The sequence below is a fragment of the Marinoscillum furvescens DSM 4134 genome (assembly GCF_003386095.1).
GTDB lineage: Bacteria > Bacteroidota > Bacteroidia > Cytophagales > Cyclobacteriaceae > Marinoscillum > Marinoscillum furvescens.
The window spans coordinates 115,344-173,014 of sequence record NZ_QREG01000012.1; the positions used below are offsets into that span (position 1 = coordinate 115,344).

Sequence of the window (57,671 nt, forward strand, 5' to 3'; positions counted from 1 at the left end):
GATGAAGTAGCTGCTGAAGCCGCCGTGGCCACCGACTATGAAGATGTAGATCAGGTGGTGGAAGAAGGAATGAATTTTTTTACATCGGGAGGAAGAGTTTTAAATAAGCGTATCATTGACTGTGCCACAGTAGAGCGTGACACTGTAAACAAAACCATCACTATAGACTTTGGTGACGGATGTGAAGGCCCTCATGGGCGCGTGAGAAAAGGGAAAGTGCTGATAGAATACAACGAACGACGTAGGGTGCCAGGAGCCTACCGAATTGTGACTTTTGATGAGTTTTTTATCGATAGTGTGCAGGTAGAGGGTACGCGTACACTTACCAACACAACCAATGCAGAGGAAGCGGATACTTATGCATTCGAGGTGAAATTAGAAGGAGGTAAGCTTACCTACCCGGATGGCACGACTTATACAAGAACTGCCACTAAAACCAGAACGATATATGTAGGCGGGACCAGGGATGAGCATTACACTAGCGTATCAGGTAGTGCATCTGGTGTTCAAAGAAATGGAGAGTCTTACTCTATGGAAGTATTGGATCCGATAATCTTCAAACGAGGGTGTAGAGCAGGGCGTGTATTTATCCCTGTTTCTGGCCAAAAGGAAATCATTTCTGGTGAACAGACCATTCTGGTAGATTATGGTGATGGTACCTGCGACAATTTGGTAGATATCACCATCAATGGTGAGACTGAAACGAAAGAGATCAAACCAAGAAGAAGAAAATAGTTCACCTGAGAGACTATCAGGTAGGTGGGGTCGTGTCGGGAGATGCGGCCCCTTTTTTATTGTTCTACAGCTGTAAAGGCATAACTTATGATGTTGGCACCCATCTTTAAAGCCTGCTGCCTCACATGCTCCGGATCATTGTAAATCACCTGATCTTCCCAGCCATTACCCAGATCACTTTCATAGGAGTAGTAGCATACCAATCTTCCTTTATAAATCAAACCTAATCCCTGAGCAGGCTTGCCATCGTGCTCATGAATCTTTGGTAGGCCTTGATCGAAATCAAATTTTTGATGATATATGGGGTGCTCAAAGGGTAGTTCTACAAATTCAAGATTTGGAAATACCTTTTTCATTTCCAGACGTACATACTGGTCCATGCCATAGTTGTCATCTATGTGTAAAAAACCTCCCGCAGTGAGGTAATTTCTCAGGTTTTCGGCCTGTTGAGCACTAAATACCACGTTTCCATGCCCTGTCATATAGAGGTAGGGGTACAGAAAGATGTCCGGGCTGCCTACCTCTACAATATCCTCTTCACGGGCTATCTGTGTGCCCAGATGTCTGTTGCAAAAACGGATGAGGTTTGGCAGGGCTGTTTTATTTGCGTACCAGTCTCCACCGCCATCATACTTCAGCTTAGCAATTTTCAGTGATTGAGCAGACAGGAGACCACTCACTAGCATCAAACCGATGAAAAGTATTTTCTTCATAATGTCACGTGATTAACACTGTGCAGCTAATGTAACGAAATCAACTGTCAATAAGCATCTCGATTTGTTCCCACCGTAGCTGTGTAAAATCATCAATGATCAGGTCTGCGTCCAATTCTTCTCGTTTGTGAGATGTAGCCAATGCTATCACTTTAGCACCTGCTCGTTGACCAGCCGTAATTCCTGAGATGGCATCTTCAAAGACAATACAATGCTGCGGGTCACGGTTTATCATAGCTGCACACTTCAAATATACTTCTGGTTCAGGCTTTCCTTTAGTGACCATACTATCGTCTACTACTCCAGTGAAGTGCTTTCTGAGGTCCAGACCATCAAGGGTAAAAACCACATTTTCGCTCGGTGCTGAAGTTCCTACTACCAGAGGGACTTCTTTTTCGCTTGCCGTTGCGATTAACTCCAAGAGCCCAGGTGTGGGTGCCAGGTGCTTTGCATAGAGCTCTCTATAGATTTTCTCCTTTTCTAACCCAATAGCCAATGCCTCACTGTGTGGTATTTTACCTTGAAAAACAACGTCCATTAGCTCATTGAGAGTTCGGCCATTCATTTTTTCACGATAAAAATCTTCATCTATTTGGATGTCGTGTCGGGCTGCCAACTGTTGCCAGGCTTTATAGTGAAAGTCATTGTTGTCCACAATCACTCCATCCATATCAAATATTAGTCCGATCATTCAAAAAGTTCTTTTATAGGTTCACCGCTTACTGCGGCATTTGGCATAGAAATGTTTAGCAGCATAGCCAGAGTAGGTGCGATATCTGTGATGTAGGTAGGGGATACCGTACTGCCGGCTTTTACTCCTTTACCAAAAAAGAGTAAAGGCACATGTGTGTCATACGTAAACCCACTGCCATGTGATGTGCCTTTCGTGCCATAGTCATCAGAAAGGTAGCCCGGATTCATGACCAACAGCACATCACCCGATCGCTGGCGGTTGTATCCGTTGAATAAAAGCTTCCTGAGTGGGTCTTCATAGTCATAGTGCTGAAGATCATATGCAGGAAAAGCTTCGGCAATGAATGATGACTCCATCAATACTTCTACTACAAACTCCTGTACTTCGCGTAGATCCAGACCCGCAGCACTAATTTCGGGTCTGTCTAGAAAAACCTGTGTGTTCGAAAAGTCAAGAACGAAGTTCTGACCATATTTCGATTTTACAGCTTCTTTTAATTCTTGTTCTACAGTCTTGGCACTAAAATATCCTCCGGGTAGATTGTAATCTAACAAAAACTGTGGGTTGGCCACCACACCATGATCAGCAGTGAGAAATACCAGGTACTCACCTTTGCCTACCTGTTCGTCCAATTCATTCAAGAGCTCAGCTAGATCTTGGTCCAGTCTGAGGTAGGTATCTTCTAGTTCTATGGAATTTGGTCCAAAGTTGTGCCCTACATAGTCAGTAGAGGAGAAGCTAACTGCTAAAAAGTCAGTGATTTCATCACGTCCCATTTCTTCAGCTTTCATTGCTGCTAAGGCCATGTCTTTTACTAGCGAGTTGCCAAAAGGAGTACTGCTTATCAGACTGTAAGGGCCGTTTTTTGTGCGCAGCTTTGCCAGGTCATAGGGAAAAGTAGGTGTATCCTTTCCTTTGAATCCTCTTTCGTAGGGTACATTATCCGGAGTGCTTTCGGTGTATTCCTCCAGTGGCAGTACTGGCTCCCATACCTGATTCAGGTATTTGTCTACAAGTTTACGTTTGTTGAACTGCTGCACCCATTTAGGAAGTTCATCGAAGTAGAAGGTAGAAGTCATAAACTCGCCGGTACGTGAGTCGTACCAATAGGCTCCATCCGGCGCATGACCCGCGGGCAAGGCAGCTCCACGGTCTTTTATAGAAACTCCAATGACCTTTGATTTAAAGTTGAGGGTGAGCTTAAGCTCATCGGTAATGGTGTTGGCTACCATATTGCGCGGAGAAATGAACCCATTGCGAGCACTGCCCCCCACAGCTTCTACTGTGGTGTCTCCCGCACAATATACAGAGCGTCCCAAAGGTCTACTGTACCAGTTGTTGCCAATGACACCATGATACTTGGGCGTGGTGCCAGTATAGATGGAGGCATGACCAGGAGCTGTATAGGTGGGGATGTAATTGTAGTGATTGTTTCTCACCTCAAAACCTTCTCGCTGAAGGCGCTTAAATCCATCTTCAGAAAATTTTGATTCGAAGCGTTGCAGATACTCCTGGCGCATTTGATCCACCACAATGCCTACAACCAGTTTAGGTCGCTGTGCCATTGACTGAGCGGCCGATATTATGAATAGTAATAGTAGTAATGACCTCATTGAATAATGTGTTACTTAAAACTGCGAATCTAATGTACTTGCATCAGCTATAAGTTATCTGGATATTAATTCCAGTGATACCTGTGTATAAGCTCTGCGACCAGCCCTGTCCAGCCTGTTTGATGCGATGCTCCAAGACCTTCTCCGGTATCTCCATTGAAATACTCATAAAATAGAATGTGGTCTCTGAAATGCGGGTCTTTCTGGAATTTTTCGTTATCCCCATACACAGGGCGGTTACCATTTTCATCTTTGGTAAAAATACTGATAAGCCTCAGGCATATTTCGCGAGTCACTTCCAGGAGGGTATGTTCTTCTCCGCTTCCAATTGGAAATTCCACTTTGTATTCTTCTCCATAGTAGTAGGAAAACTTGAGCAGAGATTCCAATATGAGGTAATTTACCGGAAACCATATTGGCCCTCTCCAGTTGGAGTTACCTCCAAAGAAAGATGAGTCAGATTCTCCAGGGAGGTAAGCTACTTCCAGGACTTTGTCCTCTATTTCGAAACGATATGGATGTTTTTCATGGTATTTGGATAGAGCTCTGATGCCATATGCCGACAGGAACTCATCTTCGTCCAGCATCCGCTCGATGATCTTTTTCATCCTAAAGCCTCGCAAAATACTCATTAGTCTGCGCTCACCTTTTCCAGGTTTTTCCCAGCGAGATACCAGAGAAGCCAGTTTAGGCCTTTCCTTGAGGAAAAATTCCAGCTTTTCGCGAAACTCGGGTAGTTTATTGTAAACTTCTGCTTTGAGGATTTCTATAGCAAACAGAGGAATCAGTCCTACCATGGATCGTACCTTCATTCGCTGGTTGGGAGCGTCGGGTGTGTGCATGACATCATAGTAGAAGTTGTCTTCCTCATCCCAAAGATCCACATCAGTATCTCCGATGCTATTCATAGCACCAGCGATGTATAAAAAGTGCTCAAAGAACTTGATGGCCATATCCTGATACTCCGGTGAGTGCATGGATAGGTCCAGAGATATTCGAAGCATATTGAGCGAAAACATGGCCATCCAGCTCGTGCTATCGGCTTGTTCCAGCTTGGCATCCTCCACTATGGGGTGATTCCTGTCAAAGACCCCAATGTTGTCCAGGCCAAGGAAACCACCCTCAAACACATTGTTGCCCTCTGTATCCTTGCGGTTTACCCACCAGGTAAAATTCATGAGTAGCTTATGAAAAGAGCGCTTCAGGAAGTCATAGTCTGGAGTACCGTTTTGATAACGGTCTATTTGGAAGACACGCAATACTGCCCAGGCGTGCACCGGCGGGTTTACATCACTGAAATTCCATTCATAAGCAGGTATCTGACCATTCGGGTGCATGTAGCGTTCTTTCAAAAGCAGCAGCAGCTGATCTTTAGCAAAATCAGAATCAATGCGGGCTATAGGTATGCAGTGAAACGCCAAATCCCATGCCGCATACCACGGGTACTCCCATTTGTCCGGCATAGACAATATGTCAGAATTGTAAAGGTGTTGCCAGTCGGAGTTACGACCTTTTTTACGACTTTCTGCGGGCTTCATACGGCCAGGGTCGCCATGCAGCCAGTTTCTAATGTTGTAATAGTAAAACTGTTTGCTCCACATCATGCCGGCCCATGCTTGTCGCTGAATATTCCTTAGCTCCTTGTCGATCACCTTTGCCTGTTTGGCTCGATAGAAACTGTCGGCCTCCGCTACTGCATTTTCAAAGATTTCGTCATAATCTTTGAATGGGGCTGTACATTCATTGGGACTCACACGAATCTTAACTGTCTTACTACCTCCAGCAGGTATTTCCAGATTGAAAACAGCAGATGCTTTGGTGCCGACCTTTTCTGGGTTTACCGATTTTTTGCCATCGATGATGTAGTCGTTGATTCCATCTTTAGGGTATTTGCTTTGTTTGTTAGGTACTCCATACAGACGTACTCTGTTGGTAGCATTGTCACAAAAGACCTGTTCTTTCACTTGTTCATCGGCATAAATGTGAAAGTTACCCAACAGGTGATGTTCCAGGAGCATTTCTCCAGGTTTCACTTCTGTGATTTTAGGTATGCGCTTGTCACGACCCGATGACCATGTGTTTCTAAACCATACTGTAGGCAGCACGGTGATTTTGGCCGCTTTTTTACTTCTGTTATGGATTTCTGCTTTTAGCAAAAACTCATCAGGTGAAGCCTTGGCATATTCCATGTAGATGTCAAAATAGTTGTCATCATCAAATACGCCCGTATCTATTAGTTCATATTCACGTTCTTCTTTGGATCGTTTTTGGTTTTCCAGTACCAGTTTTGAGTAGGGAAACTCCTGGATAGGGTACTTGTAGAGCATCTTCATGTACGAATGAGTAGGAGTACTGTCCAGATAGTAGTAGAGCTCCTTTACATCTTCTCCATGATTGCCTTCGTGCCCTGTGAGCCCAAAAAGCCGTTCTTTAAGGATAGTATCCTTGCCGTTCCAAAACGCCCAACTAAAACAGATGCGTTGGTCGGAGTTTGAAAAACCACCAATACCATCTTCACCCCATCGGTAAGATTTGCTTCTGGCCTGATCATGGACAATACTTTCCCAGGCATTTCCAGATTCGGTATAATCTTCGCGCACCGTGGCCCATTGGCGCTCAGATAAGTATGGGCCCCATTCTTTCCATGGTATTCCTTTTCTACACGCTTCCAGCCGTTTTTCTTCTTGTGTCATTTCAGGTCACTTTTGAGCGGGCTAATCACGGCAAAAATCACCATATTTCAAATCGATGTAAAAAATCAATTTAGCGTTTGACCGATTCTGCTAATTTTGCGGCATGACAGACAAAATACTTATCCTGGACTTTGGTTCCCAGTATACCCAATTGATCGCAAGAAGAGTTCGCGAGCTGGATGTTTATTGTGAAATTCACCCATTTAGTCACTTTCCGGAGCCGGATGAGTACACCAAAGGGATTATACTCTCTGGAAGTCCATGCTCTGTGATGGATGAGGGGGCGCCTGACCTGGATATCAAGAAACTTGAGAAATATCCGATCCTGGGCATATGTTATGGAGCACAGCTGCTGGCTAAAAAGCATGGTGGCACGGTGTCTCGCTCAGAACACCGGGAGTATGGCAGAGCAAAACTAGCTCATATCAATGCGCACTATGACCTCCTGAAAGAGATCGAAATAGGAAGCCAGGTGTGGATGTCTCATGGGGATACCATTACCGAGTTGCCAGAAGATTTTCAGATCATCGCCAATACGGAGAGCATCCCTGTAGCGGCTTACAAAGTAGAAGATAAGCCTATTTATGGCATTCAATTTCATCCGGAAGTAACACATAGCCTCGATGGAAAAGCGCTGTTGAGAAATTTTGTAGTACACATTTGTGGGGCTGCTCAAGATTGGACTGCCGACATATTTGTAGAAAATACGGTTCGTGAACTTCAAGAAAAACTTGGAGATGACAAGGTAGTGATGGGGCTGTCTGGAGGAGTGGACTCGTCTGTAGCTGCTACACTTATTCACCAGGCGATAGGTAAAAACCTTTATTGTATTTTTGTGGATAATGGTCTGCTTCGAAAGAATGAATTTGAGCAGGTGCTGGAATCTTATGAAGGCATGGGCCTCAATGTAAAAGGAGTAGATGCCAAAGAGGACTTTTACAAGGCACTGGAAGGACTTACTGACCCTGAGGATAAGCGTAAAGCGATTGGTCGCGTGTTTATAGAAGTGTTTGACCGAGAGGCACATACGATCAAGGATGTGAAATGGCTAGGGCAGGGTACGATTTACCCAGATGTGATCGAGTCAGTATCTGTAAACGGACCATCAGTTACTATCAAGTCTCACCACAATGTAGGCGGGCTTCCTGAGAAAATGAACCTGAAAGTAGTGGAGCCGCTCAATTTGCTTTTTAAAGATGAAGTAAGAAATGTAGGCCGAGCTCTAGAAATCACTGACAATATTCTTGGTAGGCATCCATTTCCGGGACCAGGACTTGGAATTAGGATTTTAGGTGATATTACACCTGATAAAGTACGCATCTTACAAGAAGTGGACGATATCTTTATCTCAGGGTTAAAAGAAAACAACCTCTATGATGAAGTGTGGCAGGCAGGTGCTGTATTGTTACCTGTACAGTCTGTGGGTGTGATGGGAGATGAGCGTACCTACGAACAAGTGGTCGCGCTGCGCGCAGTTACAAGTCTGGATGGTATGACCGCCGACTGGGTACATTTGCCTTATGAGTTTCTAGCGGATACCTCCAATAAAATTATCAACCGTGTGAAGGGAGTAAATCGAGTGGTATACGACATCAGTAGTAAACCACCGGCAACTATTGAGTGGGAGTAATCGGCTATTATTATTAATTAACCAGTTGTGCTTTGAAAAATCTGATCCTAGTATTTACCCTTTCATTTTGGTTTTGTGGGGCTATGGCCCAAAGTGACCAATCTGAATACCTGGAGGCCAAGCGGCTTTTTGGTGAGAAGCGATATACAAGTGCTAAAGGAGCCTTCGGGGCCCTCAAAGACAGTGAAGTTTTTGGGGCTTATGCTCAGTTTTACTACGGTTTGTGTGCTTATCATCAGGGAAACTTCCAGCAGGCAGAGACCAGTTGGGAACAACTGCTGCAGAAGCACCCGAAATGGGAGCAGAAAATGGAGGTGGTTTTTTGGCTGGCATATGGCAACATGAGCAGTGGAGAGTATTTAAGAGGCTTACGTTTTGCTAGTCTGTTGTCAGAGGAGTTTATGGATGCCGAGCGTGAAAAGGTTCTGGTACAGCAGTTTCTAAGTCCACTAGCTTTTGAGGAGCTCAAAGCACTGCATGATCAGTTTCCTAAAAGCCGACCGCTGGCAGAACTGGTAGCGGTTCGCATGGCTGGTTTGCCATTTGAAGAGCGCGATATGGCGTACATACAATACCTGGCTACGCGATGGAATTTCGAACTCAATGACTTGTTAATGTCCGATTTGCCTTTGGTGAAAAAGGATACTTACAACATTGCCGTCCTATTACCTTTCTTGTTTGAATCATTGGATGATACTCGTGTGATTTCCCAAAACCGATTGGTGATGGATATGTATCAGGGAATGACGCTGGCAGAAGAAGAACTTGCCGCCAATGGCTTTCCTGTCAGCTTGTATCCGTACGATACCAAACGTAAAAAACAGGTAACATCAGAAATTCTAGAAAATGAAAGCTTAAAAGCTGCGGACCTAATTATCGGCCCGTTATATTCAGGACCAAATGAGGTGGTGAATATTTTCTCAGATACCAATAAAATCAATACAATAAACCCTCTTTCCTCTAATGGAGAGGTGATTGGAGATAATCCCTTTTCATTTTTGTTTAAACCCAGCTACCAAACCTTAGGTAGAAAGCTGGCGGAATTTGCTGCTACAGAAAATGAGGACAATAAAAATGTGATGATTTTCTATGAAGGCTCTGCACGAGATTCTACGCTTGCAGGAGAGTACCGTAAGACTATTGAGGAAAAGGGTTTTAAGGTGTTGTTTTTCAGAGAGATAACCAAGGAGAACTCACGGGGCTTACTGGACACTTTGGTGGCAAAGTACACCGATTACCTTACAAAATCAGAAGCAGATTCTGTAAGTGAACTGCCAGGAAGGTTTGTGAAAGACAGGAGGATCAGACAGGAAGAACTTGAGAAAAAGTGGGCAAATGACGAGTATGATTTGCCGGTGTCCTATGACGATGACAACAACCCGATTGTATATTATCAGGAGCTTTTTACTATAAAACCTGACAGCATAGGACATATATTAGCAGCTACGCGTAGCAACCTGTTTGCCAACAACCTCATTAGTGCTGTGGAAACCCGTGGAGACAGCATTAAGCTGTATGGATATGGTGACTGGCTGGACTTTACCATGTTATCCTTTCAGCAGCTAGATAGATTGAAGGTGGCTATGGGACATCCAGACTATGTGGATGATGAAAGGTATGGACATGAACAGCTTCGCGAAAAATTCATTAAAAAATTTAAAACTAATCCCTCACTAAATCATTTTAGAGGTTACGAGTTGGTTTGGTATACCGGACAAATGCTACATACCTACGGCAAGTATTTTCAGAAAGGTTTGAGCGAGGGACGGTTCAATGCAGGACGTGTGTTTGAAGGATTCAAGTATGGTGTTCACAACGACAATCAAATCGTTCCTGTCGTAAGATTTAACAATGCTAAACTCGAAGTAGTCAATAGAGATACCTATGAAGATTGAAAAAAGTAAGTCACTTTTTAGCAGAGCAAAAAATTATATCCCAGGGGGAGTTAACTCTCCGGTCAGGGCTTTTAAAGCTGTAGGAGGGGATCCGATCTTCTTCAAGTCAGCTAGCGGAGCCTATATGTACGACGAGGATGGCAATAAGTACATAGACATGATCAACTCCTGGGGACCAATGATCCTGGGCCATGCACATGAAGAGGTAGAAGAGGCTATTATCAAAGCTGTTAGAAATTCTCCTTCGTTTGGAGCACCGGCTGAGCGTGAGTTGTTGATAGCGGAGCTGATATGTGAAATGGTGCCATCTGTAGAGCGTGTGCGCATGGTCAACAGTGGGACAGAAGCTACTATGTCTGCTATAAGGGTAGCCCGCGGGTATACTGGTAGAGATAAGATTATCAAATTTGACGGATGCTACCACGGTCATGGTGATTCATTTTTGATAGCGGCTGGCAGTGGAGCCATGACGATGGGTACGCCTAATAGCCCTGGGGTAACGGCCGGTACAGCGAAAGACACCTTGCAGGCAAATTTTAATGATCTGGAAGGAGTGAAGCAAGTAGTGGCAGATAATAAAGATGAAATAGCTGCGATCATTCTAGAGCCTGTGCCGGGCAATATGGGATGTGTTTTGCCTCAGCAGGGATTTCTAGAGGGCTTACGCCAACTTTGTGATGAAGAAGGTATCGTACTGATCTTCGATGAGGTGATGAGCGGATTTAGGTTAGCTAAGGGGGGAGCTCAGGAGCGTCTCGGTGTTATTCCTGATATGACTACTCTTGGTAAAATCATAGGTGGAGGCATGCCAGTAGGTGCGTATGGTGGCAAAAAGGAAATCATGGACTATGTATCGCCACAGGGCCCGGTGTATCAAGCAGGGACACTTTCCGGAAATCCGGTAGCTATGGCGGCAGGTCATACAATCCTTAATTATTTGTATGATCATCCTGAAACCTATGGCAAGCTAGAGTCTAACACAAAGAAAATTGTAGCTGGGTACAAAGAAACATTGGACGTATTGGGGCTGGATATGACCATCAATCAGATTGGTAGCATGTACAGCTTGTTTTTTACTGATTCTCAGGTTACTGACTTTGAGAGTGCTAAAAAGTGTGATACTGCAGCCTTTGGTCAGTACTTTAATTTAATGCTCCAACATGGCATCTACCTGGCGCCTTCTCAGTTCGAAACGTTGTTTGTTTCAGCCGTATTGAGCGATGAGGATATTCAGGACATAATCAGCGCAAATGATGAATGCCTACGCGCAGTAATGGACGTAGCAGCAAACTAAAGCTACCAAAACATGGTCAAGGCCTTCACAATTACTACATTGTGAAGGCTTTTTTTATTTTGTCAGAGCATTCCAGAGCTCTTGCCATTCAGAATCTAAACTTCCATTGTACTCTGGCTTCCCTGCACGCGCATACCAGTAGCGAGCATTGCTTACATCTCCTTCTTTTTTATGCAAGTATGCATGAATCCATGCTGCTTCTGCGGTAGGGAGGTCCTGAATAAGGTCGTGTGCCTTGTCCCACAGGCCTTCTTTGTCAGCTTCTAGTGATTGTTTGTAGATGTCTTCCATAGTTTTTAGTGCTTGCGCAAAGCTATAAATACCACCAGTGTCGTCCTTGTTCTAATCCATTTTCATGCAAAAATGCTTCTATCTTCTTTCGTTGAGCAGGATCTGGCCAAACAGCTACCAGCAGCTTCACATCTTTCACAGCTGTAAGGGATTGATAGTTGGTAAGGTCAAATTGCCGAAATGGAATGTTTTCAGATTTTAGAATGTGTTTGGTAAGCTGGGATTTGAGGTTGTTGCCCCAAAGGCACAGGTTTCCATTTTGAAGGTCCAATTCTATGAATTTTTGAATCTTCAGGTTGAAAAATGCTCTTTGCTGGTAGTTAGAATTGTTTCTAGAAGTACGATCAGGGTGTTCACGCCAATAGAGCGTCACTTTTGGAATACAGTGGATGTGAAAACCTTTCTGATACCAGTCAAAAACCAGATCGTAATCCTCAGGATATTGCAATTGGTTTAGATCTAACTCTTCGCGTCTGATCATCCAATTAGGAGAGGCAATTACGCATTCGCGGTAGACTTGAGTCCACTGTCGGTTTTGTAGGTTGATATCATTGATCCATTCCTCATAGGCACGATATCCATCAGATACTTTTAAGCCAAAATACCTGATCAGCCCAGTCACAATTGTTTTAGTTGGTTGGCTGGAGATCGCATTTACCATGAGTTGGATGCGGTCCTTAGGCATCAGGTCATCGGCATCCATACGGGTCACGTAGCTACCATTGGCCTGGGATAAGGCATATTCCAGAGCTGGTAAAATTCCCTGACCAGGATTTGTATACTGGCGTATACGTGAATCCTCACCGCAAAAAGAAGAGATGATATCCACCGTAGAGTCTGTGCTGTGATCGTCTACAATAATGAGCTCCCAGTCGCTGTACGATTGTTCAGATATAGAGCTCACGGTTTCATTTATGAATTTCTCTCCATTTTTGACCGGCATTAGGATGGATACTGTCACTACACTGCTCAATTGAGGATTCCCATGTTTTTCATTAATTGTGCTGCATTGAAACTTTTGCAGGCACCAGGGGTGAGTTTGTAATCAAAATGAATTTTACTGCCTTCGATACTGCTGTTAAAACTGAAATTGCGAATGCGCTCATCCTGCTCAGCTATTTTGGCCAATGCCAAATCATGGGTGGAGATTAGTCCCATTGATGTAGTGTTTACTAACTTTTCTATGAGCCCAACAGCACCGATATGTCGATCTTGTGAATTTGTTCCTTTGAGTATCTCGTCCAGCAAGTAGCAAACTTCATTACCACCTTTCAATAGCTGCAGCAAGTGCTGAAGTCTTTTTAATTCTGCATAAAATGAACTGGTGTTTTCTGAAAGGTTGTCACGGGTGCGCATCGAAGTGAATATCTGCAAAGGCTTGAAAGTCAGAGACTTGGATTTCGTAGGCAATCCTAGATGGCCCAGCAGTAAATTGGTGCCAAGTGTCCGTTGAAAGGTGGATTTTCCTGACATGTTTGAGCCCGTGATGATGTCCAGACTGCCCTGCTGGTTTATGTCAAACTCATTGCTTACAGCCTGATGAGGGTGCATCAATGGGTGTTTGAGTTGTTGTGCAGAGATGTTCCATTGTTCGGTAACACTCGGGTAGGTGTCTTCAGAGTTAGCTGCTGCATGTGCTGCCAGGCTTACATACGCTTCTGTTTCATGAACAAGGTCTAGCCATTCATTGAGTTCATCTCGATGAAGTATCTTCCATTTTTCTAATCGCAGTAAAATGAACACATCCAATACGAAGAGCACGTCAAGTAAAATAAAGAAGATGTTTGCTCGAGTATTGATACGTGCCGTAATGGCCTGCAATTCATTGATGGCAGCAAGAGCTTTGGAGTGTTCTAGTTGCTGTCTTATCTGTGCGACTCTACCGTTTTGAGCAGGGGTCGTTAATATATGGGCAATCAGGCCTTTATATGATTTTACTAAATAATCTGCTTCATCCAAGCCTTTGCTTTGTACCGTGAGTGAGCGGATCACTGTACTTAGCAGCAAGATGTTAAATACTACAGACAGGTAAATGATTTGATATGGGTAACCACCCGAAAAGATAAGCAGTGAAGTAATCAGGGTGCTAAGCACTCCTAATACACCTAAAGCAAACAGTATTTTACGGCGTGAGTGGAAAGAAGTGGGTAAAGAAGTCCAGGTAGCAAGATGTTCTGCATTAAGCTGTGGCTTGTTTTTCTTTTTTTGGAGTGTCATCAACCTGGAAATGGCCTGAAATTTTTGAAGCCAGTCAATATTCGGGGTAAGAGCTTTAATGGTAGATTGTCGCTCCAGAATGGTAGTAGCAGAAACTGTTTTTTGCATCCAGCCAGCGAGTAACTCGCGAGCATCAGTTAGAGAAGTTCTGTTTAACAATTGGAATAACGAGTGATTGCCAAACACATCTAAATCGGTAGTATATGGGTGATGATCATCTTGATATTCTTTGCCAGGAGGGAAGTGCTCAAGTTTGAGGTCCAATCGCAGCAATTCTTCTTCGTTGATAGTGGAAAGCATGCCAGCAAACTTGCGGGCCTTATGGTGTGCCCGGTATTTCATGACTAGAGCATAAAATAGCAAACTTGAAGCTATGAATGACGCCAGATAGATCATTCGGTCCGTTTGGAAATAGGAGATGATTAAGTAGGCGCCTGCTATAAATGTAAGTCCACGAAACAGGGAAAAGGCTTTGAAGCGCTTGTCATGATACTCAAATTGAGCTTGGTATTGGGATTGTTTAGAGTTGAATAATTGGTGAGCCATTTGCAGGTCTTTAATAGAATAACAAGCTGATTAGTATTTCCATTGCCAAGCCTATAGTCAGGCATATAGAATAGCCAAAAGCAATGAGAATGGATTTACCAATTGCTGTTTTCCATTTTAGCTGATAAGTATTTTTTAGTGATATCAGAAGGTAAACCATCACAGTGCCCAAAATGTATTCCTCTTGTATGGCCATGTCGATGATTTCTGAAATCCACATGATCGTGAGTATAACAAAGGCAAAGCTGTGCAGGTGTAGACTATGTACCAGGTGATTGATATAGAGTCTTTTTCTAAATAGTAATTTGAGCAGTAAGGCAAAAACTGGTAACAGGAAAAACATCATGATCGGGATGTTTTTTAGCAGGTACTGGTTGACAGAGGCCAGGTCTGCCTTCATTAGTTTGATGATTTGCCTGACTATTTTTCGAGTGATGTAGGTGTTTTCAGCATTGTGAACTGCGTCTTCAATTTCGGCAACGGTATACTCGTTTTTATCCTTAGTCATTTCTCGAATGACTTGCCAGTCTCGTTGGTTAATTGGCCAGGACGGGCCTCCACCTAATGAATCCTTCAATAGGGTATCACCCTTTATTTCATCCAGCGTGAGGATGTCAGGGTTGTCTTCTATGGGTTTGGGTAGCACACTGGTAGTGGTGTTTTTTGATTGGAAGATACCGGGGTCTCTTTCACGCGTACTTAGGTTGAGAAAGAAAAAATGAACCAGGCTTAGGACCAGGTAGAGTCTTATAGGGTTGGCATAGTGTACTCGCTTGCCGGCCATAAACTCGGAGGTGAGTGTTCCGGGTTTCAAAAAGAATGGATAAATGCTTCGTCCAAAGCGCGAGTCAAAAGAGAAATAATTCGCAAAAAAATCACCGAGAAGTTCTCTGAAGCTTATTTGACGGTCGTTGTTTTCCTGGCCACATGCCGGGCAGTAGTCAAACGATATGTCTAATGGTCGGCCACAGTTGAGGCAAGAGTCAGTCTTGTTTTTCCTTCTTTTCATAACGCCGTAAAAAGTAGTTGCTAATCCATGCCAGAGCTATGGCTCCCATGGCCCAAAGGGTATATTCCAGATTGCCTTCGGTACTTCGGAGTGAAAGCCAGAAGAACACAACGGCTACCCCCATGAGCAACCATGTGAATAGTTTTAATGCTTTTTTCATTTAGAATAGATGTTTTCAAGATGTGCTACATCAGCCATGGTATCCACCATTTGGCTGTCTAGTGTGGTTATGCCTACCTGTATGCTGTAGCCATTTTCCATCCAGCGCAGTTGCTCCAATGACTCTGCTTGCTCCAGCTTGCCAGGAGGCAGTTGGTTGATTTTAGGAAGTATATCTGACCTGTAAGCATAAAGCCCAATGTGCTTATAAAAATCATGGTGGGCTAGCAAGTTGCTATTATGATCTCGAAGGTAAGGAATGCAGGTTCTGCTAAAATAGAGCGCTTTACCCGTCCGGTCGAAGGTTACCTTGATTTTTGAAGGATCATGAAGAGTGGCTTCCTGCGTTATTTTTTTTGCAAGGGTGGCCAGTTCGACGTTCCCATCCAGCGTATCGCACAGCAGGTCTATTTGGTCGGGATGTACATAGGGCTCGTCTCCTTGTATGTTTACCACATAGTCGTATTCGGGGTAGGTCTGCAAGACTTCTCCGCAGCGTTCGGTACCGTTGCGGTGTGTACTGGAAGTCATTAGCACATTTCCACCTATGTGGGTGATTTCATCAGCTATACGATGATCATCTGTGGCTACCACTACACGAGCAAGCAGCTTACTCTGTACGGCTTGTTCGTATACACGTCGAATCATAGGCTTTCCATTGATCGGAATTAGCGGCTTACCAGGAAGCCTTTTGGAGCCCATTCGCGAAGGTATGATCCCGAGGATTTTCATTTCAACTCCCGTACTTTGAGCGATGTGCCTTCGTCAGAAATCACCTCTACTGTGGTGCCAGATTCTATATAATTGCCACGTGTGTAGGCATCATATAGCTCCCCTTCAATCTCTACACGTCCGCTCGGCCTGAGTATGGTATATGCAGTGCCTTTTTTCCCCACCAACGACTTGCTTTTGTAATAACTAGAGGTGTATCCCTGACTTTGATCCTGCACATCCTGTAGGGCAATATTTTGAAATACTTTAGAGTTGGCGAGCCTAACACCCCCAAAAAACATGACAATTATAGCACCAAAAAGGCCTGCCAACGTGGTGGCTACTGCTATGAATATGTCATCCATATTCACAAAAGAAAAATCCAATGCGTCGTTGTTGAGCATGACTAGAACCAGCGATCCGAGGGTCAATATCAGCCCGGCTATACCAGCTATACCAAAGCCCGGGATGATAAAGACTTCTGCGGCGATCAGCAAAACTCCTCCCACGAAGGCAATGATTTCCCAGTTTTCAGCAAGCCCATTGAGGTAATAAGGTGTGAAGTACAAAATGACTGCAATAGCTGAGGCCAGAATGGGGAAGCCCACACCTGGAGTTTGAAGCTCAAAGTAAATCCCTCCAATAATTATTAGAATGAGTATGCCACTTACGAAAGGATTTAAGAAAAGCGCAATGATTCGCTCTGTGAGATCTAGTTTGTATTCTTCTATTTCATAAGATGTCACTCCGGATCTGGTCATTATTTCGTCAATACTGTTTACTTGCGCTTCACAAAAACCGTATTGGATGGCTTCAGATACTGAGAAAGTAACCACTTTGCCCTCTGTGGCAATACTGTCCAGGTCAATGTCCTCATCTACCATGCCTTCAGCTATTTTAGGGTTTCTGCCTTTTGCTTCGGCTGTACTGCGCATAATCGATCGCATATAGGACTGGTACTTGTCAGGAGCCGCGGCACCATCTTGAGTGACTACAGTAGCAGCACCTATGCTCGAGCCTTTGGCCATGTATATGCTGTCGCAGGCAATGGATATAAGTGCACCTGCAGATGCGGCATCTTTATTGATAAAAGCATATATCGGGCGGTCAAAATTAAGGATGCGAGTACGGATTTCATCGGCATCATTGAGGGCGCCTCCATAGGTGTCCAGTTCCAGGATGACAAAGTCTACGTCTAGCTCCTGGGCATGTGCCAAACCCAACTCGGTATAGCGATTGGTGCGTGGATCTATGTTGGCCTGTACTTTCAAATGTAGTACCTGTACCGTGGTGCTGTCAGCAGCATGCGTGGCTGTAGTCAGCATTAGAAATAAGATTACTCCGATGTGTTTTATAAGCATAATGGGTGCCCTAACTTTGGACGACAAATTTCTTTAAAAATACGAGAATCAACTTTGGTGACTGTAGCTTCTTTCAGATTTTCTTTACCTGTAGAAGGGAAACTTTGGCAAACTGCCTTTGATTCCTCCACAGGTCTCTTGTGGATGGAGTTCAGAGATGAAGAGTTACAGAGATTGTTTTTTCGCTCAGTTGAATTGTCTTCGGGAGCGTTGGGTGATAGGATAGAGTTCGCTGAAACAGACTGGTGGACGTCACTCTTGCGTGTGAGTGGGGGGTATTTACTTCTGGAACAATACACCGATCCACAAAACCCTACAGAAAAAAGTTTGTTGGTCTATGATGCGGCCAATCACGGTTTGGTAAATCGGTATGAAGATTTCCAGTTTGTAAAGCAAGAAGGAAATGTGGTGTATGGGCAAAGTTTGAAAAACCAGGGAGAAACTAAATCGTTTACATTGGAGATTGTGGATGTGCCAAAGGTTAATGAGGACTTAGACGAGCCAGTGTATTATGCACCAGGGAGTGACAGTCATTCGTTGGTTTTTGATTTTTTGTCCAAAGAATCGTCTCCTGTAGGCTGTGAATATTTTGAAATCAACAACTATATCATAATTAGCTACTACGAACGTTCTGATAGCAAGTTTGATCGGATGTTGCTAGTATTAAAATCAGGGGAGGAGATACTTCACGATCGAATAGATTCGAAGATGTCTGGATTTGCTGCAGGCGGTTTTTTTATCTTCGATGGGTTATTGGTGTATGTCAAAAATGGGAATGAAATTAATGGGATTGAGTTATAAGTACTTACTATCGATACTAGGAATACTAATGATCGCTCAAGCCTCAGCACATGTTGGGGATTCGGTGAGGTTACAGAAGGATGGCAAGAGGTATTTTGTGATCCATCAGGTGGAGAAAGGAGAAACGCTATATAGTTTGTCCAAGCGATATGGGTCAGAGCTGCAGCAGATTGCATCTGTCAATAGTATTGAGGATAACCAAATAGCCCTTGGTCAGGTAATCCGGGTTCCTGTAGAAGTGAGTGAGGAAGAACCAGGAGTCTTTTCTGAGGCTACTGCTGAGCCTAAACCAGAAGAAGTTAGAGGGAAACACACCTCACATATGGTGTCAGCAGGAGAGACGCTCTTTTCAATATCTCAAAAATACGGTGTAGCAGTAGGTGATCTGAAATCGTGGAATGCGCTTACCAGCAATGAATTGTCTATAGGGCAAGTATTAAAAGTGGTGCCTAAAAATGAACAGCCACAACCTACGGAGGCTGAGGAACCTGCTGAAGAAGTAAATAATGAGTCAGGCAAGACAGTCTCTGGAGAACTGCCTGCTGGATTTACTGCTTATTATGTGCAGAGTGGTGATTTGTTAGAAACTATAGCCAAACGATTTAAGGTGCGACCAGATAGCATCGTGATCTGGAATCAACTTGACAACACCTACTTAACAATTGGTCAAAAGCTGCTAATCAAAGGAAAGCTGGATGAAGAACTTATGCGCACAGCTGACAAAGTAGAGCAATTGGCTTACGGTACTCGCAAAAAAGTAAAAGATCAGAGCGGATTCGTAAAAGTATATGAAGAGGGTACGGCCAGAAAAATAGAAGGCGTAGCGGAAACACAGAAGTATTTGGCTTTGCACCGCCAGCTTAAGGTGGGCACGCTGATGGAAGTCAGAAACCTCATGAACAATCAAAAGATCTTTGTTAGGGTGGTTGGTAAGCTTCCTGATACTGGACTAAACGAGAATGTCTTGATTCGTTTAACTCCGATATGCTTTGATCGCCTGGGGGTAATAGATCCTAAAACTCGCGTAGAGGTAAGCTACTATGAGGAGTAGTAGGTCATGAATCAGTCGGAGCTAAAAGATTTTTTAGATGCGAAAGTAAAGCAATACAATCAACCAGGTTTTATTGAGCACGATCCTGTGAGCATTCCTCATGGGTATACTAAGCCGCAGGATATCGAGATATCAGGCTTTATAGCCGCGGTACTCGCCTGGGGGCAACGCAAAACGATTATTAGCAAGTGTGTTGAGTTTTTTAGGATGATGGACAATGATCCACATGCCTTCATCTTAAATCATACGGAATCGGACCTTAAGCCATTTGTGAATTTCAAGCACCGTACTTTCAACGGTACGGATGCACGCTATTTTATTTCACTGTTTAGATACCATTACGAACGGTTCAGCTCGTTAGAAGAAGCGTTTGTTCATGCTGCAGATACCAGTAGTGTGGATGTAGAAAGCCATTTGGTGTCATTTTACAACTATTTCTTTTCCTTACCTGATTATCCACCTCGCACAAGAAAACACGTTTCCAGTCCGGCAAAAAACTCTGCCTGCAAACGGCTGGTGATGTTTTTGAGATGGATGGTAAGAGCCGATGATTGTGGTGTGGACTTTGGCTTGTGGAAGCGAATAGAGCCTGGTCAGCTCGTCTGCCCTTGTGATCTTCATGTGGACCGTGTGGCCCGTAAATTAGGTCTTATCACTCGAAAACAGACTGATTGGAAGACCGCTCAAGAGCTCACAGCAAACCTCAGGAAACTAGATCCTGAGGATCCTGTGAAATATGATTTTGCATTATTTGGCCTGGGTGTAGAAGAAAAGTTTTACTGATTCCACTGTGCTGGATTGTCACGCCAGGAAGACAGTGTGTTTTCCTGATCAGCACCTATTTTCCCGTCTTTGATCATTTTACCTATCAGGGTGGGGTAGTCACTCAAATAAGTAAGGTCTACATGGTGTTTAGCAAAGTTGTCTTCGGATATTCCAAAACCATAGGTAAAGATGGCTGCCATGCCTATCACATCCATCCCAGCACTTCTTACCGCCTCTGCTGCTTGTAGAGAGCTTCCTCCAGTGGAGATCAGGTCCTCTATTAGCACCACTTTAGCGCCAGTTTTAGCTACACCTTCTATTTGATTTTGCATGCCGTGAGCTTTTGACTTGGATCGTATATAGATAAATGGCAGGTCCAGTGCGTCAGCCACCAAAGCACCCTGAGGTATACCTGCAGTAGCTACACCAGCTATACATTCTACATTAGGGTATGTAGTTTTAATCAGTTTCACGAGTCCTTCTTTTACCTGATTTCGTATTTTCGGGTACGACAAGCTTACCCTGTTGTCACAATATATTGGCGACTTCCAACCTGAAGCCCAGGTAAAAGGATCATTGGGCTGTATTTTAATGGCTTCAGCGGATAGTAAGGCATCTGCTATTTCTTCTGCCAATTGTGTGTCAAATTTCTCTACGGACATTACGTATATTAAATTTTAGTATTTCTTGATGAGGTGCTTTTTCACCACAGCATTTTTGTGCTTTATTTGTAAGCAAAGCTAAACTTCTTGTGAAAATATTCATCAACGATATCCCGGTAAGAATAATCAGTAGTGAAGAATTGGATGAGGGCCATGAGTTTGACCTGGTCATTGATGGAGCTACGACTAAAATTAAACCAAAATCTCTCATAGATGATGTGCTCATACGTGATGCTTCACCTGATAAGGTAGATGAATTGCTGCACGTAATGACAGACAATAAATTGAAAAAGGTAGATTCGATAACATTTACCAGTTCGGATAAAAGTGCAATCATCAAGTATATCAAGTCAAAGTTTAAGGTAATTGAAGCTGCGGGAGGAGTAGTAGATAAGGATGGCAAAATACTGCTAATCTTGAGAAAAGGTAAATGGGATATACCTAAAGGTAAGCTGGATAAAAGTGAGAAAAAGCGAGCTTGTGCTGTGAGGGAAGTAGAAGAGGAGACTGGCGTAAAAGTCACCATTGAGAAAAAGATCAATGCTACGTGGCACACTTATGTGACCAAGAAGAAATATGTGCTCAAAAAGACGCACTGGTATGCCATGAACTGCATAGATGATAGTGCTTTAGCGCCACAGGAAGAAGAAGATATAGAAGAGGTTCGTTGGATGAACCTAAGTGAACTGCGCGCTGCATTGTACAATTCCTACCGCTCTATAAGGGTAGTCATTCAGGAGTATCATAAACTCCTCAAAATACACGATCAGAGCTTGTAAGGTAAAAACGGAGCTACTTCACCTCCATACCGATGCACTTCTCGAATGATGCTGCTACTGATCGGAGCCAGTTCAGGAGAGGTAATAAGAAAAACAGTCTCTAACCCTGTATTCAAGTATTTATTGATTTGAGAAATACTGTTTTCATATTCGAAATCAGTTGTGTTTCTCAAGCCTCGCACCAGAAACTTCGCGTCGTATTTTTTGGCCAGGATGGCTGTTAGTTCATCATAGACGATTACTTTGACACGCTCATTTCCCGAAAATGCATCACGAATCTTACCCAGGATCAATTCTGCATCGAAATACCTTTTCTTCTTGGTGTTGTGTCCCATTGCAATGATGACTTCATCGAAAAGCTCAAGGCTTCTCAATACGATATCTTCATGGCCTTTGGTGAATGGATCAAAAGAGCCCGGAAAAATGGCTACCTTTTTCATTACTCGCAGAGAAATATACTGTACAGGTCGAAGTAGCGATGGTCAGCTACGTCTTCAAAGGCTTCAGAAAACTTTAAGAAGTTAGGTTTAGTGCCTAGCGAAATGTTCCTGATGTATTTTTTAAGTAATTCTACCTGAGGAGCGTTAGTCTTTATAAGTCCCCAAACGATCAGTTTACTCGTCTTGGCAGAAAGTCCTACTTCTTTAAATACCAACAGGATGTATTTTAAATAGTCTTCACTTTTCCTTACCGCAAATTGGTTGTAGTAAAGCAATTTTTGCTGTTGACATACGGTAAGGTGAAGTATGCCTCTATCGAAGTAAGCATACATTGCCTTTTCATGAGAGTGGTCATCGTAGGCCAGGATTCCTTCGATTAAGGTACTGCCTTGATGAATCACCTGTATGCTTTTGTTTGGGTATTGGCCTTTTGCCCAGGCTATGACCTTTTTATCAGCAGCAAAGATGTTGACAGCATCCGATGAGATGTGTTTGTAATAATAGACCTCCTCTATTTTTGTCTTTATCTCGCTGTTGAGTGCGAGGTAGTCACTACTAGCCTCAGGTATGAAATGACTGTTTGGAACTAAAGTGAACTTATGGGTCTTGAAGGTTAGTTTGATGTTGTCCCACAGGTCCGAACTAGCAAAAGAATGATTTGCTATAATGCCTTGAATGGCCTCAAGGCGAGTGTTGATTGTTTTGATGTTTTCCAGCTTGTAGTCTTCCAATACCAGGCAGGTATTGGTTTGCTTATTGACCACACACAACTGAAAATCACGAATACCTACTTGTAGGCATAAAGAATAAGACGGGAGCTTCTTCAGATCGAAGCTCCCGGTCTTTATATTTTTAACCAGCTTATAATTGGATGTGGCAGTGCTGCTCAAAATTACTCCCAGTTTCCTGCGGTTGTTACACTCGTTCTAGAACCAAATCTAAGTGGCTTTTTGGTGTTGTATTCGCTTTCTTCATCCCGCTCAGGGTTAACTGGTTTCGGGTTCTTCACCTCTATAGCGTTTACTTTCACACCACTTTTTTCGATTTTGTCTGCCCATACATCAAATTTGGTTGGAGGCTCCACACCAGGTACATATGGCAGGGTAGATAAGTTGAATTTGGGCCATTTATCTGCTGTAAACAACGAATCACGAACAGGCACCGTTCCGATGGTGTCTATTTCTACGTGAGTACTGTCAGCTCCATAATCCAGGGTGATAACTGTCTCAGTACGCTCGGTAATGTAGAAACTACCTGTATCAAGGAAGTTTGTAAGTTTTTCCCAGTCACTCGTGTATTGTCCATGTACAGCTGCATAAGCCAACTCAGCTTCTCGGATCATCTTCAATTGCTCAATGATACGTGCCTCCAATTTCGCAATGCGCTCAGTCTCCTGAATACTCGTGCTAATTGAGTTATAAAGATAATAGGCTAGACCAATGGCAATAATTCCGAAGATGTAACTGAAGATTTTTGTCTTGCTCATTTATGATAGGTTTTTTGCAATAATAAGGATAATTCGATTGTTAGCGAAACGCTATTTTATTGAAATCTGCGCAAAGTTAAAAAAGCCATTCAATTCCAGGAGTTCATCGAGCGCTGTGATGTGCCTGAAAATATTGTGTAAGTTGTTAGGATTCATTGATTTAATGGTTTCAATAGAGAGCCAATCTATTTTATCTAAAATTTGTTCGTCATCTGGTACTTCTGGGTCTTTTCCTAAACTAACCGTGCCTTCTAACCGCCTAACTTTGAAGAATAGCTCTATGGCATGGTGTTTTTCATCTCTGTATTCGTTGACAAAAAGAAACTCCTCTACCGCCACTTGTAGTCCGGTTTCTTCTTTAAACTCCTTCAATACGGCCCCTGGCGCATCCTCTGTGAAGTCAATCCCTCCGCCGGGAGGGCTCCAAATGTATCCGTCAGTACCGATACCTCTGTGCCTGAGCATCAATATCTCGTTATTTTCTATCAAAAGACCACAGGCTCTGGCTTTGACTTTCTTCTCGTAAATGGCTTTACTGATCGAATCACTCATAATTTCTTCAACAATATCAATTACTCTACGTTACCTTTACTTGAAAAAATCAGATACAACATGAGAGTTTTAGCAAGTTTATTCATTTTATGCATCGGATTTGGCGTGGTTGCACAAAGCAATGATGATGATGACAATTCTAAAAACGGACCTAAAATTACATTTTCCGAATCAGTTCATGATTTCGGAGATATCAAACAAGGTGATCGGGTCTCACATACGTTTACCTATGAAAACACAGGCAATGAACCATTAATCATTTCTAGTGTCAAAACGACGTGCGGATGCACAGCTACCAATTGGAGCAGAGAGCCTTTGGCTCCAGGAGAGTCTTCTGAAATCACTGTCAACTTTAACAGTAGAGGTAAAGTAGGTAAGCAAAACAAAACTGTACGGGTCATGTCAAATGCGGTAAATAGTACTGCAAGTGTACGAATTACTACTAATGTGCTTACTGAGACCATACCAGGAGTAAAAGCTGATACGTCTTCAAAGAAGGATGATGATGACGATGATGACGAAGATGATGATGACGAAGACGATGATTAATGCTTAATTAAATAAGCAATCAACAGGATCCAACCCGCAATAAATGCTACTCCACCTAAAGGAGTGATAGCACCCAGAATGGAGTAGTTTGTAATAGAAAGCACGTAAAGCGATCCTGAAAAAACAGTTATACCAGCTACAAAAAGATAACTTACTAGTTTCAGTAGCTGGTGTGGCTGATGCTTCATTAGTAGGCCCACTATGAGGATGGCTAATGCATGAAACATATGATACTGTACCGCAGTATCATATGTTGCTATTTTATCGTTGGCGATCAGTGTGGCTTCAAGTGCATGCGCTCCAAATGCTCCAATGATTACAGCCAATGCTGCAAAGGTGCTTCCTAAATTCAAGTGTCTTTTATCCATAATTTCGTGCTCCAAAAATTAAACTTCCCACCCGGATCATGGAGCTGCCACAATCCAGAGCAATTTCAAAATCACCACTCATACCCATCGATAACTCACTCAAGTCTAAGTTAGGCAATGTGTAGCGTTCTCGGATTTCATCGAATAGTTGCTTTAAGGCTAAAAACTCTTGTTTTACCTTTTCAGTGTCAGAGGTGTTGGTAGCCATTCCCATTAACCCGCTAATTTTTATATGTTCCAGGTTGGAGAGGTCTGTTCCTGATAGTAGTTCATAGAGCTCTTCAGCATCAAAGCCAAACTTTGTGGATTCTTCTGCAATGTGAACCTGTAACAAGCAGTTGATCACTCGGTTGTTTTTGGTAGCTTCCTTGTTGATTGCTTTTAGCAGTCGTAGGCTATCTACAGAGTGGATTAAATGGACATACGGAGCTATGTATTTTACTTTATTGCGTTGTAAGTGGCCTACCATGTGCCATTTAATGTCTTTTGGTAGGTGCTCACTTTTTTCGGTCATTTCCTGCACTTTGTTTTCGCCAAAATGACGCTGACCAGCACGGTAAGCAGCTTCTATATCACTGATAGGTTTCGTTTTACTTATGGCTACCAGCGTGGCTTTTCGCTCACCAATTAAGTGATTTATGTGAGAGAGATTTTCTGCGATATTTGACATCAGTAGTGTATATACTTCAATGACTTGGTTAACTTTATCTGCCGACTGATTGTTGGCTTGACTAAAAGGTAAAATTAACGACTTGCATTAGATACTCATGGCCATTTTAGGTACACTTCTCAAAAAAGGTATAATCCTTAGAGAAAGTCTCGAGCAGCAGTACACTTCTCCGTTTGATCTGCAAAAGCAGGAGCTGCGTAAACTCCTCATTCATAGCCAGCACACTGAGTTTGGTAAGTATTTTCGGTTTCATGAGCTGCTCCGGTTTTTCAAAAAGCAAAACGGCGACCAATTCTATCAGGAGTTCAAATCGCGTATTCCTGTATATGACTATGACCGCATGTATGATGAATGGTGGCATCTCTCCAAAGAGGGTAGAAAGAATATTAGTTACCCGGGTAAGGTAAAGTACTTTGCTCTGTCCAGCGGCACCTCTGGGGCCTCTTCTAAATACATACCGGTCACCAAAGACATGATCAAGTCTATCAGGAAAACGAGTGTTCGCCAAATCCTGACGCTTTCTAAATATGACTTGCCAGACGATCTTTTTACGAAAGGGATCTTGATGCTGGGGGGAAGTACAAACCTACGAAAGAGCGGCACTTATTTCGAGGGGGACCTGAGCGGGATTACAGCTTCTCAAATTCCCTTTTGGTTTCAGCATTTTTATAAACCCGGAAAGAAGATTGCGAAGACTTCAGAGTGGGGGGCGAAGTTGGATGAAATCACCAAGAAGGCAAAAGACTGGGATATCGGGATCATAGTGGGTGTGCCGGCCTGGCTGCAGATCTTAATGGAAAAGATTGTAAACCATTATCAGGTAAAGTCTATTCATGATATTTGGCCAAACTTGAAAATTTTTGTTCATGGTGGTGTTTCGTTTGAGCCATATAAAAAAGGTTTTGAACGGCTGCTGAAACACCCACTCGTATATATGGAGACCTACCTGGCCAGTGAAGGATTTATTGCTTTTCAGTATACACCGGGCAAAAAGTCGATGAAGCTGGTGTTGAATAATGGGATTTTCTATGAGTTTGTTCCTTTTACTGATGCCAATTTTACAGATGAAGGCGCTCTGAGGGAAAATCCCGAAACTCTTCAGATCAACGACGTAGAAGCTGGTAAAGAATACGCACTGCTACTATCTACTAATGCCGGGGCGTGGAGGTATCTTATAGGAGATGTTGTTAAGTTTGCATCTGTAGAAGAAGCGGAAATCGTCATCACGGGTCGTACGAAACATTTTCTGAGTTTGTGCGGTGAGCACTTGTCTCTAGACAATATGAATAAGGCAGTGGAGCTGGTAGGAGATCAGTTGAACATTGATATAAGGGAATTTACGGTGTTGGGTGAGGCTTCTGGTAATCTGTTTGCTCATAATTGGTTCATTGGCACTGATGACCCTGTAGATGAGTCAGTTTTGAGAAAACAACTAGATGAGGCGTTGATGGCACTCAATGACGATTATAAAGTAGAGCGGGGACATGCACTCAAAGAGATGAATGTGCATGTGCTGCCAACATCAATCTTCTACAATTGGTTGAAAAAACAAGGTAAAGAAGGCGGACAAAACAAATTCCCAAGAGTCTTAAAAAAGGCTAAAGCGGAAGATTGGAAATCCTTCTTAGCCGATCAGAAATTGACAATATCGAGTTAATGCCTCCATATATTACGGGACTTATTTTTGGGCTGGTTTTCATTTTTTCCATTGGGCCAGCTTTTTTCTCTTTGGTGCAGACCAGCGTGCAGAAGGGCTTTAAAAAAGCCATCTTTTTAGCAGTTGGTATATCCGCAAGTGATGTGATTTACGTCATCTTGGCTTTGATGGGCGCCGCATCCCTATTAGAAGAGCCCAATACACGAATGTGGATGGCCATAGGGGGTACGGTGATACTTATAGCTTATGGAATTTACTCCTGGTTTAAGCAGCCCAAAGTGTATAAAAATCAAATCGATGGTAAGAAGGAGTTGTCCCTTGTGAAATATGTAGCAAAAGGTTTTTTCTTAAACGGGCTGAACCCTTTCATAGTGGTGTTTTGGATGAGTATTATCGGGCTAGTGGCGGTAAATTATGATTTCTCACCCATTGAGCAGGTTTATTTTTTCATGGGAGTGCTTACTACCATCTTCGTTACAGATATCACCAAAGCATTCATCGCTCATCGTCTGCGCTCTTTAGTGACTCCACATAAAGTGCTGATCCTCAACCGATCTGTGGGAGTGATTTTGATACTGTTTGGGATTCACATGATCTATTTTCTAGTGAACAACTATGTGATTTAAACTCAGTCACGTAGTGCACTTACCATGAAAGTAGACCGTGTAGCCAACCACAATAGAAGCAATACCAGTGCCCATCTCAGGTAAACCGGATAAAAATCGGTAGTGTCTTTGTAACGGGTTTCTTTTATTTCTGCTTTTTCCAGTCGGTCTATTTCCGCGAAAACCTGCTCCAGAGCCTGCTTGTCTGAAACCCTGTAAAACTTACCACTTCCAATCTTGGCTATTTCTCTAAGGTTGGTTTCATCAAGCGTATTTTCTACATATCTGGGTCTACCAAAAAAATCCTGACCAAAAGGAACTTTGCCTTCTTTACCTATTGCAATGGTGTAGATCTTTATGTTGTATGCCTGTGCCAATTTAGCGGCTGTTATAGGGTCAATATTGCCTGCGGTGTTGTCTCCGTCACTTAGCAAAATCATTACCTTGGATTTACTGTCTGATTCTCTCAGCCTGTTGGTAGATACGGCCAGGGCACTTCCTATAGCTGTGCCTCCATTTTCTATTAGCTCAAAGTCTATTTCGTCGATATAAGTGTTGAGCAGCTCATAATCCGTAGTAAGCGGTGATCTACTAAAAGCATCTCCAGAAAAAACCACCAGACCTATTCTATCCTGAAAGCGTCCTTTGACGAAATTTCGAGCTACGTCCTTTGCTGCTTCCAGGCGGTTCGGCTTAAAGTCCTCTATCTGCATTGACTCTGAGATGTCTATGGTAAGCATGATGTCTATACCTTCACTCCACTGCTCCACTTGTTCGTTGGTAGATTGGGGACGCGCAAGTGCCAGTACAATCATAAACATGACCAACATAAAAAGCATTGGAGGGATAAACCGCAAAAAGCTTATCGGATCGCTTTTGATGTCTTTTTGAGTGAGCGCAATAGGTAAGCGCTGGCGAAATTTACCTAACACGAGCCACCGGATCAGCAGCAGTACTGGGATGATGGCCAGTGCATAAAACCAAAGCGGCTGTTCCCAATCTAAAGACTGTATCTTACTCCAGGTAAACCACTCAAGTGAAAACCAATTTTCGTTGATGTTCATGCCTTTGTTAGCTGTTTTTTATATGATCCGTCACCACGCTGTAGCGGTGTTGAGTAAAATCCTCGATGGCCTGAAATTCCTTATAAAGGTTAGCATCAGCATGGCCGCCGTAAATACACCGATCGATATTCTTTAAAACTTCTTTGAGCTCTTGGGTATATTCCATGGCCATTATTTCACGGGTTGTGAGCTTTGTGAAGGGCTTCGATTCCATTCTTTCGAGAAACCCCTTCCAGAGTGCCACCGTACGTTCTGCAAGTCTTTGTTCAGGCTTTTCCTTGAGCTGTCGTATGTTCAGCGTCAATTGCTCGGAGAATCTCGTATATTCCTTTTTCAACCTTCTCAGTTTTAGGGCTTTTTGGATTTTCTTGCCAAAAAGGACCCAAACGAGCACGCCTATGAGCCCCAATACCGCAGCTATAATCCCAATTAATGGAGTATTGACTTCCTTAGACACATCCTGATAGGCCATGTTGGTTTTCAGTCGGGTGGTGTCTGTGACTACAGGAGCCATTTCCGAAAAATAAATGGAGTCAGGCTTAACCTCAATTTTTGTGCTATCGCCACCTTCGTTGAGTACAAAACCAGGTAAAGACAAATACTGGACTGCATCTATTTCATAACTCTGAAGCACATAGATCGCCGAGTCATAGACCATGTTGCCATCGGTTTGACTAGGGAAGAAGGTTTTGTCAGAAAACTCAAATGGCCTGAAGTCATAAGTAGTATCAGGAAGTAATATCTCAAGAGATGCCGGATAACTGGCCGTGAGATAGTAATGAATATCTTCACCTATTCTTAAGCTGTCTTCTATAAAACCACCTTTAATAGATAGTTGCTGAGCGTATATAGTTATACTCAGGATAGCCAGCAAAACGGTGCTAAAAAATCTACCTTGCACGTTGCGCATTTCTTTTATTTCTATGCCTAAATAATTTAACCAATTTAGGGACGTAATCTTCTTCCGTTTCAATAGAAAGATAGTTTACATCATTACGTCTACAGAAGTCCTGAAGTTGTTGGGTGTTATTCTTATACGTTTTGTCCAGAACATTTCTAAATCCTCCCGATGAGGTGTTTACCCAGAGGGTCTTGCCTGATTCCTTTTCCAGTAGCGGAATGATTCCGAGGTTAGGCATATTGGCTTCTCGTTTGTCAAAAAGCTGGACTACCACCAGATCATGCTTCCGGCCCATGCCTTTGAGACTGTGTAAGTAGCCCTCGTCTATAAAGTCTGAGATAAAGAAAATTACTGCCCGACGTTTGAGAAGTCCCAGGCTGTAACGAATAGCTTTATCCAGATTGGTTTTTTTAGATGACGGGTTGAGCTTGAAAATACTGGAGAGTATTTCATAAGAATGCTTCATACCCTTGCCAGGCTTGATGTACTTCTCCCGCTGGTCCGAATAACACAATAGGCCCACCTGACTGCTTTCTTTTACTGCGGCCATAGAGAGCAAGGCAGTCACTTCTTTACCAAGATCAATTTTCTGACGCCCATTTTTTCCTATTTGCTGTGATGCTGAGACATCCAGTATAAAAAGGACAGTTTGTTCTTTCTCTTCTATAAAAGTTTTTACGAACGTTCCATGACCTTTTGCCGTTACATTCCAGTCTATAGTGCGGACGTCATCACCATACTGATAGGCTCTCACATCGTCAAATTCGAGGCCCGAACCCTTAAAGATGCTATGGAAATCTCCTTGCATCTGAGAGTTGATGGCTTTGCGCACTCTTATTTCATATTTTCTCAGCTTTTTGAGGATTTCCTTCATGCGAAGTAATTTTGACCTTTCATTAAAGGATACATTTGCACAAAAATATTAAACACGTTAAGACATACGCCCTGTGAACAAATCTTTTTTTGTAGTGATCATAATGCTGGCCATGGCCTGCTCTAAGAAGCAAACGGAAACGCCTCCGGGAGTGTTGGGTAAAGAAGATATTGTGCGTGTATTGATAGACGTGCACTTGTTAGAAGCTAAAGTGAAAAAGCTGTACTTAAACAGGGATAGTAGTGAAGTGGTATTTGCTCACTACGAGCAGATGTTGTTTGATGATATGGGCATTACCAAAGCAGACTATGAAAGGAGTATGGAATATTATACGGATAATATCCAACAGATGAAATCCATATATGATGAAGTGGTAGATAGTTTGCTGGCCCGTCAGAAAGCTCAAGATTTTGAATAAATGTTAATATACCCTCAAGATATCAAGGAAAAGCTGGGCATCGACCAGCTTTTTGAATTAGTAAGGATTAAGTGTAAGTCAGACTATGGCGTAGAGTTTTTGGAAAAAGCTCGACCGTCTGCCCGAGTAGCTGATATAGATAAATGGCTCGAACAGACCGCAGAGATGCTGCGTGTACTTTCGAGTGGTGACAATCTGCCATCGCGTGACTTTCAAGACCTTCGTGTTTTTATTAAAAAGATGCGGGTAAAAGGTACTTTTCTTCAAGCTGAAGACTTTGCTACGCTGAAATCCCTGCTTACACTATTGTATGAGTGGACCCAATATCTGAAGAAAAACCAAACCGAGTATCCCGAGCTATGTAGTCTTACCTACGGGTTTATTGCGGATACTACGCTGATCAGGTCTATTGAAGAGATCGTAGATGACAAAGGTCAGGTAAGAGATACGGCTAGTCCTGAGTTAGCCTCTATTCGGGCTATGCTAATACAAAAAGAAAAAGCAGTACGCGTAGCAATCAATAAGGTGCTGCGAAAGGCCATTCAGGATCAGTTTACAGATGAGGATAGCAGCGTAACTATACGAGATGGTAGGCTGGTTATCCCGGTAAAAGCAGAATACAAACGGAGGATTCAGGGTTTTGTGCACGATGAGTCGGCTACAGGTCAGACCGTCTATTTGGAGCCTACGGAAGCACTTCAGCTCAACAACGAAGTGCGTGAGTTGCAATATCAGGAGCGTAGGGAAATAGCCCGAATACTGATTCGTCTAACGGATCTGGTCCGTGAATCCGCTGAAGACCTGGAAAAAGGATCTGTATTCATAGGGTTGCTGGATTTCATACATGCCAAGGCATCTTTTGCCAGGGAGATAGAAGCTGTAAAACCTCAGGTAAGTAAAAACCCCATAATCAAATGGTACCAGGCCTATCACCCTTTGCTATGGCTTTCTCACAGAGAATCTGGAAAGCCGACCATACCACTATCCCTGGAGCTGAGCAGGCAAGACAACCGCGTTTTGGTAATATCCGGTCCCAATGCGGGAGGTAAATCAGTGGCGCTAAAGACCGTGGGACTGCTGCAGTACATGTTTCAGTGCGGATTCCTAATACCGGTAGGAGAGGCCTCCACTTTCGGAGTTTTTAGAAGCATCTTTCTAGACATTGGTGACACTCAGTCATTGGAAAATGACTTGAGTACCTATAGTTCTCACCTTACTTCCATGAAGTACTTCCATGAAATGGCTGATCGTAATAGCCTATTTCTTATTGATGAATTTGGAACTGGAACAGAACCGCAGTTTGGTGGAGCAATTGCGGAATCACTTTTGGAACAGCTGACCAGTCGCAAGGCCTTTGGTGTGGTAACTACCCACTATCAAAACCTGAAAAAATTCGCCGAAAATACAGCTGAAGTGGTCAATGGTGCTATGAAATACGATGTATCTGCATTAGAGCCATTGTTTGAGCTGGAAGTAGGCAAGCCCGGTAGCTCGTTTGCATTTGAAATAGCCAAAAAAATAGGTTTACCTGAAAAAATCATTGAAAACGCCAAAGGGCTGGTAGGCACTAGTCAGGTGGATTATGAGCACTTGCTCAACAGTCTGGAAAAAGAGCGAGGTTCGTATGAAAAGCTCACCAAGAAGCTCAAAAAAGAAGAAAAGTCGATCGCTCAGATAAAGACTGATTATGAGTCGCTGAAAGAAATGCTAGAAGATGACCGGAAGCGCATCATCAAAGAAGCCAAGGGCAAAGCACGACAAATAGTAGAAGAAGCCAATCAGCGAATAGAGCGCACGATCAGAGAAATCAAAGAACACAAAGCTGAGAAGGAACGAACGAAGAAACTTCGATCGAATCTGGAGGCCTATAAGTCAAAGCAAAAAAAAGAGGAAGAGCAAGCCGCCAAACGCAAGAAGCAGGAAGACCTAAAGCCGGGCGACGCTATTACGATAGAAGGGCAAGACACCACAGGTGAAATCATGCACATCAAAGGCAAGCAAGCACAGGTGAGGTTTGGCAATATTATTTCTTTTATAGACCTCAAACGTCTATCCAAAACAAGCAATCGACAACTGAAAGCTCAGGAGAAAAAGTCGAAAAAGATAGGGGGCATCAACATGGTTGATAAAATGGCACAATTCAATTCGGAGATAGATATCCGAGGGATGCGAGCCGAAGAAGCACTCCTAAAAGTAGATGAATATATAGATCAGGCACTTTTGCTGGGATCGGATCAGGTGCGAATAATCCATGGCAAAGGGCACGGGATTTTACGTGATGTCGTTCGCACACATTTGAAAGGTCATTCGGCGGTCAGTGCCATGGCAGACGAACACATAGAAATGGGTGGGAGTGGTATTACCCTCGTTACTTTAGGATAATGAAAGCGTATACCGTTTCTCAACTAGCCCTCCGAAATGGACAGGATCGCGAAGAAATCTGGATAGCATTTGAAGGCAGAATATATGATGTGACCGGATCGAAACTTTGGCGCAATGGCAAGCACTATGAGCATTGGGCCGGTCAGGATCTTACAGCAGAACTTGCTGATGCTCCACACTCCAGTAAAGTTTTTGCAAAGTTTGAAGTAGTAGGTGTGCTCAGTAGGTAAGCTATAAACATACCCTGTTTATGATCAATAGGTTATCACCTTTTTTGTAGTTTTGCACTAATGCTCAGGCATTCATGCCCCACCTAAGTGACATTCATTTGACGAATGTCTAAATAACATGGCTTCATCAACCTCAAAAATGATCTTTTAGAGTCTATAGGACTCTTTAAGGCTTGGAAAATAGAATTGCCATAGTAACTAATAGTACCAGCTAAAATTATGAACAAAATTCCAGACACGGAGCAGACATCCAGATACGATCATATCGAGCAGATGTCCACCAATGAAATTTTAACTGCCATAAATCAAGAAGATGCCACAGTAGCCTTGTCTGTGCAAAAGGTAATTCCCCAAATTGAAATGTTTATACAGCAGGCATTAAGCAGAATGCAGACCGGGGGCAGGCTTTTTTACATAGGATCAGGCACTAGTGGTAGGCTAGGTGTAGTGGATGCCTCCGAATGTCCACCTACATTCGGTGTTAGTGACGATGTAATCATCGCTTTGATAGCAGGGGGTGATGGTGCCATACGTAAAGCCGTGGAGCACGCAGAAGATGCTGAAACTGCTGCATGGTCAGATCTTAGTGCTTTTCATCCCACTGATAAAGATGTTGTGCTCGGAATCGCTGCTTCGGGCACCACTCCGTATGTAATAGGCGGAGTGAAAGCCGCGAGTGAAGCTGGGCTGCTCACCGGGTGCATAGCTTGCAGCGAAAACTCTCCACTTGGCGAGGTGGTGAACTGCAAAATTGAAGTGCCCGTAGGTCCTGAATTTATTACAGGCAGTACGCGAATGAAGTCAGGAACGGCACAAAAAATGATTCTAAATATGATCTCCACCACGCTCATGGTGAAGCTTGGAAGGATTAAAGGTAATAAGATGGTGGATATGCAACTAACCAACAAGAAGCTTCATGATCGTGGAGTGCGCATGATTGTGAATGCTTCGGGACTTGAAGCCGACGAGGCGGCCAGATTACTAGACAACCATGGTTCAGTTAGAGCAGCAATAGATGCTGTTTCCAAATAGTTGTTTATTTATTGTTACTTAATTGATCTTAATGTTATCTAAATGTTAAGAATATAATTTGGTGAATAATTAGTGTCGCAAATATTTGAAGTGTCAAAAAAGCATTCACCGAGGATCGACCGACCCTTCAACGAATTATTGCAAACCTTAGTTTTATCATTACCAACTTCGTGTTAAATTAAGATTATTGAGTTTGAACAAAACTTAATTTTCATGAAAACAAGTAAGAGAGGTTTCGGCCTACTTTTGCGCAAGTTGTATTAAAACAAAAGGTAAACGTAATGAGGAAAATTCTACGCAATTATGCATTAATCGCTGCGATGCTTATGGCATCAGTGGTGGCCTTTGCTCAAAACAATATCACAGGTACTGTGGTAGATGCTGAGACAGGTGAGGGGCTACCAGGAGCGAGTGTTGTTGTAAAAGGCACCACAAATGGCACCATCACCGATTTTAACGGTGACTTCACTTTGTCTGTACCAGACGAAACGCTCACCATCATGATCTCTTTCGTAGGTTTCAAAACGGTAGAGAAAACTGTAGATGTAAGCGAAACACTTTCTTTAGGTCAAATAAGCCTGGAGGCTGGTGCTAATGAATTAACTGCTGTTGAAGTACTTGCTTCAGTAGCAGTGGAGCGTAAAACTCCAGTAGCCGTATCTTCTATTAAGAAGGCTGAGATTCTAGAAAGAGCTAGTAACCAGGAATTTCCAGAGTTGCTAAAAAGTACACCGGGTGTGTATGCAACCAAGCAAGGTGGTGGATATGGAGATTCACGTATAAACCTTAGAGGTTTCAATTCAGAGAATGTGGCCGTTCTTATCAATGGTGTTCCTGTAAATGACATGGAAAATGGCCGGGTATACTGGTCAAACTGGGCAGGACTTACTGATGTGACTTCATCTATGCAGGTACAAAGAGGTTTGGGAGCGTCTAAAGTAGCTGTGCCATCCATCGGAGGTACTATAAATATTCTAACACAAACTACTGATGCTGAAGCTGGCGGAAACGTGTTTTACGGTATCGGTAATGATAACTACAATAAAGGATCATTTTATGTTTCCACAGGTCTTACAGAAGATGGTTGGGCAGTTTCTTTGAGCGGCGCAAAAATCACTGGAGACGGATATGTTGATGGAACAGAATTCGAAGGATATAATTATTTCTTCAATGTTTCTAAAGCAATAGGTGATGATCATACAATTTCTTTGACGGGTTTTGGTGCTCCACAGCGTCATGGTCAAAGACAGTCTAGCCTGAGTGTAGCCACGCTAAAGGATAAAGGGATGCGTTGGAACACTGACTATGGATACCTCGATGGTCAGGTAGTTCATGTGGAGGATAACTTCTACCACAAGCCACAGTTCTCCCTGAACCACTACTGGAACATCAATAAGGATACAGAGCTTTCTACTGCATTGTACGTGTCTACTGGTACTGGTGGTGGAGGTGGATCCGCAGGTACGCTTCAGAGAAGGTATGATGGTCTTTATGACCTTGAGGCCACAAGAGATACTAACATTGCCAATAGAACCGAAAACGGTGGTGATGGCAATGCTATAGGATACCTCAGAGCTTCTAGAAATGACCACAAATGGTACGGTCTGCTAAGTACACTTACCAATGAGTCTGTAAGTAATTTCACCTTCATGGGAGGATTAGACCTAAGATATTACAAAGGCATCCACTTTTCAGAAGTAACTAACTTGTTGGGCGCTGAGTACGTGTTGGATGACAATGATGTAAATAATCCAAACCGTAGACTCGGAGTAGGAGATAAAAGAGATTACTACAACGACGGAATTGTGCTTTGGGAAGGCGTATTTGGACAAGCAGAGTATACACAGGGAGACTTAACCGTTTTTGCATCTGCCGCACTTTCCAATACTTCGTATCAGCGAATTGACTATTTCCAATACACTCCGGATGAGCAGGAGACTGATTTTTATCACTTCCTGGGTTATCAGGCTAAAGGTGGAGCCAACTACAACCTTACAAGAAATCACAACGTGTTTGCGAACGCTGGTTTCTTCACTAAAGCTCCAATATTTGATGCTGTTTTCCAGGGATTCTCAAATACAGTAAATGAGGATGCAGAGGTACAGAAAATCATGAGTTTTGAACTCGGGTATGGATACAGAAGTGCTAAACTCACTGCAAATGCTAACGTGTACCATACACGATGGATGGACAGAACGTTAATTGAATCTGTGGGAGATACATTATTTGCCAACCTTCAGGGAGTAGATGCCATACACCAGGGTATCGAGTTAGACTTCACTTACAAACCGGTTCAACGCCTAACCATAAATGGTATGGTTTCATTGGGAGACTGGACATGGGCAAATGACCTTAACAATGTGATTATTTATGATGATAACAGAAATCCTGTAAATGAGGACGATCCACTCAGCCTATACATCGCAGGATTGAAAGTTGGTAACGCAGCACAAACTACTGCAGCTCTGGGTGTGAATTTTGAAGCTTTTAAAGACTTTAAAATTGGCGCACTACTGAACTACTTTGCTGATAACTACAAGGATTATGATCCTAATGATGTAACTACTCCAGAGGCAAAAGACAATGTAGAAGTTGTGGTGCCTGAGTATTATAACCTGGACATTAACGCCAATTATGGATTCAAGTTTGGAGCGTTTGATGCTACTGTATATGGTAACATCAATAACGTACTGGATACTGAATACATCACTGATTGGACCTCATTTGGTATTTATCCTGGAACAGGCCGCCAGTGGACTATGGGCCTAAGAATTAATTTCTAAATTCTAAATCTTAGAGGAAATGAAACTTATTAATAAATTTTTCATACCAGTGGTGATTGCCGCTCTGGCGATTGCTTGTAATCCACTGGACGAAACCTATGAAGAACTGGAAGAGCAGCAAGCTGCTGAAGGTTCTAGCGTAACAGTAACGTACACCATGACCAGTGATGATTATGGTACTGTAGCCAGTAATATTCGCAAAGCTGCAACAACTGAGGACGATTCTGTAGCTGCAGATTTTATAGAAGATCATGAAGCATTCAGTACAGAATATGAAGCTAAAACCTATCTGCCCAAGTTTGTAAATGACAACTACCCTCAGTTTGGTAAGGGGACCGCAGTGAAAGTTTCATATAACTTTTATCAGGGAGATATAGGCGAGGTAACCGCTTACAGTGGTGCTGAAGTCTATTATGTGTCAGACGCTGACTATGAATCTCTTGGTGGCGAAGCTGCTACATATAAATTGTTCACAGCAGAGCAGGCACCTGCTACATACCTTCCAGGTTTCCTGGCTAAAAACATACAGGACCCTGCAGAAGGTGACATTGCGCTTGCACGATATGATTATGCAGACGAGCCTAATGACCCTTCCATGTCGTTCACCTTTGATAAGGATGCTTATCAGGCTTTGGTAGATCATGTGAAAGCTGAGAAAGGTGACAACTGGATTGATAGCTATGGTACTGCAGAATACTACTATGGAGCTGGTGCGTATTACCAAAATTTCGAAGCTAGAGTATCCAAGAGAGAAGAATGGATTGCAGATAACAGCCTGGATGATAACCTGTTCGAAGGGTTAACTACTGAAGCTGAAAAGGAAGCAGCTATTGAAGCTAGAATAGCCGAGGGAATCGGGAAATATTTGGAGATTACCTATCCAAATGCCGTAGCAGAGGTAAATGGAGTAGCGATGTATTATAATGTGACCTACGAAATTTATGATGGTTCTAACGAGACTTTATATGTTAGATACCAGGCGAATGGAGAATCCCCGGCAAAGTTTGAATTAATCGACGGTCCCTCTGATTCTGAATTCGCTTCGTCATCTCCATCTGAGTCAAGAGGATCCTATTTTGAGTATGATGGAAGTAAATGGGAATTGGTAGAAAATGCCTATTACTTAAGTTCTGCTGATTACGATGCAATGGGAGAAGGTGTTGGTAAATATGATAATTTCTCATCTAGCAACCCTGCGAGCGATTACCTTCCTGCTCTATTGATGAATAAGTACCCATATGGAGAAGAAGGCGAATCTGTGTTTATCGGTTACAAATACTTTAGCGGATCCACAAGAGTGGTTGTAGAAGAGTTTGTTTACACAGAAGGTGCCTGGAGCAATGATTCCTACACCACAATGAGTGATCAATATGTGCACGATGGTTCATCGTTTATTTTTGATCCTTCTGTATCATTTAAGATGGTAAGCGCAGATTACCAAATGATTGTAGATGAAGTAGCCAAAACTAAACCTGACCTTGTAGATAGCTATGGTACAGGGGAGTTCTATTATGGAGCTGGAGCTTATTACGCAAACTTTGATTTGGGATATACATCTCGTTGGGATGGAGATTACGAACAAGCTGAGTACGTAGACCTCAGCAAATCTGAAAGAGAGAGTTTGATGATAACACGTATGGGTGAAGGAAAGCAATTGCTTCTAGAACTCAAATACAGTGATGCGTCACCAGTCAATGGAGTGGATGTTTTCTATACAGTAACAGCAGATAGCTATGATGGTACTGATGGTACCTGGGTGACCAAATTTCAGGTAGTGGGAACCGGTGAATTTGAGCTGATAGAAGGCCCAACTGAACAGTAAAAAATGATGTTTTAATTGAAAAGGGCTGCTACGCGTAGCCCTTTTTTTATTTGAAGTAAAGTTATAATTCATGAAGTACGCATTAACGCTCACCCTGTTTGTTGTTTGTTTTATTTCTCTTGCGCAAATACCTGATGGCTACTATGATAACGCTACAGGGCTGTCAGGAGAAGAATTAAAGACGGCTCTCTATGACATCATCAAAGGACACACGGAGTTTCCATATTCGAGTAGCACTACAGATACCTGGGACATTTTGAAAGAGTCCGATAGGGACCCCAACAATGCCCAAAATGTTATAGGTGTTTATTCGGGCTTCTCTATGGATGCAGATGCTGAGTACAACGATGGCGATGGCTGGACTCGCGAGCACGTATGGGCAAAGTCCAGAGGTGATTTTGGTACAGAGCTGGGCGCAGGTACAGATGTACACCACTTAAAACCTGAAGACAATTCGACCAATTCTGCCAGAAGCAATCGGTCTTTTGCAGAATGTAATGAAGCCTATGTAGATGCAAGTGGGACCTATCAGGGTGCTACAGGTAGTTACTTTAGCAGTAGTGATTTTGTGTGGGAGCCCAGAGCAGCTGTAAAAGGTGATATTGCTAGAATGATTTTTTATATGGCCACACGCTATGAAGGGGAGAACGGTGAGCCAGATTTGGAGATTGTAGAGAAACTAGTAGATCAGTACACCAACAACCCGGAGCATGGTCGACTAACCGACCTTTTGATCTGGCATGAGGAAGACCCAGTAGATGATTTTGAAAAAAATCGAAATGACGTAATCTACAGTTATCAAAAGAATAGAAACCCTTATATAGATCATCCTGAATATGTCGCTGAAATATGGGGTACAGTAGCAGGTCCCATAGTGACTATTGACAAAGCTACATTTGTACCTGATTTTGGATCAGTAGCTTTTGGAGAATCAAACACTCAGGCATACTACTTAAATGGGTATAAACTAACTGGAGATGTGACAGTCTCAGTAGATGCGCCATTCTACCTTTCGCTAGATAACAGCTCGTTTGGCCAAAGTGTGACACTAACACATGAAAGCAATAAACTTACTGAGTCGTTTAAGATTTACTTAAAGTTTGAGCCACAGCAAGAGGATGGAGCAGATTATACGGCAGATGTGACCCACACTACTGAGGGAGTTAGTGCTGTTGTGCTTTCTGTTTCTGGATCTGAAGGCGAAGCTCAGATAACCTCTATACTAGAAGCGAGAGCCGCAGGTGTGGGTGCATTGGTAGATATTACCGGAGTGGTAATAGGTGGAGAAAATAATAGTAGTTCCAGTAGAGTGCTCTATGATGGCACAGCGGGAATTGTAATCAGGAGTCCAGATAATGAGCCCAACGAAACGGCGGACCTGGTATTGGGTGACTCAGTAGTAGTTAGTGGGGTACTTACAGAATATAATAACCTTTTACAGGTAAACGGAGCCCCAATGTCTGTGACTTTGATAAATCAAAATGCTCAAATGCCAGAAGCCTTACCATTGACAACAGCAGAAGTTGGTGAAGCCTATGAGTCGCAGTTAGTTATCATAGAGGATGTGGAGTTTGCTGATGCTGGCAGCACCTTCAAAGGAGGTGGTGCAGATGGTAATTTTACCATCAGTGATGCTACAGGCACATTGACCCTAAGAATAGGTAATTCAGGACATCCGCTAGTAGGCAAAACCATACCCGCTGGGAAATGGAATGTAGTAGGATATGTGGGGCAGTTTGGTAGTGATTATCAGATATCCCCTAGATCCACGGATGATATTCAGTCGCCTGCAGGTTCTGGAGGTGATGGCTATATAAGTATACAGCAGGCTCGATTTGGTGATGAAGGGGATTATGTGAGCGTAAAAGGTATAGTTATAGGAGGGCCAAATAACAGCCAACATAACCGGGTAGTGTATGACGGTACTGCTGGTATTGTGGTTCGAAGCCTTGATGAAAGTAATCCTTCAGCAGATTTACAAATTGGTGATAGTGTAATGGTATCTGGAGGGCTGTTTGATTACAATGGCTTGTTGGAAATCGAAAAAGAGCCGGTTACAATAGAGGTACTAAACACGGGAAATGTACTGCCAGACTATCAGGTGATAACAATAAGTGAGATAAACAATAGCTATGAGTCCGAACCAGTTTTACTTCAACAAGTGCGGTTTCAACAATCCGGAACATTTCAATCTGGAGACTACACGGTTACTGACGGCTCAGATGAGGTTGCATTCGTAGTTGGCCAATCTAGTCATGACCTTGTTGGTATGGAAATTCCTGCTACTCCCGTAGATGTGTATGCGTACGTGTCTGAAGTCAACGGAAAGTATGAAATCTATGTCAACAGTAAGGATGATGTGAAAGTAAATTCCACGGTACTTTATTCTGCTGAGCCAAGGGTAAACCTGGTAAACCCTAATCCGGTAAAATCAAACTTCAACATTTCTATGCCGCAGGAACAGGCAGTAAGCAGTGTTTTGATTTATAACCTAAATGGACAGGTGGTTTACAGCAAAAACACATCAGAGAAGCAGCACAACATAAAATCACTGAAATCAGGAACTTATATTGTAGTAGTTCGTTCGGAAGATGACGTATATTTCCAGCGAATCATCAAACAATAAATGCACGAAATAGAACCATACTACAACTGGCTCAAATACTATGATGCCAGCAATGATCCACAGTCGCCCTTTTATGGGAAAGAGTACAACTATGACCTGTACTCAGAAAACATCTATGGCTACTTCATAGATCCGGCGTGGGATTTTTTTGGTTCTGAAACACTATATATGAAAGTCCTCTTCGCTAACTACGAAGAGGGCTTTATCATCATCGAGTTTATTGGTGAGTGGAATGACGCCATCAACAATGACATCATGCACCTCAAGCGAAACTTCATTGAGCACATCCTTTCTACGGGTATCAATAAATTTATCCTGATAGGTGAAAACATTCTCAACTTTCACGGAAGTGATGATAGCTACTACGAAGAGTGGTTTGAAGAGGTGGAAGATGGCTGGATAGCGGCGCTCAATTTTCGGGATTTTGTAGAATCCGAGATGGCTAATTTTGAGATTGACTCATACATCAATTTTGGAGGTAAACTGCAGGTGATGAACTGGCGCACACTCACGCCGATGGCACTCTATCAGGTAGTTGCCAGTCTCATGCAGCGCAGGCTGAGTGTGGGCTAGTCTGTGCTATTGCCTTTTGACATTTGATTGTGCCGTTCATTAAAGGATTGTTGTGATATTTCGCAAATAAATGTTAATTCTGTAGGGTAAACACTAATTCAAACCTACATGAAAAAATTAGCATATCTCATGGTGCTGCTGTTCAGCACATCCATGTTTGCACAGGAGGAAAGTTTTGACTTTGACCTGTCGCAACTCGAAATACCCCATAAAAAATACCAGCTAAGCAATGGACTTACCCTAATAGTCCATGAAGACAAAAAAGCACCAATCGTGGCTGTGAATGTCTGGTATCATGTTGGGTCTAAAAATGAAAAGTTTGGTAAAACAGGATTTGCGCACTTGTTTGAGCACCTGATGTTCAATGGAAGTGAAAATTTTGATGACGATTACTTTCAGGCTATGGAGCGAATAGGGGCCACAGACCTGAACGGTACCACCAACTTTGATCGCACCAATTACTTTCAGAATGTGCCTAAATCTGCACTAGACGTAGCACTGTGGATGGAGTCTGACCGTATGGGGCATTTCAAGGAGGCCATTTCTCAAGAAAAGCTAGACGAGCAGCGTGGCGTGGTTCAGAATGAAAAGCGTCAGGGTGAAAACCAACCATATGGCAAGTTCTTCGACTTACTGACTCAGGCATGTTTCCCCGCAGGCCACCCGTATAGCCATACCGTCATTGGGTCTATGGATGATCTAAATGCGGCCAATCTCGAAGATGTAAAGCAATGGTTTAACGACTATTATGGAGCAGCAAATGCCGTGGTAGTAGTGGCAGGAGATGTAGACAGTGAGGAAGTCTACGAAAAAGTTCAGAGCTATTTTGGAGACATACCTGCGGGCCCTCCAGTGACTCACTACCAAACGAACATCGCTAAACGAACTGGTGAAATTCGTCAGGTACAACAGGATCGGGTGCCTCAGTCTCGTATCTACATGGTGTGGAATGTACCTGAGTGGGGCAATGAAGAATCTTTTAACCTTGATTTTGTAGCTGGGGCTCTCACTGACGGCAAAAACTCTAGACTGTATAAACGACTCGTATACGATGAGCAGATAGCTACTAGTGTGAGTGCGTCAAATTGGGAAAATGAAATTGCTGGATTGTTTGTGATACAGGCCAATGTGAAACCCGGTATAGACAATATGGTAGTGGAAAAAGCTATCCGTGAAGAATTAGACAAACTCCTGGCCGAAGGTCCTACGGCTGGAGAGATGAAACGGATCAAAACAGACTATTTTGCCGGATTTACTCGTGGAATAGAGCGTATCGGTGGGTTCGGAGGTAAGTCCGATATCCTGGCAAGAAACGCCGTGTATGGAGGAGATTCAGAGTTTTATAAAGTGCGATTAAAAGGTATGCGTGATGCCACTATTTCAGGAGTAAAGGCTTCTGCTAATAAATGGCTATCAGATGGAGTCTATGTTTTACATATCAACCCTTTTCCGGAGTACTCCACTACGGGAAAAGATGTGGACCGCAGCAAACTCCCCGATGTAGGCCCTGCAGCCGAAGTGAAATTTCCGGACCTCCAGCGCGCCACTCTTTCCAATGGGATGAAAGTAGTACTGGCAGAGCGTAAGACTGTACCATTGATTGAGTTTAGAATGATCCTGGATGCAGGCTATGCGGCAGATCAGTATGCCAAAGCAGGAACGGCAAACCTCACGCTCAATATGCTGGATGAGGGCACCAAGACACGATCGTCTCTCCAGATCAATGAGGAGTTGTCGCTGTTGGGAGCTAACCTCGGCACCGGATCTAACCTGGATCAGTCGTTTGTTTCTATGTCTGCATTAAAAGCCAATTTTGATCAGTCGTTAGCACTTTTCGCTGATGTGGTCTTAAATCCATCTTTTCCAGAAGCAGACTTTGAGCGTGTGAAAAAACAACAGCTGGTAGGCATTCAGAACGAAAAGAAAAGCCCGGTTTCTATGGCATTGCGTACGCTGCCTAAATTTCTCTATGGAGCGTCACATGCCTACGGTAATCCACTTACAGGGTCTGGATATGAAGAAACTGTAGCTGAGATTACAAGAGAAGATTTGATGAAATTTTATGATAGCTGGTTTAAGCCTAACAACGCTACTATCGTAGCTGTAGGGGATATAACATTAGATGAGCTTACTGAGAAATTGAATGATCAGTTTAAAAAGTGGAAAAAAGGTGAAGTACCGACTAAGAACCTATCTAGTGTAGGGTCTCCAAACAAAAATAAGATCTATGTGATGGATAAACCTGAGGCTTTGCAGTCGGTCATCATTGCTGGCCATCTCACCAATCCATACGGTGAGGCCAATGAAATAGCTGTCAGCATGATGAATAATATCCTTGGTGGTGAGTTTACTTCCCGTGTAAACATGAACCTTCGGGAAGACAAGGGATGGGCGTATGGAGCTTTTACCTTCTTGTATTCAGCCAAAGGCCAACGACCGTTTTTGGCGTATGCTCCAGTGCAAACAGACCAGACAGCACCGTCTATGCAAGAAATCATGAAAGAGATCAATGGCTATCTGGGCGATAATCCTGCAACTAACGAGGAGTTTGAGAAAACGCAAAAAAACGAAGTGCTAAGCCTTCCCGGTCAGTGGGAAACCATGAATGCCGTAGAAAGTTCTATGGCCAACATCGTACGTTATGATCTGGCAGATGACTACTACCAAACGTACGCATCAGAGGTCCGTGGGCTAACATTGGATGAGGTGCGATCCACTGCACAGAAGATAATAGATCCTAAGAAAATGACATGGCTGGTGGTAGGGGACTCCAAAAAAATCACAGACGAAATCAAAGCACTAGGATATGGTGAGGTGATTTTGATCGATAGTGATGGAAACGTGCTTTCGCCTGAAAATCAAGAAATAAAGATGGAAGGCAAATAGGAGCCGTTCTTTCATAAACTAAAAACATATTTTAACCCTCATCCAGCACGTCTGGATGAGGGTTTTCTTTGCGCAAAGGTCTTTTGATTCCAGCAAAATGGAGGGTGAGGTTGTGTCTACAATGCCACCAAATCCATTTTTACGTCCGAAAATTTGCCATTGAATCCACCACCTTGGGCACTTACCCAGGTGAAAGTGGCTGAGATCAAGCCATTTTCGCGATCCACTTTCGTAAAGGTCACCACCAGATTTCCGGTCGCAGGGTTGTTAATGTCACCGTTAAAATAAAGTGAGTTGCCAGAGTAATCCTCACCTTCGGTAAATCGAAAGGTGTCTACCTGACCATTATTGGCGGTCTTACCAGACCTTATCGGCAACTGGTACCTTTCGGATCCATTCGTGTATTGAAAAGAAATGAACAAGTTTTCGCGGCTGTCTCCATCAGCGCCATAGGTCTGAGTACTGTAGCTGACGAGCACAGCCTTGAAACAGTCACCATCTACTTGAGCATTTTCACCACAGTTTTCATCATCTTCGCATGAGACTAGAGCAAAACAAGCTAAAAGGAAAAGGAGGTTGGTAAATCGTATCATATGCACATTTTTTATTCAAATGTGCACGTGTTTTAACCCCTATACCATCCTGTGAAAAAGGTAAATTGGTATACCGTAAACCCCTTAGGAGAAGGACTAACAATAGGAAGCGGAGCTTTAAACTCCTTTAGAAATGGTCTCCAGCAAATCAGGAATGATAAAATCCTCATTGAGGCTTGTGGTATGAAACTTAGCAAGCAGCTCATCACTGAGTTTGACAAAGTCCTTTGCAGCACTATTGTCTGGGGAGTATTCACTTACTGACTGTCCGATATCATTGGCTTCACCCACTTTTATGGATCTGCTCACCGTGTTTTCCAAAATCAGCTGACCAAACTTTTGTTTGGCATCATTGAATTTTTCTTGCGAGAGCTTGAGTTGACCATTGAACATATTGAAAAAGATGCCCAGAATATTAAGTGAGTCGTTGTTGCTGGCCGCTATATAGGTCATAAGCTGTTGAATTCCCGTGATGGAAAAGTTGTCAGCTATGGCCGGTATGAGAATGTTTTGCGAGCTCCTAATGATCGATTTGACCAATACTCCAAAGTTGGTGGGACAATCCATGATAATGAAATCATAATCGCCTTTTACTTGAGAGATTAAGTCTGAGATGATGGAAGAACCGAATGAAATGAATTGGTTGTTAGACTCAAATTCGGTCATTAAAAAATCTCCATGAATTAAATGGAGGTAAGGTGTAATTTCGGTAGGTTCGAGGTTTAGCGGGTGATCATGTAAAATGTTTTTTACCGCTGAGTATGTAGTCTGCCTCGACCTGGAAATGGAAATCGAATTGGACAAATTGCTCTGTGGGTCAAAGTCTATAAGAAGAACTTTAAAAGATCTGGACCAGCTGATTCCCAGGTTGATAGCTGTTGTGGTCTTTCCTACACCTCCTTTGAAATTGTAAATTGCTATGGAATGAGACATGCTGGTTGAAAAATTTTAACTTAAGTTAAACAATCCCCGCAATAGTCCGAATAAAAGTAGCTGATAAATGAATAATCCTATTTTTTAATAGATGAATCCAGCATTTATTCGGATAAACTAGCTTTCAATTTTGCTCACCTTCGGTTGTGTTTATGGGGTCATTTATCTGTTTAGTGTTCAGCAAAGATTCCATGACAAATCACGGAGATCATTCGCTTGATTGGACTTCCACGGGTGTCACGCTTGCTATCTCACTGATTAAGTACTTACGCCCTGAAGCAATTTGAAGGCAAACGCTTCTTGTTCTTTTCTTTTCCAGCTTTTGATATGTCTGATTGTTAAACTCAAATGTGGCGCCCAATTGGAGCTGACTCAGAGGGATTGTTTCTGAAGGGCCGTCAAACTGCCGCAATACATTGTATAAGACAGGGTCTGAACAACTGGCGGCCTTTGGGTTTTTAAAGTAATTGGTGAGTGCTACGAGGACTGGCTTTGGAAAGGTCTTTTCGTTAAGTACCGGTTTGGCTACTCTTACAAAATTGGCTTTCCATTCTTTGCCATGTGGCGCCACTTTTCTCCCATATTCCTCAAAGGTGATGAGATGTGCTACTTCGTGAAGGTAGGTAACCAAAAACGCATACGGATTCAGGTCATTGTTGATGGTGATTGTATGCTTTTTGGTCTTGTAAGCGAAGCGGTAGTCACCTAGCTTGGTTTGTCGGCTTTTTTTGATCTTAAACTCAAACCCAAAGTGTGTCCAGAGCTCGTAGCAATAGGCTGCTGCTGGCTCGGGGACAAATCTTCGGAAGACCTCCTGGTACTGTTGCACGCCAGACGAGAACTTATTTTTGTTTAAACACCAATTTTACCGGCACTCCTTCAAACCCAAAATGTTCGCGCACCTTATTGAGTAAGAATCGCTCATAGGCTTCTCTGATGTCTTTGGGATGATTGCAGAAAAAAGCAAACGTAGGTGCCTTAGTAGAAAGCTGCGTGATGTATTTGATTTTGATATGTTTCCCTCGAACTGATGGTGGAGGATAGTTTTCGATTTCTTTACCTATTTTCAAATTGAGCTGGGAAGTAGGAATCTTAAGTTTGATGTTTTCCGCTACCTGCAGTGCCAATTCAATCGTTTTGAAAATCCGCTGTTTGTTCATTACACTGGTAAACACCACCGGGATGTAGGAGAGGGGGCCAAGTTTTTCGGCAATATGCTTTTGGTATTCAGCAGCAGAGTTCGTGTCTTTTTGCCAGAGATCCCATTTATTGACCATGATCACACAGCCTTTGCGGTATTTGTGCGCCAAATTGATGATGTTGAGGTCTTGTGCCTCCAGTCCATTTTGGGCGTCTAGCACCACAATACACACATCAGAGTTTTGCAGGGCCTGTATAGCTCGAAGTACCGAATAAAATTCAATGTCCTCCTTTACTTTGGCTTTTTTGCGTATTCCCGCAGTGTCAGTAAGTATAAAATCTTTTTCAAACAGGTTGTAGCGGGTATCAAGAGCATCTCTTGTAGTTCCAGCAATGTTCGTGACAATCGAACGATCCTTGCCTAGTAGCGCATTCAGGAATGACGACTTACCTACATTAGGTCTGCCTACTATGGCGATACGCGGTACTGTATTTTCTTCTTCATCCTCCGGCTCATCTTCGAAGTGATTTACCACTTCATCTAGCAAATCTCCAGTACCACTGCCATTTACAGATGCCACCGGGAAGATCTGATCCGATATGCCCAACTGATAAAATTCGTTGGCCATGTACATTTTTTCAGTATTGTCCGCTTTATTGGCAACAATCAATACCGGTTTTTTGAGTTCCCGAACCACATTAGCAAAATCCTGATCCAGACCATGCAGGCCAGTATGACAATCCACCATAAACAAGATTACATTCGCTTCACCAAGCGCTTCTTTCACCTGTTTGCGGATTTCGCCTTCAAAGATATCTTCCGACCCCTCTACGTATCCTCCGGTATCGATCACGGTAAATTGCTTTCCATTCCATTCCGCGTATCCGTAATGGCGATCTCTGGTCACGCCACTCTCATTGTCCATGATTGCTTGTTTGCGCTCAATCAATCTATTGAAAAGGGTGGATTTGCCGACGTTCGGTCTTCCTACTATTGCTACTATGTTTGCCATGGTGGCGCAAAGGTAGCGCTTTTCATGTGTTTGGTTGCCGTTTTTTACAGGCCTCGTAGCAATCCTTCTAAACTTTCGATCGGGCGCCAAATCCACTGTATGCAGTAGGGTTGAATAGCTTCTGCTTTTATCTAAAGGAGGTCAATTTTCCATACAATCACTGGTTGGTGTAAATCTGTACGATTGGTATACTCTTTTTGAATCATTAGAAAATGTCCTCGGTCTAATTTGGGACATGGTTTTGCGCAAAACCTAAACCTAATTAGTTACTAAAACCTATAACGATGAAAAAGAAAGAAATACTTCTACTTTGCACGTTGATTTTGGCCCTTGGTGCCAATGCCACCGTGTACAATTGCAGCTCAGTTGCGGACATTCATAATGCCTTAGCCAATGCTGTAGCCGGAGATGAAATTGTGATTTCGGCAGGTACATACACTTCTACAGGATCTGTAAATGCCGCTTATTATTATGGAGGGGCAAACGGTACCGCGAGCAACCCGATAACCATTCGCAGTGCCTCTGCCAGCAACAAAGCTGTCTTAAAAGGCAATTCGCTGAGTAGTAAAACGGTGCTGCGTATAGAAGGTGATTACTGGATCGTAAAGGATCTGGAAATTACGTATGGGCAAAAAGGGCTGGTATTTGATAACTCAAATCACAGCCAGGCCATCAACTGTACCATACACCACTTTGGTAATGAAGCAGTGCACGTGCGGGATGGTTCGGATTATGTAACCATAGATGGCTGTACCATTTACAATACCGGAAACGTGAATGCTGGCTTTGGCGAAGGGATTTACGTGGGTACAGACAAGGGGTCATGGAGTTCTTATGATCCCTATTGCAATTACACAGTAGTGAAAAACTGCTCCATTGGTCCAAACGTACGTGCCGAGGCATTTGATATCAAAGAAGGTACACAAGAAACTACAGTAGAGTACAATACAGTAGATGGAGCAGGCATTTCGGGAAGCAACTATGCGGATTCATTCATGGATTTGAAAGGGGTTCGTATTTATATCAGAAACAACACTTTCAACCAAAATGGAGAAAGCATCATCACCAAAGGAATTGCAGCTATAGACCGTGGCGTAGCGTATTCTAGCTATGAGCACGCCATTCATGACAATGTTTTCAATATGGATGGTGCATCTGATAATATTGTAGAGGCCTACAGTGGGACTTCTGATGTGCATGCCTGGAACAACACCCGAAACCCATCTGGCGATATGTACAACTCCAGAGTGTCCACTACTTCATGCCCATCCTGGTATGCCAACTGTGGTAGTGGTGGAGGAAGCAATCAGGCTCCCAGTGTGAGTGTTACTGCACCCTCCAATGGCGCCACTTATACAGATGGAGATAATGTCACTATAACGGCTTCAGCCAGTGATAGCGATGGTACGATAAGCTCCGTTGAGTTTTATCAGGGAAGCACATTATTGGGTACCGATACCAGTAGTCCTTATAGCTATACCTGGAGCAATGTATCGGCAGGATCCTATAGCATTACAGCAAAAGCTACTGATAACGATGGTGCCAGCACTACTTCGTCTAGCGTGTCGATAACGGTAAATACAGCAGGAGGTGGGGGAGGATCCGGCTCTGGTGACCTCAGTATCGAGTACGAATGTGGAGATACCAATACCGGAAATAATAAAATCAAACCCTACGTGCGCATTGTGAATGATGGTGGTACTTCTGTTAATTATTCGGACCTGGAAGTTCGTTACTATTTCACCATGGAAGGTAGCTCATCGCCTACATTTACCTGCGATTATGCTGCATTAGGAACCTCCAATGTCAATGGGGCTTTCGTCAATACCGGCGGTTCCGATTACTACCTCAAAGTAACATTCGATAGTGGCTCGGGGAGTTTGTCTGCCAATGACGACTCAGGCAATATCAAGTTGAGAATCAACAAGAGTGACTGGTCAAATCACGACGAAACGAATGATTACTCCTTTGATGGTAGTATATCCAGCTATCAGAGCTATGACAAGATCACTTTATATCAGAATGGTACTCTGGTTTGGGGTACGGCTCTATCGGGTGGCTCCAGACTTCTAGAGGTTGCAAGGAATGATGTGATTGACCTTAAAATGTATCCAAACCCCGTTTCTAGTCAGTTGATCATTCACGTATCAGATGATTGGGCAGGAGGAGAAATGCAAATAGTTGATGTGGCAGGGAATACTTTGTCGACTAGAAATGTTAGTGCTGGAACATTAAAGATGAACGTAGACGATTATAGTTCTGGTGTTTACTTATTGAAAATAAGAAAGCAGGAATCAGTAATTGTCAAGCGTTTCGTAGTGGAGTAAATGTGCATTTTTTAAAGAACTAAAAACCGGCCATCTCTAGTGTATCTTATTTTTCATCAATGTTTGTCGATAACTAGAATCAGCTAAAAACACAATACGACGAACAGGAGTGATGATTGTTAACAAATAAAACCCTATTGAGATGGCTGGTTTTATCATTGTTCTTAGATGCAATTATAATGCATTGTATTTTAATATGAAACATAGTTGCAAATAAGAAGTGCTATTGAAGATCAATAATTTTCGGAGCCTATTCTATGAAATAACAAAGGCTGCCAGGACTTTGGGGTAATCCCTGATTGAAAACATTTTTCATACATCCTGTAAACAAAAAAAGCTCAGCGTAAATGCTGAGCTTTCTTTTGTTATGTCGGGGTGGCAGGATTCGAACCTGCGACCCCCTGGTCCCAAACCAGGTACTCTAACCGGACTGAGCCACACCCCGAACAGTTTGTGTTTTTACAATGATCCGGCGATCATCAACCGGTTTTTCACCGGATTATACCTATGCAGATTTTGCTGCAAGTGGTTCTTTATTGTCTATTATAAAACAACTCATTTGTTGCTTTTCTGACGAGTTGTGGGTGTTTTTGATACCCTGTCTCTCAAATCAGGTTGCAAATATAGGATTAAAATTGAACACAAAAAGTACTTGATGAAAAAAATGAAACAATTTTTTAAAATCAGGTTTAGTGAGGTCTTTTGGGTGTTAAAATTCGTAAATGATTTTGAGCCAAAGTGAGCGTTACACTGCCGAATTCTCCCAGATATTCACCATCTGATTGAAGCGGCATAGCTCTGGAACAGTGAATGCTTGCTTCAGAAACGCTGAGGTATTCAAACAATTCACTTTCGTGATTTTCTTCATCAAAAAATAGGCGATCTGTTAACAATCTTGGAGAAAGCTCTTTTAAGATACATAGCTCAAAACGACCGTCATCCAGTTTACCATTAGGATTGAGGTTATAACCCGTGCCATACATTCGGGCATTGGCAATGCCAACAAAATTGGTGTTGAACTTATACGATTGGCCATGGGCCGTGATCTCTACATCCACTGGGTCGTCCAGTGAGGGCAGCTCTTTCATTGCACTGATGGCATAGCCCAGAAAACCTCTTCTACTTTCTTGTTCATACCTACGCACGAGGTTGGCATTGAGTCCCAAATCTGCCATATGGATCATTGGCTCCTGGCTATTGATGTGCACTACATCCAGGTGAATGGTGTCAGAAGCTTCAAAAATTGTTTCAAGAGCATTTTGCATCGTGATACCAAGCTCGCGTGCCAAACCATTTGCAGAGCCTGAGGGAATGATGCCGATAGTCGTTTTATGTTGGATCAGTACAGGTGTTAGCTCATGAAGGGTGCCATCGCCACCAGCCAGAGCTATTTGATCAGGTTGGTGTTGGGCAATGGCATCCTGGAGTCGCTCAGGATCGTTTTCGCCTGTGGTGTGGAGCCATTCGGCACTTACTTCATAGTTTCGGCAGTACGCCTTTATCTTTTCGATCAATTCGGATTTGTCGGTGCCACCTGACACTGGATTTATAACAAAAAGGAGTTTTTTCATATTATTAGACTGATGTCAGCTATAGAAAAACCAATATTAAAAGTATATGAGCCATTTGCTAATAAGCAACTAACATATATCTGTGGGCATGTGTTGCGTAGTGTGGCTCCTCAGCGTGAAGAAATCACTAAAAACCCGTTTAAAAATGCATTGGAGATGTATAGGCGCTATCGGGTGAAACCGGCTAAAGGACAGCAGGTATTTCTCCATATCGATGGCCTGCAATATGAGGCGGTCACCAGTGCAAAGGGCTTTTTTAAGTTTGAAATAAGTACCCCTACAGGAGCTACCACCATCCCAGCCAATGTAGTGGTAAAGCAAGCCCGAGAAATCAGTTGCAAGGTAAGTGTTGAAGTTAGTAATCCGGATGTGCTAATTGTTTCCGATGTGGATGACACTGTACTGGTCTCGCATGCTACCAATATTTGGAAAAAGTTGTACCTGTTGCTTACCAAAAATCATGAGTCCAGGAAAACCTTTGAGGGAATATGTGACCTGTTTGGGGATCTTACGCAGAATGCTGAAAACTCGAAGTTTTTCTATGTGAGCAGTAGTGAATGGAATCTTTATGATTTCCTAAAGGATTTTATGAGCTTCCATGAATTGCCCGGAGGTGTTTTTCTACTTCAGGATTTAAAGTCTGGTTTGCGTGATTTATTCAAAAGTGGGAGAGGAAGCCACCGGCATAAATATGATAAGATAAAGCATTTGATCAATTTTTATCCTGAGGCCAAATTCATGCTCATTGGAGATAGTGGTCAGCATGACCCCTTTATTTACAGAGAGTTAGCTGAAGAATTTCCTGAAAGAATCAAACATATTTTTATTCGGGATGTTCGTAAGTCAAGGCGTGAGGAGATTAGGAAGATGTCTGAAAATATCAATCAGACCAACGTGGGAATGAGTATAATCGCTAAATAATCCACTAAACCTAAAAAGGCCCTTCTATCATGAAAACTAACCTGAAGCCCTCCAGATATCCAGGTCGTGTATGCAGTGAAGCCAGGGAGATCTACGAAATTTTGGATGAAGGGAGGTTTTGCACCATAGCATATGCAGTCAATGAAGAACCTCATCAGCTTCCAACAGGATATTGCCGCCTGCACGATAAAGTATACATTCATGGCTCATCTAAGAGTCATTTTCTTCATCAGTTAGCGGATGTTCGACAGGTTTGTTTTAATGTAATGCTATTCGATGGACTTGTATTAGCTCCTACAGCATTTGATCATTCTGTGAACTACCGGTCAGTAATAGCTTATTCCCCAGCCAAAAAGGTGGAGAGTATGGCTAAAAAACGCGAAGTACTGGAGTGTTTTACGAATAAATACATTCCAGGTCGCATGAAGGACTTGGCGGCACCCTCAGACCAGCAACTGTCGGCCACATTGGTGTTGGAAATTAGTTTGGAATATGTAAGTGCTAAAGTGCGGTCTGGGACAGTGGGAGGAGACCTGAGTGATGCTGAAGTGTGGAGTGGTGTAGTTCCAGCGGCAATTGCTTATGGTGTGCCTGAGCAAGATTCCAGTCAGTCTTCGACAATTCCGGTTCCAGGTTACCTTACGGAAATGGTTGTGAAAAGCAACTCCCAATGTTAGTGAATCTTAAAAACAAACGCATATGCCTACAGTAAAGGAGTATTCCAATAAGAAGGTCACGGTTGTATGGAAGCCTGATTTGTGTATCCATTCTAAAAAATGTTTCAAAGGCCTGCCTTCGGTGTTTGACCCCAATGCCAGGCCATGGATTGATGTAACTGGAGCGAACAGTGAAGCTATAGTGGAGCAGGTAGGCAAGTGTCCATCTGGTGCTTTGTCCATCAAAAATGCTGAAAGTGACACTCAGAATGAAAAGTGGAAAGTAGACGTTGTGGAAAATGGTCCGCTGATTATCAACCAGCCAGTAATCATCTGCACAACAGCAGGAGAAGAGCAAAAAGAGAAAACGGCATTGTGTAGATGCGGTGCTTCAGAAAATAAGCCTTATTGTGATGGCTCGCACAAAAAGGTGCAGTTTAAAGGCTAGTGAGTTATTTGTTGTCAAGCGCATCATATTTCGCCCTGATTTCATCATTTTGTTGGCGAATTTCTTTTCGAGTGTTTTTAGCTCCTATGCTGCTTATTACTCCACTTAGTACTGATTTCGCCCAATAGTTAAATACAGACTTGTTGTGGTTGCGTTCGTGAAAAATGTCTCCATTTCGAACAAAAAGGAAATGAGGGTTTCGGGTGTTTACCACAAAAGTGTTTGCAAAGAAGGATTTTAACGAACTTCCCAGTCCTTTTGTGTCATAGCTTTCCTTGCTGAGTACGCCTATTTTCAGGTCGTCATAGTAAAACTTCATTTTTCCTACTGCATAATCTTCATTTGCTTCAAATGTAAATGTGATGCGCTCGTTGTGGCCGTCTCTTACTTTCACAAATGCTGTTGGTTCCAAAAACTGATTGAGCTCTTTTAGGTCCATAGACTTCACCTCTCCGGTGAATGTAAAAGAATTGGTGGTGTCGGTAAGATGGTAAGAACTAGCCACCATGAGATTACCCGACTCCATGAGGGTGCCAGTAGCATGGAGATGCATATAATGGTCTTTGCCGGGACGATTGGTTATGTTGTTGAGCTCTGCATGCAGGTTTTTAAAGTAGATCTTGCCTGGGTATTCGCTTTTAGGAGCAAACTCCGTGTGAGCAATGTACGCATCATGAATGGTGACTGAATCGATATGCAAAGGCCACGGTGCCTGCCTTAGTGCTTGCTGAGGGAGTGGTTTGTATACCTCCGATGGCATGGGTAGGCGTTTGTCTCTATGAGTGTCGAGATACGGTGAGCGAATGTCTATGTGGTTGATTTTAAGTGCCTTTTGAAAAACAAGTGTGTCGAGGTTTAAGCCCTTGACAGTTAGTTGTGGAATAATGGCATCAAACCAGTCTTGCTGATAGTTGATCTGTGATTGAAACTCTCCCTTATTGTAGAGCGGCACCAGGGCTAGCTTGTTCAGCGCTAGCGTCTCCTCATTTTGGTTGAGCTGAAATTTATCCAGACTCAATGCAAATAAGCTGTCAGGCAGATTGTAGTATAGTTTATTTCCAGAAAGCTTGAGGTTTGTAAAAAGATCTGAGAGGCTAGAGGGTTTTTGTTCTGGGCTTAAGATGAGCCTGTCCAAAGATAAGTCAGCATCGGCCAGATGCATGGAGTCTCCAAGGTTGAGGGTAGGGTGAAGGACCCACAAATCGGCACCCTTCAAGTTGAGGTGCTTTAGTTGAATATTGGGAATATTATTTTGCTGCTTTTGTGATCTATTGAGATGAAATACTACCTGGGGGTTGTCCAGGTGTAAGCTGTCCAGGTTCAGTGATTTGTTTCTTTTCAAAGCCTTTACATCCAATCCGGTTACTCGAGAATGTGGGAGTTTCAGGTCTATGAACCCTGGTTGTTCTAAGTGAATGTTTGAAAACTCGAAATAGCCTGTACCGGTGTGGGCATGGAGGTGGTCTATACGAAGACTATCGGTCATGCTTTCCGTTTTAAATGCAGTGTGCGGCGATTCTACCTGATAGCTTTTTGCAAAAAGAAACAATGAGTCATTCGTAAGGTCTAGATGGTTGATGGCCAGCGTTAAGTCCTTTGAGGTAATGCCCAGCCCATTAGCAGGTTGGTGTAAATCTATTTGCCCGTTCAAGATTTTGAATGTTTCAAATTTGAGCCACTCTTTGGTTATTCCGGTCGTTTGGGGGTTTCCTGGTTTTTGAAAGAGATGAAGTTGGGCTTGCGGGCGGGTGATTTGTCCGTTCACAAAATGGATCTTACCCGTGTTGATGAGCTGGTGAAAATCCAGGTGATGGAGTTCTAACTCTTCAGTATACAAGCGTAGATTGGTAAGTGACGAGTCGGATTGTAGAGGTGTTACGGCAAGGTTGATCAGATCTAGGGTGCTATCGTTCTGAGATATGCTAATGCTACGCCCATACAATTCATGATTAGCCTCTGGCAATACGATATGAAATGAGTCTACATGCATGTCTATTCCGGTGAAGTATTCATCCAAAAGAGAATCATAATGAAAGCTGGTTAAGGTAAATTCCAGACTGTCGAGATGAGAAAAAAGTTGATCGTCTTTAAAGAGTCGAAATTCACCATGAGAAAGGCGTACCTGATCAAACGCCAGGTGATGTGCCAGGGCATTTAAGTAAGGCTTTAGATTCGTATTGGAGCTTTCTTGCTGAAGGTCTATGGCAACAGTTGGCTGGATGATGCCTAAGGTGTCAAATGCCACGAAACCCTGGTTTTTCCATCGTTCCATTTCAAAACCAGAAAGATTTACGGACTTTATATGTATAGGATGACGGTCTGTTCCGGGCGCAATCCTTACATTATCCAGGGTAAGGGAACGGAGTTGGTCTCCGGCTGTTAGGCCGCTGATTTCAGTTTCAGTGGTGCCTATCTGGAGATAAATGTTTCTGCTATCTGCTGCTGAGAGTTTCCATTGGAATTTACTTAATGTATCTTTTTGGTAAGTGATGCTAGTTAGCGCCATAGAGAACTCTTCTACTTTACCGTTAC

The 57,671-nt window shown here is 43.0% G+C and carries 51 protein-coding genes and 1 tRNA gene (2 of these 52 cut by a window edge); 24 read left to right on the forward strand and 28 right to left on the reverse strand.

Translation table 11 applies throughout. The features are described 5' to 3' along the window. On the forward strand, positions 1-735 hold the 3' portion of the coding sequence (locus tag C7460_RS13470) for a hypothetical protein (protein WP_115868637.1). 93 nt of this gene lie to the left of the window's left edge; the window shows 735 of its 828 coding nt (coding positions 94-828); the start codon falls outside the window, past its left edge; the stop codon is at positions 733-735. Positions 736-791: 56 nt separating this feature from the next. Here the strand turns inward: C7460_RS13470 and C7460_RS13475 are convergent, their stop codons facing one another. From C7460_RS13475 to C7460_RS13490, 4 genes are all read right to left on the reverse strand, one after another. Beyond that, on the reverse strand, positions 792-1,448 hold the full coding sequence (locus C7460_RS13475; protein WP_185148301.1) for a DUF4159 domain-containing protein: 657 nt from the start codon (positions 1,446-1,448) through the stop codon (positions 792-794). A gap of 40 nt (positions 1,449-1,488) precedes the next feature. Further along, on the reverse strand, positions 1,489-2,139 hold the full coding sequence (locus C7460_RS13480; RefSeq protein WP_115868639.1) for an HAD family hydrolase: 651 nt from the start codon (positions 2,137-2,139) through the stop codon (positions 1,489-1,491). After that, entirely contained in the window at positions 2,136-3,755 is a 1,620-nt protein-coding gene (gene pafA / locus C7460_RS13485; RefSeq protein WP_115868640.1) for an alkaline phosphatase PafA, read from the reverse strand. Before pafA ends, C7460_RS13480 begins: the two co-directional genes overlap by 4 nt. Before the next feature lie 65 nt (positions 3,756-3,820). Continuing rightward, positions 3,821-6,448 (reverse strand): MGH1-like glycoside hydrolase domain-containing protein, encoded by a 2,628-nt coding sequence (locus tag C7460_RS13490; RefSeq protein ID WP_115868641.1) that lies wholly within the window; start codon positions 6,446-6,448, stop codon positions 3,821-3,823. A gap of 103 nt (positions 6,449-6,551) precedes the next feature. On the opposite strand from C7460_RS13490, the gene guaA reads away from it, so the two are divergent. From guaA to hemL, 3 genes are read left to right on the forward strand one after another with little or no spacing between them, the layout of a single operon-like run. Further along, positions 6,552-8,078, forward strand: a complete 1,527-nt coding sequence (guaA, locus tag C7460_RS13495) for a glutamine-hydrolyzing GMP synthase (RefSeq protein WP_115868642.1) — start codon at positions 6,552-6,554, stop codon at positions 8,076-8,078. Between the two features lie 32 nt (positions 8,079-8,110). Then, the gene (locus C7460_RS13500) at positions 8,111-9,973 is read left to right on the forward strand and encodes an ABC transporter substrate-binding protein (protein WP_147302950.1); all 1,863 of its coding nucleotides are present in this window, start codon (positions 8,111-8,113) and stop codon (positions 9,971-9,973) included. Continuing rightward, entirely contained in the window at positions 9,963-11,267 is a 1,305-nt protein-coding gene (hemL, locus tag C7460_RS13505) for a glutamate-1-semialdehyde 2,1-aminomutase (protein WP_115868644.1), read from the forward strand. Before C7460_RS13500 ends, hemL begins: the two co-directional genes overlap by 11 nt. Before the next feature lie 54 nt (positions 11,268-11,321). Here the strand turns inward: hemL and C7460_RS13510 are convergent, their stop codons facing one another. From C7460_RS13510 to C7460_RS13540, 7 genes are read right to left on the reverse strand one after another with little or no spacing between them, the layout of a single operon-like run. Then, positions 11,322-11,558 (reverse strand): hypothetical protein, encoded by a 237-nt coding sequence (locus tag C7460_RS13510; RefSeq protein ID WP_115868645.1) that lies wholly within the window; start codon positions 11,556-11,558, stop codon positions 11,322-11,324. Positions 11,559-11,580: 22 nt separating this feature from the next. Beyond that, complete coding sequence (locus tag C7460_RS13515) at positions 11,581-12,519, reverse strand: glycosyltransferase family 2 protein (RefSeq protein ID WP_147302951.1); 939 nt, start codon at positions 12,517-12,519, stop codon at positions 11,581-11,583. A gap of 8 nt (positions 12,520-12,527) precedes the next feature. Further along, positions 12,528-14,321, reverse strand: a complete 1,794-nt coding sequence (locus C7460_RS13520) for a MutS-related protein (protein ID WP_115868647.1) — start codon at positions 14,319-14,321, stop codon at positions 12,528-12,530. Positions 14,322-14,331: 10 nt separating this feature from the next. After that, entirely contained in the window at positions 14,332-15,330 is a 999-nt protein-coding gene (locus C7460_RS13525) for a DUF3667 domain-containing protein (protein ID WP_115868648.1), read from the reverse strand. Continuing rightward, positions 15,305-15,490, reverse strand: a complete 186-nt coding sequence (locus C7460_RS13530; protein WP_115868649.1) for a hypothetical protein — start codon at positions 15,488-15,490, stop codon at positions 15,305-15,307. The genes C7460_RS13525 and C7460_RS13530 overlap by 26 nt, the downstream gene beginning before the upstream one ends. Beyond that, positions 15,487-16,221: a 3-deoxy-manno-octulosonate cytidylyltransferase gene (gene kdsB, locus C7460_RS13535; protein WP_115868650.1), complete on the reverse strand. Its 735-nt coding sequence runs from the start codon at positions 16,219-16,221 to the stop codon at positions 15,487-15,489. The genes C7460_RS13530 and kdsB overlap by 4 nt, the downstream gene beginning before the upstream one ends. Further along, positions 16,218-17,561, reverse strand: coding sequence for an NfeD family protein (locus C7460_RS13540; protein WP_115868651.1), 1,344 nt, complete (start codon positions 17,559-17,561; stop codon positions 16,218-16,220). Before C7460_RS13540 ends, kdsB begins: the two co-directional genes overlap by 4 nt. Positions 17,562-17,618: 57 nt before the next feature. Between C7460_RS13540 and C7460_RS13545 the strand changes: the two genes are divergently transcribed. From C7460_RS13545 to C7460_RS13555, 3 genes are read left to right on the forward strand one after another with little or no spacing between them, the layout of a single operon-like run. Continuing rightward, on the forward strand, positions 17,619-18,362 hold the full coding sequence (locus C7460_RS13545) for a DUF4905 domain-containing protein (RefSeq protein ID WP_221409524.1): 744 nt from the start codon (positions 17,619-17,621) through the stop codon (positions 18,360-18,362). Positions 18,363-18,390: 28 nt separating this feature from the next. Beyond that, positions 18,391-19,413, forward strand: coding sequence for a LysM peptidoglycan-binding domain-containing protein (locus C7460_RS13550; protein WP_221409525.1), 1,023 nt, complete (start codon positions 18,391-18,393; stop codon positions 19,411-19,413). A 6-nt stretch (positions 19,414-19,419) separates the two neighbouring features. After that, complete coding sequence (locus C7460_RS13555) at positions 19,420-20,196, forward strand: TIGR02757 family protein (protein ID WP_115868654.1); 777 nt, start codon at positions 19,420-19,422, stop codon at positions 20,194-20,196. Here C7460_RS13555 and pyrE read toward each other — a convergent pair. Further along, a complete protein-coding gene (gene pyrE / locus C7460_RS13560; RefSeq protein ID WP_115868655.1) occupies positions 20,190-20,840 on the reverse strand; it encodes an orotate phosphoribosyltransferase in 651 nt (216 codons plus the stop codon). The two genes, C7460_RS13555 and pyrE, sit on opposite strands and share 7 nt — an antisense overlap. A gap of 89 nt (positions 20,841-20,929) precedes the next feature. Here pyrE and C7460_RS13565 point away from each other — a divergent pair, with 89 nt between their 5' ends. Next, positions 20,930-21,619, forward strand: a complete 690-nt coding sequence (locus tag C7460_RS13565; RefSeq protein ID WP_115868656.1) for an NUDIX hydrolase — start codon at positions 20,930-20,932, stop codon at positions 21,617-21,619. Here the strand turns inward: C7460_RS13565 and coaD are convergent. Genes coaD through C7460_RS13585 form a run of 4 tightly spaced genes read right to left on the reverse strand, consistent with a single transcriptional unit; the run spans position 21,607 to position 24,097 of the window. Beyond that, positions 21,607-22,059: a pantetheine-phosphate adenylyltransferase gene (gene coaD / locus C7460_RS13570; protein WP_115868657.1), complete on the reverse strand. Its 453-nt coding sequence runs from the start codon at positions 22,057-22,059 to the stop codon at positions 21,607-21,609. The two genes, C7460_RS13565 and coaD, sit on opposite strands and share 13 nt — an antisense overlap. After that, positions 22,059-22,949: a DUF3822 family protein gene (locus tag C7460_RS13575; protein ID WP_170148013.1), complete on the reverse strand. Its 891-nt coding sequence runs from the start codon at positions 22,947-22,949 to the stop codon at positions 22,059-22,061. Before C7460_RS13575 ends, coaD begins: the two co-directional genes overlap by 1 nt. A gap of 2 nt (positions 22,950-22,951) precedes the next feature. Further along, complete coding sequence (locus C7460_RS13580; RefSeq protein ID WP_115868659.1) at positions 22,952-23,545, reverse strand: hypothetical protein; 594 nt, start codon at positions 23,543-23,545, stop codon at positions 22,952-22,954. A 51-nt stretch (positions 23,546-23,596) separates the two neighbouring features. Next, positions 23,597-24,097 (reverse strand): NUDIX domain-containing protein, encoded by a 501-nt coding sequence (locus C7460_RS13585; protein WP_115868660.1) that lies wholly within the window; start codon positions 24,095-24,097, stop codon positions 23,597-23,599. Between the two features lie 60 nt (positions 24,098-24,157). On the opposite strand from C7460_RS13585, the gene C7460_RS13590 reads away from it, so the two are divergent. Next, on the forward strand, positions 24,158-24,646 hold the full coding sequence (locus C7460_RS13590) for a DUF1573 domain-containing protein (RefSeq protein WP_115868661.1): 489 nt from the start codon (positions 24,158-24,160) through the stop codon (positions 24,644-24,646). Here the strand turns inward: C7460_RS13590 and C7460_RS13595 are convergent. Together C7460_RS13595 and C7460_RS13600 are read right to left on the reverse strand one after the other, a co-directional pair. Continuing rightward, on the reverse strand, positions 24,643-25,014 hold the full coding sequence (locus tag C7460_RS13595; RefSeq protein ID WP_115868662.1) for a DUF423 domain-containing protein: 372 nt from the start codon (positions 25,012-25,014) through the stop codon (positions 24,643-24,645). The two genes, C7460_RS13590 and C7460_RS13595, sit on opposite strands and share 4 nt — an antisense overlap. Further along, positions 25,007-25,684, reverse strand: coding sequence for a YggS family pyridoxal phosphate-dependent enzyme (locus C7460_RS13600; RefSeq protein ID WP_115868663.1), 678 nt, complete (start codon positions 25,682-25,684; stop codon positions 25,007-25,009). The genes C7460_RS13595 and C7460_RS13600 overlap by 8 nt, the downstream gene beginning before the upstream one ends. A 97-nt stretch (positions 25,685-25,781) precedes the next feature. Here C7460_RS13600 and C7460_RS13605 point away from each other — a divergent pair, with 97 nt between their 5' ends. Together C7460_RS13605 and C7460_RS13610 are read left to right on the forward strand one after the other, a co-directional pair. Continuing rightward, positions 25,782-27,341: a GH3 family domain-containing protein gene (locus C7460_RS13605; protein WP_115868664.1), complete on the forward strand. Its 1,560-nt coding sequence runs from the start codon at positions 25,782-25,784 to the stop codon at positions 27,339-27,341. Next, entirely contained in the window at positions 27,341-27,967 is a 627-nt protein-coding gene (locus C7460_RS13610) for a LysE family translocator (RefSeq protein WP_115868665.1), read from the forward strand. Before C7460_RS13605 ends, C7460_RS13610 begins: the two co-directional genes overlap by 1 nt. 2 nt (positions 27,968-27,969) lie before the next feature. Here the strand turns inward: C7460_RS13610 and C7460_RS13615 are convergent, their stop codons facing one another. The 3 genes from C7460_RS13615 to C7460_RS13625 are packed head-to-tail and all read right to left on the reverse strand — an operon-like array spanning position 27,970 to position 30,785. Then, on the reverse strand, positions 27,970-29,010 hold the full coding sequence (locus C7460_RS13615) for a vWA domain-containing protein (protein ID WP_115868666.1): 1,041 nt from the start codon (positions 29,008-29,010) through the stop codon (positions 27,970-27,972). A 7-nt stretch (positions 29,011-29,017) separates the two neighbouring features. After that, a complete protein-coding gene (locus C7460_RS13620) occupies positions 29,018-29,920 on the reverse strand; it encodes a hypothetical protein (RefSeq protein WP_115868667.1) in 903 nt (300 codons plus the stop codon). Next, entirely contained in the window at positions 29,901-30,785 is an 885-nt protein-coding gene (locus C7460_RS13625) for a DUF58 domain-containing protein (protein WP_115868668.1), read from the reverse strand. Before C7460_RS13625 ends, C7460_RS13620 begins: the two co-directional genes overlap by 20 nt. 73 nt (positions 30,786-30,858) lie before the next feature. On the opposite strand from C7460_RS13625, the gene C7460_RS13630 reads away from it, so the two are divergent. The 9 genes from C7460_RS13630 to C7460_RS13670 all read left to right on the forward strand — a co-directional run bounded on the left by C7460_RS13630 (position 30,859) and on the right by C7460_RS13670 (position 45,537). Then, positions 30,859-31,203, forward strand: a complete 345-nt coding sequence (locus tag C7460_RS13630; protein WP_115868669.1) for a DUF4296 domain-containing protein — start codon at positions 30,859-30,861, stop codon at positions 31,201-31,203. Beyond that, positions 31,204-33,585: an endonuclease MutS2 gene (locus C7460_RS13635; protein ID WP_115868670.1), complete on the forward strand. Its 2,382-nt coding sequence runs from the start codon at positions 31,204-31,206 to the stop codon at positions 33,583-33,585. Next, complete coding sequence (locus tag C7460_RS13640) at positions 33,585-33,815, forward strand: cytochrome b5 domain-containing protein (RefSeq protein WP_115868671.1); 231 nt, start codon at positions 33,585-33,587, stop codon at positions 33,813-33,815. The genes C7460_RS13635 and C7460_RS13640 overlap by 1 nt, the downstream gene beginning before the upstream one ends. Before the next feature lie 219 nt (positions 33,816-34,034). Further along, positions 34,035-34,847, forward strand: coding sequence for an N-acetylmuramic acid 6-phosphate etherase (gene murQ, locus C7460_RS13645; protein WP_115868672.1), 813 nt, complete (start codon positions 34,035-34,037; stop codon positions 34,845-34,847). 281 nt (positions 34,848-35,128) lie between these two features. Next, positions 35,129-37,630: a TonB-dependent receptor gene (locus tag C7460_RS13650; protein WP_115868673.1), complete on the forward strand. Its 2,502-nt coding sequence runs from the start codon at positions 35,129-35,131 to the stop codon at positions 37,628-37,630. Between the two features lie 19 nt (positions 37,631-37,649). Beyond that, entirely contained in the window at positions 37,650-39,452 is a 1,803-nt protein-coding gene (locus C7460_RS13655; RefSeq protein ID WP_115868674.1) for a hypothetical protein, read from the forward strand. Positions 39,453-39,522: 70 nt separating this feature from the next. Beyond that, complete coding sequence (locus C7460_RS13660; protein ID WP_115868675.1) at positions 39,523-42,078, forward strand: endonuclease; 2,556 nt, start codon at positions 39,523-39,525, stop codon at positions 42,076-42,078. Further along, positions 42,079-42,651, forward strand: a complete 573-nt coding sequence (locus tag C7460_RS13665; protein WP_115868676.1) for a hypothetical protein — start codon at positions 42,079-42,081, stop codon at positions 42,649-42,651. 108 nt (positions 42,652-42,759) lie between these two features. Then, entirely contained in the window at positions 42,760-45,537 is a 2,778-nt protein-coding gene (locus tag C7460_RS13670; RefSeq protein WP_115868677.1) for a M16 family metallopeptidase, read from the forward strand. A gap of 116 nt (positions 45,538-45,653) precedes the next feature. Here the strand turns inward: C7460_RS13670 and C7460_RS13675 are convergent, their stop codons facing one another. From C7460_RS13675 to der, 4 genes are all read right to left on the reverse strand, one after another. Then, entirely contained in the window at positions 45,654-46,130 is a 477-nt protein-coding gene (locus C7460_RS13675) for a hypothetical protein (RefSeq protein WP_115868678.1), read from the reverse strand. Between the two features lie 117 nt (positions 46,131-46,247). Further along, positions 46,248-47,063 carry a ParA family protein gene (locus C7460_RS13680; protein ID WP_115868679.1) on the reverse strand — a complete coding sequence of 272 codons (816 nt, stop codon included), beginning with the start codon at positions 47,061-47,063 and terminating at the stop codon, positions 46,248-46,250. Positions 47,064-47,271: 208 nt separating this feature from the next. Beyond that, on the reverse strand, positions 47,272-47,892 hold the full coding sequence (locus C7460_RS13685) for a SprT-like domain-containing protein (protein ID WP_115868680.1): 621 nt from the start codon (positions 47,890-47,892) through the stop codon (positions 47,272-47,274). Positions 47,893-47,905: 13 nt separating this feature from the next. Further along, on the reverse strand, positions 47,906-49,216 hold the full coding sequence (gene der, locus C7460_RS13690) for a ribosome biogenesis GTPase Der (protein WP_115868681.1): 1,311 nt from the start codon (positions 49,214-49,216) through the stop codon (positions 47,906-47,908). A 284-nt stretch (positions 49,217-49,500) separates the two neighbouring features. On the opposite strand from der, the gene C7460_RS13695 reads away from it, so the two are divergent. Further along, positions 49,501-51,543: an Ig-like domain-containing protein gene (locus C7460_RS13695; protein ID WP_115868682.1), complete on the forward strand. Its 2,043-nt coding sequence runs from the start codon at positions 49,501-49,503 to the stop codon at positions 51,541-51,543. Positions 51,544-51,913: 370 nt separating this feature from the next. Here C7460_RS13695 and C7460_RS13700 read toward each other — a convergent pair. Together C7460_RS13700 and C7460_RS13705 are read right to left on the reverse strand one after the other, a co-directional pair. After that, positions 51,914-51,988, reverse strand: a tRNA-Pro gene (locus tag C7460_RS13700). A gap of 244 nt (positions 51,989-52,232) precedes the next feature. Next, the gene (locus tag C7460_RS13705; RefSeq protein WP_115868683.1) at positions 52,233-53,114 is read right to left on the reverse strand and encodes a diacylglycerol/lipid kinase family protein; all 882 of its coding nucleotides are present in this window, start codon (positions 53,112-53,114) and stop codon (positions 52,233-52,235) included. A gap of 12 nt (positions 53,115-53,126) precedes the next feature. On the opposite strand from C7460_RS13705, the gene C7460_RS13710 reads away from it, so the two are divergent. Genes C7460_RS13710 through C7460_RS13720 form a run of 3 tightly spaced genes read left to right on the forward strand, consistent with a single transcriptional unit; the run spans position 53,127 to position 55,139 of the window. Then, the gene (locus tag C7460_RS13710; protein WP_115868684.1) at positions 53,127-54,035 is read left to right on the forward strand and encodes a phosphatase domain-containing protein; all 909 of its coding nucleotides are present in this window, start codon (positions 53,127-53,129) and stop codon (positions 54,033-54,035) included. Between the two features lie 29 nt (positions 54,036-54,064). After that, positions 54,065-54,712 carry a pyridoxamine 5'-phosphate oxidase family protein gene (locus tag C7460_RS13715; protein ID WP_115868685.1) on the forward strand — a complete coding sequence of 216 codons (648 nt, stop codon included), beginning with the start codon at positions 54,065-54,067 and terminating at the stop codon, positions 54,710-54,712. A 22-nt stretch (positions 54,713-54,734) separates the two neighbouring features. Beyond that, positions 54,735-55,139, forward strand: coding sequence for a (4Fe-4S)-binding protein (locus C7460_RS13720; protein ID WP_115868686.1), 405 nt, complete (start codon positions 54,735-54,737; stop codon positions 55,137-55,139). A 4-nt stretch (positions 55,140-55,143) separates the two neighbouring features. Here C7460_RS13720 and C7460_RS13725 read toward each other — a convergent pair whose 3' ends face one another. Then, positions 55,144-57,671, reverse strand: the 3' portion of a protein-coding gene (locus C7460_RS13725; RefSeq protein WP_115868687.1) for a DUF748 domain-containing protein. 1,492 nt of this gene lie beyond the right edge of the window; 2,528 of the gene's 4,020 nt are visible here — the last part of the coding sequence; the start codon falls outside the window, past its right edge; it ends in the stop codon at positions 55,144-55,146.

Coding starts and splice junctions, on each gene's coding strand:
- C7460_RS13475 (WP_185148301.1), bottom strand. CDS start 1,448: ATGAAGAAAATACTTTTCATCGGTTTGATGCTAGTGAGTGGTCTCCTG.
- C7460_RS13480 (WP_115868639.1), bottom strand. CDS start 2,139: ATGATCGGACTAATATTTGATATGGATGGAGTGATTGTGGACAACAAT.
- pafA (WP_115868640.1), bottom strand. CDS start 3,755: ATGAGGTCATTACTACTATTACTATTCATAATATCGGCCGCTCAGTCA.
- C7460_RS13490 (WP_115868641.1), bottom strand. CDS start 6,448: ATGACACAAGAAGAAAAACGGCTGGAAGCGTGTAGAAAAGGAATACCA.
- guaA (WP_115868642.1), top strand. CDS start 6,552: ATGACAGACAAAATACTTATCCTGGACTTTGGTTCCCAGTATACCCAA.
- hemL (WP_115868644.1), top strand. CDS start 9,963: ATGAAGATTGAAAAAAGTAAGTCACTTTTTAGCAGAGCAAAAAATTAT.
- C7460_RS13510 (WP_115868645.1), bottom strand. CDS start 11,558: ATGGAAGACATCTACAAACAATCACTAGAAGCTGACAAAGAAGGCCTG.
- C7460_RS13520 (WP_115868647.1), bottom strand. CDS start 14,321: ATGGCTCACCAATTATTCAACTCTAAACAATCCCAATACCAAGCTCAA.
- C7460_RS13525 (WP_115868648.1), bottom strand. CDS start 15,330: ATGAAAAGAAGGAAAAACAAGACTGACTCTTGCCTCAACTGTGGCCGA.
- C7460_RS13530 (WP_115868649.1), bottom strand. CDS start 15,490: ATGAAAAAAGCATTAAAACTATTCACATGGTTGCTCATGGGGGTAGCC.
- kdsB (WP_115868650.1), bottom strand. CDS start 16,221: ATGAAAATCCTCGGGATCATACCTTCGCGAATGGGCTCCAAAAGGCTT.
- C7460_RS13540 (WP_115868651.1), bottom strand. CDS start 17,561: ATGCTTATAAAACACATCGGAGTAATCTTATTTCTAATGCTGACTACA.
- C7460_RS13550 (WP_221409525.1), top strand. CDS start 18,391: ATGATCGCTCAAGCCTCAGCACATGTTGGGGATTCGGTGAGGTTACAG.
- C7460_RS13555 (WP_115868654.1), top strand. CDS start 19,420: ATGAATCAGTCGGAGCTAAAAGATTTTTTAGATGCGAAAGTAAAGCAA.
- pyrE (WP_115868655.1), bottom strand. CDS start 20,840: ATGTCCGTAGAGAAATTTGACACACAATTGGCAGAAGAAATAGCAGAT.
- coaD (WP_115868657.1), bottom strand. CDS start 22,059: ATGAAAAAGGTAGCCATTTTTCCGGGCTCTTTTGATCCATTCACCAAA.
- C7460_RS13580 (WP_115868659.1), bottom strand. CDS start 23,545: ATGAGCAAGACAAAAATCTTCAGTTACATCTTCGGAATTATTGCCATT.
- C7460_RS13585 (WP_115868660.1), bottom strand. CDS start 24,097: ATGAGTGATTCGATCAGTAAAGCCATTTACGAGAAGAAAGTCAAAGCC.
- C7460_RS13590 (WP_115868661.1), top strand. CDS start 24,158: ATGAGAGTTTTAGCAAGTTTATTCATTTTATGCATCGGATTTGGCGTG.
- C7460_RS13595 (WP_115868662.1), bottom strand. CDS start 25,014: ATGGATAAAAGACACTTGAATTTAGGAAGCACCTTTGCAGCATTGGCT.
- C7460_RS13600 (WP_115868663.1), bottom strand. CDS start 25,684: ATGTCAAATATCGCAGAAAATCTCTCTCACATAAATCACTTAATTGGT.
- C7460_RS13605 (WP_115868664.1), top strand. CDS start 25,782: ATGGCCATTTTAGGTACACTTCTCAAAAAAGGTATAATCCTTAGAGAA.
- C7460_RS13610 (WP_115868665.1), top strand. CDS start 27,341: ATGCCTCCATATATTACGGGACTTATTTTTGGGCTGGTTTTCATTTTT.
- C7460_RS13615 (WP_115868666.1), bottom strand. CDS start 29,010: ATGAACATCAACGAAAATTGGTTTTCACTTGAGTGGTTTACCTGGAGT.
- C7460_RS13620 (WP_115868667.1), bottom strand. CDS start 29,920: ATGCGCAACGTGCAAGGTAGATTTTTTAGCACCGTTTTGCTGGCTATC.
- C7460_RS13625 (WP_115868668.1), bottom strand. CDS start 30,785: ATGAAGGAAATCCTCAAAAAGCTGAGAAAATATGAAATAAGAGTGCGC.
- C7460_RS13635 (WP_115868670.1), top strand. CDS start 31,204: ATGTTAATATACCCTCAAGATATCAAGGAAAAGCTGGGCATCGACCAG.
- C7460_RS13640 (WP_115868671.1), top strand. CDS start 33,585: ATGAAAGCGTATACCGTTTCTCAACTAGCCCTCCGAAATGGACAGGAT.
- murQ (WP_115868672.1), top strand. CDS start 34,035: ATGAACAAAATTCCAGACACGGAGCAGACATCCAGATACGATCATATC.
- C7460_RS13650 (WP_115868673.1), top strand. CDS start 35,129: ATGAGGAAAATTCTACGCAATTATGCATTAATCGCTGCGATGCTTATG.
- C7460_RS13655 (WP_115868674.1), top strand. CDS start 37,650: ATGAAACTTATTAATAAATTTTTCATACCAGTGGTGATTGCCGCTCTG.
- C7460_RS13660 (WP_115868675.1), top strand. CDS start 39,523: ATGAAGTACGCATTAACGCTCACCCTGTTTGTTGTTTGTTTTATTTCT.
- C7460_RS13665 (WP_115868676.1), top strand. CDS start 42,079: ATGCACGAAATAGAACCATACTACAACTGGCTCAAATACTATGATGCC.
- C7460_RS13670 (WP_115868677.1), top strand. CDS start 42,760: ATGAAAAAATTAGCATATCTCATGGTGCTGCTGTTCAGCACATCCATG.
- C7460_RS13675 (WP_115868678.1), bottom strand. CDS start 46,130: ATGATACGATTTACCAACCTCCTTTTCCTTTTAGCTTGTTTTGCTCTA.
- C7460_RS13680 (WP_115868679.1), bottom strand. CDS start 47,063: ATGTCTCATTCCATAGCAATTTACAATTTCAAAGGAGGTGTAGGAAAG.
- der (WP_115868681.1), bottom strand. CDS start 49,216: ATGGCAAACATAGTAGCAATAGTAGGAAGACCGAACGTCGGCAAATCC.
- C7460_RS13695 (WP_115868682.1), top strand. CDS start 49,501: ATGAAAAAGAAAGAAATACTTCTACTTTGCACGTTGATTTTGGCCCTT.
- C7460_RS13705 (WP_115868683.1), bottom strand. CDS start 53,114: ATGAAAAAACTCCTTTTTGTTATAAATCCAGTGTCAGGTGGCACCGAC.
- C7460_RS13710 (WP_115868684.1), top strand. CDS start 53,127: ATGTCAGCTATAGAAAAACCAATATTAAAAGTATATGAGCCATTTGCT.
- C7460_RS13715 (WP_115868685.1), top strand. CDS start 54,065: ATGAAAACTAACCTGAAGCCCTCCAGATATCCAGGTCGTGTATGCAGT.
- C7460_RS13720 (WP_115868686.1), top strand. CDS start 54,735: ATGCCTACAGTAAAGGAGTATTCCAATAAGAAGGTCACGGTTGTATGG.